This is a genomic window from Pseudomonas oryzihabitans (genome assembly GCF_014522265.1).
GTDB lineage: Bacteria > Pseudomonadota > Gammaproteobacteria > Pseudomonadales > Pseudomonadaceae > Chryseomonas > Chryseomonas aestiva.
The window spans coordinates 340,288-397,274 of the sequence record NZ_CP017024.1; the positions used below are offsets into that span (position 1 = coordinate 340,288).

The 56,987-nt window shown below is 66.9% G+C and carries 47 protein-coding genes and 3 pseudogenes (2 of these 50 only partly in view); 18 read left to right on the plus strand and 32 right to left on the minus strand.

Features of this window, described 5'->3' with window-relative positions; translation table 11 throughout:
• The 4 genes from topA to fadB all read right to left on the minus strand — a co-directional run.
• Positions 1-912: the 5' end (the start) of a type I DNA topoisomerase gene (gene topA / locus BGI51_RS01630; protein ID WP_187980113.1), read on the minus strand. Its footprint begins 1,695 nt before the window's first position; the window shows 912 of its 2,607 coding nt (coding positions 1-912); its start codon is at positions 910-912; its stop codon lies beyond the left edge, outside the window.
• A 150-nt stretch (positions 913-1,062) separates the two neighbouring features.
• On the minus strand, positions 1,063-1,314 hold the full coding sequence (locus tag BGI51_RS01635; RefSeq protein ID WP_178083935.1) for a DUF1653 domain-containing protein: 252 nt from the start codon (positions 1,312-1,314) through the stop codon (positions 1,063-1,065).
• Positions 1,315-1,385: 71 nt separating this feature from the next.
• The gene (gene fadA, locus BGI51_RS01640; RefSeq protein WP_133862801.1) at positions 1,386-2,564 is read right to left on the minus strand and encodes an acetyl-CoA C-acyltransferase FadA; all 1,179 of its coding nucleotides are present in this window, start codon (positions 2,562-2,564) and stop codon (positions 1,386-1,388) included.
• A 15-nt stretch (positions 2,565-2,579) separates the two neighbouring features.
• Positions 2,580-4,727, minus strand: a complete 2,148-nt coding sequence (gene fadB, locus BGI51_RS01645) for a fatty acid oxidation complex subunit alpha FadB (protein ID WP_187980114.1) — start codon at positions 4,725-4,727, stop codon at positions 2,580-2,582.
• Positions 4,728-5,142: 415 nt separating this feature from the next.
• Between fadB and BGI51_RS01650 the strand changes: the two genes are divergently transcribed.
• A complete protein-coding gene (locus BGI51_RS01650; protein WP_007162381.1) occupies positions 5,143-5,583 on the plus strand; it encodes a universal stress protein in 441 nt (146 codons plus the stop codon).
• A gap of 177 nt (positions 5,584-5,760) precedes the next feature.
• Here BGI51_RS01650 and BGI51_RS01655 read toward each other — a convergent pair whose 3' ends face one another.
• Complete coding sequence (locus BGI51_RS01655) at positions 5,761-7,677, minus strand: ATP-binding cassette domain-containing protein (RefSeq protein ID WP_133862803.1); 1,917 nt, start codon at positions 7,675-7,677, stop codon at positions 5,761-5,763.
• 220 nt (positions 7,678-7,897) lie between these two features.
• Between BGI51_RS01655 and BGI51_RS01660 the strand changes: the two genes are divergently transcribed.
• From BGI51_RS01660 to phnE, 5 genes and pseudogenes are all read left to right on the plus strand, one after another.
• Positions 7,898-9,826, plus strand: a complete 1,929-nt coding sequence (locus BGI51_RS01660) for a transglycosylase SLT domain-containing protein (protein WP_187980115.1) — start codon at positions 7,898-7,900, stop codon at positions 9,824-9,826.
• Positions 9,827-10,024: 198 nt separating this feature from the next.
• Positions 10,025-10,873: a putative selenate ABC transporter substrate-binding protein gene (locus tag BGI51_RS01665; protein ID WP_133862805.1), complete on the plus strand. Its 849-nt coding sequence runs from the start codon at positions 10,025-10,027 to the stop codon at positions 10,871-10,873.
• Complete coding sequence (locus tag BGI51_RS01670) at positions 10,870-11,679, plus strand: phosphonate ABC transporter ATP-binding protein (RefSeq protein ID WP_187980116.1); 810 nt, start codon at positions 10,870-10,872, stop codon at positions 11,677-11,679. The genes BGI51_RS01665 and BGI51_RS01670 overlap by 4 nt, the downstream gene beginning before the upstream one ends.
• Positions 11,673-12,485 (plus strand): annotated as a pseudogene (locus BGI51_RS23335) (PhnE/PtxC family ABC transporter permease); the annotation flags it as partial. The gene BGI51_RS01670 and the pseudogene BGI51_RS23335, both read left to right, overlap by 7 nt.
• A gap of 51 nt (positions 12,486-12,536) precedes the next feature.
• Positions 12,537-13,268, plus strand: a complete 732-nt coding sequence (phnE, locus tag BGI51_RS23340; protein ID WP_252977325.1) for a phosphonate ABC transporter, permease protein PhnE — start codon at positions 12,537-12,539, stop codon at positions 13,266-13,268.
• Between the two features lie 185 nt (positions 13,269-13,453).
• Here phnE and selA read toward each other — a convergent pair whose 3' ends face one another.
• Positions 13,454-14,863, minus strand: coding sequence for an L-seryl-tRNA(Sec) selenium transferase (gene selA / locus BGI51_RS01680; protein WP_187980118.1), 1,410 nt, complete (start codon positions 14,861-14,863; stop codon positions 13,454-13,456).
• Positions 14,864-15,139: 276 nt separating this feature from the next.
• On the opposite strand from selA, the gene BGI51_RS01685 reads away from it, so the two are divergent.
• Complete coding sequence (locus tag BGI51_RS01685; RefSeq protein WP_187980119.1) at positions 15,140-16,231, plus strand: lipase; 1,092 nt, start codon at positions 15,140-15,142, stop codon at positions 16,229-16,231.
• Between the two features lie 275 nt (positions 16,232-16,506).
• Positions 16,507-17,031: an ankyrin repeat domain-containing protein gene (locus BGI51_RS01690; protein ID WP_187980120.1), complete on the plus strand. Its 525-nt coding sequence runs from the start codon at positions 16,507-16,509 to the stop codon at positions 17,029-17,031.
• A 143-nt stretch (positions 17,032-17,174) separates the two neighbouring features.
• Here BGI51_RS01690 and BGI51_RS01695 read toward each other — a convergent pair whose 3' ends face one another.
• The 7 genes from BGI51_RS01695 to fdnG all read right to left on the minus strand — a co-directional run bounded on the left by BGI51_RS01695 (position 17,175) and on the right by fdnG (position 30,967).
• Complete coding sequence (locus BGI51_RS01695; protein ID WP_187980121.1) at positions 17,175-18,098, minus strand: SdiA-regulated domain-containing protein; 924 nt, start codon at positions 18,096-18,098, stop codon at positions 17,175-17,177.
• Positions 18,099-18,165: 67 nt separating this feature from the next.
• The gene (locus tag BGI51_RS01700; RefSeq protein WP_187980122.1) at positions 18,166-22,161 is read right to left on the minus strand and encodes a Pls/PosA family non-ribosomal peptide synthetase; all 3,996 of its coding nucleotides are present in this window, start codon (positions 22,159-22,161) and stop codon (positions 18,166-18,168) included.
• 230 nt (positions 22,162-22,391) lie between these two features.
• Positions 22,392-24,653, minus strand: coding sequence for a catalase/peroxidase HPI (gene katG / locus BGI51_RS01705; protein ID WP_187980123.1), 2,262 nt, complete (start codon positions 24,651-24,653; stop codon positions 22,392-22,394).
• Between the two features lie 494 nt (positions 24,654-25,147).
• A complete protein-coding gene (fdhE, locus tag BGI51_RS01710) occupies positions 25,148-26,065 on the minus strand; it encodes a formate dehydrogenase accessory protein FdhE (RefSeq protein WP_187980124.1) in 918 nt (305 codons plus the stop codon).
• Between the two features lie 192 nt (positions 26,066-26,257).
• Entirely contained in the window at positions 26,258-26,881 is a 624-nt protein-coding gene (locus BGI51_RS01715; RefSeq protein WP_133862815.1) for a formate dehydrogenase subunit gamma, read from the minus strand.
• A 46-nt stretch (positions 26,882-26,927) separates the two neighbouring features.
• On the minus strand, positions 26,928-27,887 hold the full coding sequence (gene fdxH, locus BGI51_RS01720) for a formate dehydrogenase subunit beta (RefSeq protein WP_133862816.1): 960 nt from the start codon (positions 27,885-27,887) through the stop codon (positions 26,928-26,930).
• Complete coding sequence (fdnG, locus tag BGI51_RS01725) at positions 27,887-30,967, minus strand: formate dehydrogenase-N subunit alpha (RefSeq protein WP_187980125.1); 3,081 nt, start codon at positions 30,965-30,967, stop codon at positions 27,887-27,889. The genes fdxH and fdnG overlap by 1 nt, the downstream gene beginning before the upstream one ends.
• A 493-nt stretch (positions 30,968-31,460) precedes the next feature.
• Here fdnG and BGI51_RS01730 point away from each other — a divergent pair, with 493 nt between their 5' ends.
• Both BGI51_RS01730 and BGI51_RS01735 read left to right on the plus strand, forming a co-directional pair.
• Entirely contained in the window at positions 31,461-32,921 is a 1,461-nt protein-coding gene (locus BGI51_RS01730) for a SulP family inorganic anion transporter (RefSeq protein ID WP_187980126.1), read from the plus strand.
• Positions 32,922-32,981: 60 nt separating this feature from the next.
• Positions 32,982-33,827, plus strand: coding sequence for a universal stress protein (locus tag BGI51_RS01735; RefSeq protein ID WP_158894109.1), 846 nt, complete (start codon positions 32,982-32,984; stop codon positions 33,825-33,827).
• A 17-nt stretch (positions 33,828-33,844) separates the two neighbouring features.
• Here BGI51_RS01735 and arfB read toward each other — a convergent pair whose 3' ends face one another.
• From arfB to BGI51_RS01760, 5 genes are all read right to left on the minus strand, one after another.
• Positions 33,845-34,255: an alternative ribosome rescue aminoacyl-tRNA hydrolase ArfB gene (gene arfB / locus BGI51_RS01740; protein ID WP_133862845.1), complete on the minus strand. Its 411-nt coding sequence runs from the start codon at positions 34,253-34,255 to the stop codon at positions 33,845-33,847.
• Positions 34,256-34,257: 2 nt separating this feature from the next.
• Positions 34,258-34,893, minus strand: coding sequence for a DsbA family protein (locus tag BGI51_RS01745; protein ID WP_183628568.1), 636 nt, complete (start codon positions 34,891-34,893; stop codon positions 34,258-34,260).
• Position 34,894: 1 nt separating this feature from the next.
• Positions 34,895-35,848: an oxygen-dependent tRNA uridine(34) hydroxylase TrhO gene (gene trhO / locus BGI51_RS01750; protein ID WP_187980127.1), complete on the minus strand. Its 954-nt coding sequence runs from the start codon at positions 35,846-35,848 to the stop codon at positions 34,895-34,897.
• Between the two features lie 123 nt (positions 35,849-35,971).
• Positions 35,972-36,283, minus strand: a complete 312-nt coding sequence (locus BGI51_RS01755; protein ID WP_187980128.1) for a BolA family protein — start codon at positions 36,281-36,283, stop codon at positions 35,972-35,974.
• A gap of 100 nt (positions 36,284-36,383) precedes the next feature.
• Positions 36,384-36,920 (minus strand): DUF2059 domain-containing protein, encoded by a 537-nt coding sequence (locus tag BGI51_RS01760; RefSeq protein WP_133862822.1) that lies wholly within the window; start codon positions 36,918-36,920, stop codon positions 36,384-36,386.
• 172 nt (positions 36,921-37,092) lie between these two features.
• Between BGI51_RS01760 and BGI51_RS01765 the strand changes: the two genes are divergently transcribed.
• The 3 genes from BGI51_RS01765 (at position 37,093) to BGI51_RS01775 (ending at position 39,883) form a co-directional block, all read left to right on the plus strand.
• Entirely contained in the window at positions 37,093-38,487 is a 1,395-nt protein-coding gene (locus BGI51_RS01765; RefSeq protein WP_187980129.1) for a class II fumarate hydratase, read from the plus strand.
• Positions 38,474-39,094 (plus strand): NAD(P)H-dependent oxidoreductase, encoded by a 621-nt coding sequence (locus BGI51_RS01770; RefSeq protein ID WP_133862824.1) that lies wholly within the window; start codon positions 38,474-38,476, stop codon positions 39,092-39,094. The genes BGI51_RS01765 and BGI51_RS01770 overlap by 14 nt, the downstream gene beginning before the upstream one ends.
• 228 nt (positions 39,095-39,322) lie before the next feature.
• A complete protein-coding gene (locus BGI51_RS01775) occupies positions 39,323-39,883 on the plus strand; it encodes an RBBP9/YdeN family alpha/beta hydrolase (protein WP_187980130.1) in 561 nt (186 codons plus the stop codon).
• Positions 39,884-40,054: 171 nt separating this feature from the next.
• On the opposite strand, the gene BGI51_RS01780 is transcribed toward BGI51_RS01775, so the two are convergent.
• The 7 genes and pseudogenes from BGI51_RS01780 to BGI51_RS01810 form a co-directional block, all read right to left on the minus strand.
• Positions 40,055-40,270: a TOBE domain-containing protein gene (locus BGI51_RS01780; protein ID WP_010795839.1), complete on the minus strand. Its 216-nt coding sequence runs from the start codon at positions 40,268-40,270 to the stop codon at positions 40,055-40,057.
• Positions 40,271-40,293: 23 nt separating this feature from the next.
• Positions 40,294-41,103 (minus strand): aliphatic sulfonates ABC transporter ATP-binding protein, encoded by an 810-nt coding sequence (gene ssuB / locus BGI51_RS01785; protein ID WP_133862826.1) that lies wholly within the window; start codon positions 41,101-41,103, stop codon positions 40,294-40,296.
• Positions 41,100-41,888 carry an aliphatic sulfonate ABC transporter permease SsuC gene (ssuC, locus tag BGI51_RS01790; protein WP_187980131.1) on the minus strand — a complete coding sequence of 263 codons (789 nt, stop codon included), beginning with the start codon at positions 41,886-41,888 and terminating at the stop codon, positions 41,100-41,102. Before ssuC ends, ssuB begins: the two co-directional genes overlap by 4 nt.
• A gap of 11 nt (positions 41,889-41,899) precedes the next feature.
• Positions 41,900-43,048, minus strand: a complete 1,149-nt coding sequence (gene ssuD / locus BGI51_RS01795; protein WP_187980132.1) for an FMNH2-dependent alkanesulfonate monooxygenase — start codon at positions 43,046-43,048, stop codon at positions 41,900-41,902.
• Between the two features lie 23 nt (positions 43,049-43,071).
• Entirely contained in the window at positions 43,072-44,037 is a 966-nt protein-coding gene (locus tag BGI51_RS01800) for a sulfonate ABC transporter substrate-binding protein (protein WP_187980133.1), read from the minus strand.
• Between the two features lie 15 nt (positions 44,038-44,052).
• Positions 44,053-44,639 (minus strand): annotated as a pseudogene (gene ssuE / locus BGI51_RS01805) (NADPH-dependent FMN reductase).
• Positions 44,640-44,803: 164 nt separating this feature from the next.
• The gene (locus tag BGI51_RS01810) at positions 44,804-45,442 is read right to left on the minus strand and encodes a peroxiredoxin (RefSeq protein ID WP_059315912.1); all 639 of its coding nucleotides are present in this window, start codon (positions 45,440-45,442) and stop codon (positions 44,804-44,806) included.
• A gap of 297 nt (positions 45,443-45,739) precedes the next feature.
• Here BGI51_RS01810 and BGI51_RS01815 point away from each other — a divergent pair, with 297 nt between their 5' ends.
• Together BGI51_RS01815 and mnmC are read left to right on the plus strand one after the other, a co-directional pair.
• Positions 45,740-45,955 (plus strand): DUF6316 family protein, encoded by a 216-nt coding sequence (locus BGI51_RS01815; RefSeq protein ID WP_133862831.1) that lies wholly within the window; start codon positions 45,740-45,742, stop codon positions 45,953-45,955.
• 55 nt (positions 45,956-46,010) lie between these two features.
• Positions 46,011-47,948, plus strand: coding sequence for a bifunctional tRNA (5-methylaminomethyl-2-thiouridine)(34)-methyltransferase MnmD/FAD-dependent 5-carboxymethylaminomethyl-2-thiouridine(34) oxidoreductase MnmC (gene mnmC, locus BGI51_RS01820; protein ID WP_187980134.1), 1,938 nt, complete (start codon positions 46,011-46,013; stop codon positions 47,946-47,948).
• Here the strand turns inward: mnmC and BGI51_RS01825 are convergent.
• Positions 47,945-48,778 (minus strand): aldo/keto reductase, encoded by an 834-nt coding sequence (locus BGI51_RS01825; RefSeq protein ID WP_133862833.1) that lies wholly within the window; start codon positions 48,776-48,778, stop codon positions 47,945-47,947. The two genes, mnmC and BGI51_RS01825, sit on opposite strands and share 4 nt — an antisense overlap.
• Positions 48,779-48,945: 167 nt before the next feature.
• On the opposite strand from BGI51_RS01825, the pseudogene BGI51_RS01830 reads away from it, so the two are divergent.
• Positions 48,946-49,928: pseudogene (locus BGI51_RS01830) on the plus strand (DctP family TRAP transporter solute-binding subunit).
• Here BGI51_RS01830 and BGI51_RS01835 read toward each other — a convergent pair.
• Positions 49,925-50,143 carry a hypothetical protein gene (locus BGI51_RS01835; protein WP_187980135.1) on the minus strand — a complete coding sequence of 73 codons (219 nt, stop codon included), beginning with the start codon at positions 50,141-50,143 and terminating at the stop codon, positions 49,925-49,927. The pseudogene BGI51_RS01830 and the gene BGI51_RS01835 sit on opposite strands and share 4 nt — an antisense overlap.
• Positions 50,144-50,234: 91 nt before the next feature.
• Between BGI51_RS01835 and BGI51_RS01840 the strand changes: the two genes are divergently transcribed.
• On the plus strand, positions 50,235-51,341 hold the full coding sequence (locus BGI51_RS01840; RefSeq protein ID WP_187980136.1) for an alpha/beta hydrolase: 1,107 nt from the start codon (positions 50,235-50,237) through the stop codon (positions 51,339-51,341).
• Positions 51,342-51,392: 51 nt separating this feature from the next.
• Here the strand turns inward: BGI51_RS01840 and BGI51_RS01845 are convergent, their stop codons facing one another.
• From BGI51_RS01845 to BGI51_RS01865, 5 genes are all read right to left on the minus strand, one after another.
• Entirely contained in the window at positions 51,393-51,830 is a 438-nt protein-coding gene (locus BGI51_RS01845; RefSeq protein WP_187980137.1) for a DNA methylase, read from the minus strand.
• A gap of 78 nt (positions 51,831-51,908) precedes the next feature.
• On the minus strand, positions 51,909-52,334 hold the full coding sequence (locus tag BGI51_RS01850; protein ID WP_187980138.1) for a group I truncated hemoglobin: 426 nt from the start codon (positions 52,332-52,334) through the stop codon (positions 51,909-51,911).
• Positions 52,334-53,185: a DUF3034 family protein gene (locus BGI51_RS01855; RefSeq protein WP_187980139.1), complete on the minus strand. Its 852-nt coding sequence runs from the start codon at positions 53,183-53,185 to the stop codon at positions 52,334-52,336. The genes BGI51_RS01850 and BGI51_RS01855 overlap by 1 nt, the downstream gene beginning before the upstream one ends.
• Positions 53,182-55,500 (minus strand): putative bifunctional diguanylate cyclase/phosphodiesterase, encoded by a 2,319-nt coding sequence (locus BGI51_RS01860; RefSeq protein ID WP_187980140.1) that lies wholly within the window; start codon positions 55,498-55,500, stop codon positions 53,182-53,184. The genes BGI51_RS01855 and BGI51_RS01860 overlap by 4 nt, the downstream gene beginning before the upstream one ends.
• Positions 55,484-56,149, minus strand: coding sequence for a methylamine utilization protein (locus BGI51_RS01865; protein ID WP_252977187.1), 666 nt, complete (start codon positions 56,147-56,149; stop codon positions 55,484-55,486). The genes BGI51_RS01860 and BGI51_RS01865 overlap by 17 nt, the downstream gene beginning before the upstream one ends.
• Before the next feature lie 228 nt (positions 56,150-56,377).
• On the opposite strand from BGI51_RS01865, the gene lon reads away from it, so the two are divergent.
• Positions 56,378-56,987, plus strand: the 5' portion of a protein-coding gene (lon, locus tag BGI51_RS01870; RefSeq protein ID WP_187980141.1) for an endopeptidase La. 1,781 nt of this gene lie beyond the right edge of the window; only the first 610 of its 2,391 coding nucleotides appear in the window; its start codon is at positions 56,378-56,380; the stop codon falls past the right edge of the window.

Below are 56,987 nucleotides of genomic sequence, written 5' to 3' on the forward strand. Positions count from 1 at the left end.
GAAGCCCAGGCGATTGCTCGCGGCCTGCTGCAGGGTGGAGGTGATGAAGGGTGCCGAGGGCCGGCTGCTGGTCGGCTTGTCTTCGCGCTTGGCGATGCGATAGGCAGCCTTCTCCAGCTTGGTCAGGGCGGCCCTGGCCTGGGCTTCGTTCAGCGGCTTGAAGGCTTCACCCTTCTCGCGCACCACTTCGAAGCGCACCTGAGCCTTTTTCGGCGTGGCCAGGTCGGCGTGGATTTCCCAGTATTCCTCGGGGACGAAGGCGCGGATCTCGCGCTCACGCTCCACCACCAGCTTGACCGCGACGGACTGCACCCGACCGGCGGACAGGCCGCGGGCAATCTTCGACCACAGCAGCGGCGAGACCATATAGCCGACCACGCGGTCAAGGAAGCGGCGCGCCTGCTGGGCGTTGACGCGATTGATGTCCAGTTCGCCGGGCCGGGAGAAGGCCTCCTGGATGGCCTTCTTGGTAATTTCGTTGAAGACCACGCGCTTGTAGCGCGAGTCGTCGCCGCCGATGGCTTCCCGCAGGTGCCAGGCGATGGCCTCCCCTTCGCGGTCCAAGTCGGTCGCGAGATAGACGGTGTCGGCGTCCTTGGCCAGGCGGCGCAGTTCCTCGATCACCTTTTCCTTGCCGGGCAGGATCTCGTAGTGCGCCTTCCAGCCGTGTTCGGGGTCGACGCCCATGCGGGTGAAGAGCTGGCGCCGGGCCTTTTCCTTGGGTGACAGCGCGGGCGCCTCGGCGGCGGTCTTGCGCGTCTTGGCGGCGGGCTCCTTGGCGGTGCCGGCGCCGCTGGTGGGAAGGTCGCGGATATGGCCGATGCTCGACTTCACCACGTACTGGTTACCCAGGTACTTGTTGATGGTCTTGGCCTTGGCCGGGGATTCCACGATGACCAGCGATTTACCCATGGGAGAGTCAGATTCCTGCTTGAAGGCGGTAAGCGAGCGAAAGGCGAGCGCCGGAACGGCGGATGGAGGACCAGACCGATTTCAGTCTGGTGCGCCGGGGGGCGGTCGGCCAACGCGGCACCGCTATATATAGTGGCGATGTCGGCAAGGTCAAGGCTGCGGCGTGGCATCCAGACCCAAGGGATCGGCTTCGACGCTGATCAGCGCGAAGCGCGGCACCTGCTCGCCATCCACCTGGACGCTCTGGCGAAACATGCTCAGGGGACGCGCCCAGAGACCATATTCACCATACAACGCCTGATAGATGACCAGCTCTTCTTCGGTCTCGGAATGCCGGGCCAGACCCAGCACCCGATACTGCTGACCCTTGTAGTGCCGGTAGAGTCCCGTCTGCAATGCCATGTTCCACCTCGAAAAAAGAAAACCGGGGCAGCCCTGGGGCGCCCCGGTCGGATGACGCACGCTGCGGCGGATCAGCGCAGGCGTTCGAACACCGTGGTGATGCCCTGGCCGAGACCCACACACATGGTGGCCAGGCCGAAGGTGCCGTCATTCTGTTTCATGACATTTAACAGCGTGCCTGAAATTCTGGCGCCAGAGCAACCGAAGGGATGACCCAGGGCGATGGCGCCCCCGTGCAGATTGACCTTTTCCTCCATCTTGTCGAGCACCTTGAGGTCCTTCAGTACTGGCAGGGCCTGGGCGGCGAAGGCTTCGTTGAGCTCGATGAAATCGATGTCGGCGATGGTCAGGCCGGCGCGTTTGAGAGCCTTCTGGGAAGCCGGGACCGGACCGTAGCCCATGATCGCCGGATCCACGCCGGCGACGGCCATGGAACGGATCCTGGCCAGCGGCTGCAGGCCCAGGTCCTGGGCGCGTTGGGCCGACATGACCAGCATGCAGGAAGCACCGTCGGTGATCTGCGAGGAAGTGCCGGCGGTCACGGTACCACCCTTGGGGTTGAACGCCGGCTTCAGGGCCGCCAGGCCTTCGAGGGTGGTTTCCGGACGGATGGTCTCGTCCTGGCTGAAGACCTTGAGGAAGCCGTTCTCATCATGACCTTCCAGGGGAATGATCTCGTCCTTGAACTTGCCTTCCTGGGTGGCCTTCCAGGCCAGCTGGTGCGAGCGGTAGCCGAACTGGTCCTGGGCCTCGCGGGTGATGCCGTGCATCTTGCCCAGCATTTCGGCGGTCAGGCCCATCATGCCGGAGGCCTTGGCGGCGTGCAGCGACAGCTGGGGGTTCGGGTCGACGCCGTGCATCATGCCGACATGGCCCATGTGCTCCACGCCGCCGACGACGAAGACGTCGCCGTTGCCGGTCTGGATCGCCTGGGCGGCGGTGTGCAGGGCGCTCATGGAAGAGCCGCACAGGCGGCTTACCGTCTGGGCGCCGCTGGTGTGGGGAATGCGGGTCAGCAACGACGCCATGCGGGCGATGTTCCAGCCCTGCTCCAGGGTCTGGTTGACGCAGCCCCAGATCACGTCTTCCACCTCGGCCGGATTGACCTGGGGATTGCGGTCGAGGACCGCGTCGATCAGCCGCGCGGACAGGGTCTCGGCGCGGGTGTTGCGGTGCATGCCGCCCTTGGAACGGCCCATGGGCGTGCGGGCGAAGTCGACGATGACGACGTCTCTCGGATTCAGACTCATTTCTTTACTCCAGGCTCAACCGAAGAAGCGTTGGCCAGCGGCGGCCATTTCGCGGAGTTTGGGGGTCGGGTGGTACAGCGGCCCGAGGTCGGCGTACTGGTCGGCCATGGCGACGAATTCGGCCACGCCCAGGCTGTCGATGTAGCGCAGCGCACCGCCCCGGAAGGGCGGGAAGCCGATGCCGTAGATCAGCCCCATGTCGGCTTCGGCGGCGCTGTCGACGATACCGTCTTCCAGGCAGCGCACGGCTTCCAGGCACAGCGGCACCATCATCCGCTCGACGATCTGCTCGTCGGTGAATTCACGCTGTTCGTAGGTGACCGGTGCCAGTACCTCGGCCACGGCCGGATCGGCGACCTTCTTCGGCTTGCCCTTCTTGTCGGTCTCGTAGACATAGAAGCCCTTGCCGTTCTTCTGGCCGAAGCGCTGGGCTTCGTAGAGGGCGTCCACCGCGGTCTTGCGGCTTTCCTTCATGCGCTCGGGGAAGCCCTCGGCCATGACGTCGCGGGCGTGGTGGGCGGTGTCCATGCCGACCACGTCCATCAGGTAGGCCGGACCCATGGGCCAGCCGAATTTTTCCATCAGCCGATCGACGCGCTGGAAGTCGGCGCCCTGGGCCAGCAGCGCGGCGAAGCCGCCGAAGTACGGGAAGAGGATGCGGTTGACCAGGAAGCCGGGGCAGTCGTTGACCACGATGGGGTTCTTGCCCATCTGGCGGGCATAGGCCACGGTGGTGGCGATGGCCCTTTCGCTGGTTTTCTCGCCGCGGATCACCTCGACCAGGGGCATCATGTGCACCGGGTTGAAGAAGTGCATGCCGCAGAAGTTTTCCGGACGCTTGAGCGCCTGGGCCAGCAGGCTGATGGAGATGGTGGAGGTATTGGAGGTGAGGATGGCGTCTTCGCGCACCTGGCCCTCCACTTCCGCCAGCACGGCCTGCTTGACCTTGGGATTCTCGACCACGGCCTCGACCACCAGGTCGACACTCTTGAAATCGCCATAGGACAGGGTCGGCCGGATGCGATTGAGCGCCTCGGCCATCTTCGCTGGCTCCAGGCGCCCCTTCTCGACGCGCTTGTTGAGCAGCTTGCTGGCTTCGCTCAGCCCCAGCTCCAGGGCTTCGTCGCGAATATCCTTCATCAGGATCGGGGTACCCTTGAGCGCGGACTGGTAGGCGATGCCGCCCCCCATGATGCCGGCGCCCAGCACGCTGGTCAGCCTGACCGGCGCAGCCTGTTTCTCCAGCACCTTGGCCTTGCGCTTGAGCGCCTGGTCATTGAGGAACAGGCCGACCAGGCTGGCGGAGACCGAGGTCTGGGCCATCTTGGCAAAACCGGCGCCTTCCACTTCCAGAGCCTTGTCGCGGCCGTAGTTGGCGGACTTCTGGATGGCCTTGATGGCTTCCAGCGGCGCCGGATAGTGCGGACCGGCCTGGCTGGCGACAAAGCCCTTGGCCGATTCGAAGGCCATCATGGCCTCGATGGCATTGAGCTGCAGCTTTTCCAGCTTGGGCTTGCGCTTGGCACGGTAGTCCAGCTCGCCGGCGGCGGCGCGACGAACCAGGTCCAGGGCGGCATCGAACAGGTGCTCGGGGGCGACCACGGCATCGGCCACGCCGACCTTGAGAGCGGTGGCGGCGTCGTTTTCCTTGCCGGAAGCGATCCACTCGATGGCGTTGTCGCTGCCGATCAGGCGTGGCAGGCGGACGGTGCCGCCCCAGCCCGGATAGATGCCCAGTTTGACTTCCGGCAGGCCGATGCGTGCCGCGGTGCTCAGCACCCGATAGTCGGCGGCCAGGGTCATCTCGCACCCACCACCCAGGGCGATGCCGCCCACGGCGGCCACGGTGGGCACCGGCAGGTCTTCGAAGTCGTTGAAGATGCGGTTGATCTCGGCGATGCCGGCCTGCAGCTCTTCGGTCGGCCGACCGAACATCTCGACGAATTCGGTGATGTCGGCGCCGACGATGAAGACGTCCTTGCCGCTGGTGACGATGACGCCGCGCAGGCCGGCGTGGGCTTTCAGGGCATCCACGGCCTGGCGGAATTCACGCAGGGTGATGGCGCTGAACTTGTTGACCGATTCGCCTTGGAGGTCGAAGCGAAGTTCGGCGATGCCGTCCTCCACGTCGCGCACCGAAAGGGCTTTGCCTTCGAAAATCATCAGCGGGTCTCCCTTGAGTCCTGGTCGCAAGGCGGGCGGCAGCTTCGGATGGAAGCCGAAAATCGCCAGCCCCGATATTGTTCTGTGGAGGGCACCGGCCGGGCCGGGGCGAAAATTCATACAACCGTTTGAACGGTTCGCACAACCTTCTGGCAAAAGCGGGCGCTTGTCAATTGGGACGCACGGGGAAAGCGTGGTCGGGGGTTCGAGTGGTGAGAGCTTGAGCTTGGCGCGCTTCTGTGCAAGATAGCCGTGGAGCTATCCCCGACTCCTGGAGTCGAAACTACAAGTGGGCAAGCGTCTGCCTGAACAGTTGCCGAGCGACAGCCGGTTCTGTCCGGCCAGCACCTGAAGCCCGCGAATCGAGCGCCAGCCACGGTACGGTCTGGCGCCCCATCATGAAGGAGAGATGTGTATGGCCTACCAACACATATTGGTTGCCGTCGACCTGACCGAAGATTGCCAACCGGTGATCCGTCGCGCCGTGGCCCTGGGTCAGTGCTGTGGCAGCAAGGTGTCGCTGGTGCACGTGGTCGAACCCATGGCCATGGCCTTTGGCGGTGACGTGCCCATGGATCTGTCGTCGCTGCAGCAGCAGCAGATCGAGCAGGCGCGCGAGCGGCTGGATGGCTTCACCACCCAGTACGCCGAGTTGGCTGGCAATTGCGTGCTGGCCTATGGGCAGCCGCGCCAGGAGATCCACCGCATGGCCAAGGAGCAGGGCTGCGACCTGATCGTGGTCGGCAGCCATGGTCGTCACGGCCTGGCGCTGCTGCTGGGCTCGACGTCCAACGACCTGCTGCACGGCGCGCCCTGCGATACCCTGGCGGTAGCCCTGAAGAAAGACAAGGCCTAAGCGCCTGTTCAAAGTCTGCTGCGCGTTGGCCAAACGGCGTTGAAAAGACCCTGGGTCGCCAGCCCGGTCGGAATGCTCATTTACGTTTTGTAAACTCCGCTTCCTCAGGTCCTTTCGCCTTGTTTGGCTCTAGCTCGCGAGACTTTGAACGGGCTCCAAGTCCGTGGCCGGGCTGGATTACTCCAGTTCGGCCCAGCGCTCGATCAGCCGATCCAGCTCGGCCTGCAGCGCGTCCATGCGGGCAAGCTTGGCCTGGGTGACTTCGCCCGGCAGCTGGTAGAAGCCAGGATCGGCGATCGCGGTCTGCAGGGCTTCCAGTTCGATTTCCGCGGTCTCGATGGCGCCCGGCAGGGCGTCCAGCTCACGCTGCTCCTTGTAGCTGAGCTTGCGCCTGGCCGGTGCGGCTGCAGCGGCCACCGGGGCCACCGCAGGTGCGGGCTCGGTCTTGGCGGCTGCGGGCGCTGGCTTGCCGTCCTCGCGGGTCTGCACGCCCAACAGGCGCGGCGAGCCGCCCTGGCGCAGCCAGTCCTGGTAGCCACCGACGTATTCCCGTACCCGCCCTTCCCCTTCGAACACCAGGGTGCTGGTCACCACGTTATCGAGGAAGGCCCGGTCGTGGCTGACCATCAGCACGGTGCCCTCGAAACTCAGCAGCACTTCTTCGAGCAGTTCCAGGGTCTCGACGTCGAGGTCGTTGGTCGGTTCGTCCAGCACCAGCAGGTTGGCTGGCTTGCTGAACAACTTCGCCAGCAGCAGGCGCGCGCGCTCGCCACCGGACAGTGCCTTGACCGGGGTACGGGCCCGTTGGGGGCTGAACAGGAAGTCGCCCAGGTAGCTCAGCACATGGCGATCCTGGCCGTTGATGGTGATGAATTCACGACCTTCGGCGAGGTTGTCGATCACCGTCTTTTCCGGCTCCAGTTGCAGGCGCAGCTGGTCGAAGTAGGCGATCTCCAGCTTGGTGCCGTACTGGATCTTGCCGGTGGTCGGCTGCAGGTCACCCAGCAGCAGCTTGAGCAGGGTGGTCTTGCCGGAGCCGTTGGGACCGAGCAGACCGATGCGATCGCCGCGCTGGATCAGCAGGGTCAGGTCACGGATCAGGGGTTCGCCACCGGGATGGGCATAGCTCATGTGCTCGGCGAGGATGACCTGCTTGCCGGACTTGTCGGCCGTCTCCAGCAGGAGGTTGGCCTTGCCCTGGCGCTCACGGCGCTCGCTGCGCTCGTTGCGCATGGCCTTGAGCGCGCGGACACGGCCTTCGTTGCGGGTACGGCGGGCCTTGATGCCCTGACGGATCCACACCTCTTCCTGGGCCAGGCGCTTGTCGAACAGGGCATTGGCGGTCTCTTCCGCCGCCAGTTGCTGCTCCTTGTGCACCAGAAAGCTGGCGTAGTCGCCCTGCCAGTCGATCAGGTTGCCGCGATCCAGTTCGAGGATGCGGGTGGCCAGGGCCTGGAGGAAGGCGCGGTCGTGGGTGATGAACAGCACGGCGCCGGGATAGCCGCGCAAGGCGTCTTCCAGCCAGGCGATGGCGCCGATGTCCAGGTGGTTGGTGGGTTCGTCGAGCAGCAGCAGATCCGGCTCGGCCACCAGTGCCTGGGCCAGCAGCACGCGCCGCCGCCAGCCGCCGGAGAGTTCGGCGAGGGTCTTTTCCGCCGGCAGCTGCAGCCGGCTCAGGGTGCTGTCCACCAGTTGCTGCAGGCGCCAGCCATCGCGGGCCTCCAGCTCCTGCTGGACGTGCATGAGCCGCTCCATGTCCAGTTCACCGCTGGTGTCCTGGGTGAGGTGGTGATACTCGGCGAGCAATTCGCCGACACCGGCCAGGCCGGCGGCCACCACGTCGAACACCGAGCGGTCGTCGGCGCGGGGCAATTCCTGCGGCAATTCGCCGATCTTGATCGCCGGGGCGCGCCAGACCTCGCCGTCGTCGGCCTGCTGCTCGCCCTTGACGATGCGCAGGAGGCTGGATTTGCCGGTGCCGTTGCGGCCGATGATGCATACCCGCTCGCCCCGTTCGATCTGCCAGGACACCCCGTCCAGCAAGGGGGTGACGCCAAAGGCCAGGGATACGTTGGTGAACTTGAGCAGCGCCATGGGTTTCTCCGCGAAAAAGGCCAGCCAGTCTAGCAGAGACGCCTGCCCCGGCGCCGGTCGGTGCGAGCCGGCGAAACGCCCGGACCGCCCGACGGCAGGCCATGGCCGACGCTTTCGCCACCTGCCGCCGGCACGTAAGCTAGACTGCCCCGTGACGGTCGGCCGCCTGCCCTGAGCCTGGCGCGCCGCCCCCTCCGCATCCAGCTTTTACGGAATTCCCATGCGCGGTCGCCTGTTCGTCATCCTGCCCCTGCTCCTCGCTCCCCTGATCGGCTCCACCACCTCGCAAGCCGCTCCCCTGGAGCAGCAGCGGCAACTCTACGACCAGGCCAAGGCGGCGCTGGACCGCGGTGATGCCAGCGTCTACCTGGCCAATCGCGGCGAATTGCGCACCTATCCGCTGGAGCCCTATCTGGCCTACGACGAGCTGATCAAGCGCGTCCCCGGTGCCAGCGATGCCGAGATCGAGGGCTTTCTCGCCGAGCACGGCGATCTGCCGCAGTCCAACTGGCTGCGCCTGCGCTGGCTGCGCAGCCTGGCCGATCGCGGCGACTGGAATCGCTTCGAGAAATACTATTCGCCGGACTTCAACTTCACCGAACTGGACTGCCTGCACGGCCAGTACCTGATCGCCCAGGGCAATGCCAGCGAGGGCTTCAAGCTGGCGGAGAAGTACTGGCTGGTGGGCAAGGCCCAACCGACCACCTGCGATGGCCTGTTCCAGGCCTGGGCGGCGCGCGGCCAGCTCACCGAGGAGCGGGTCTGGGAACGCGCCAAGCTGGCCGCCGACAAGGGCGAGTACGGTCTGGTGCGCACCCTGTCCGCCCAGTTGCCGACGCTGTCCGGCCAGGCCCAGCGGCTGATCGACGTGGCCCAGAAGCCGCAGCAGATCGCCAATGTCCAGGCCTTCGCCCCGGCCAGCGAGAGCCTCGCCGACGTGGTCGGCCTGGGCCTGCGCAAGCTGGCGCGCCAGGACCCGGAGCAGGCCATGAGCCTGCTTGAGGTCTACAGCCAGCGCATGCCCTTCACTCGCGATGAAAAGGTCGCCATCGCCCGCCAAATCGGCCTGACCCTGGCGAAGAATTTCGATCCGCGCGCCCTGCCACTGATGGAGCGCTATGACCCCGAACTGCGGGACGACGACGTCAGCGAATGGCGTGCCCGGCTGCTCCTGCGCCTGGGTCGCTGGAGCGATGCCCACGCCCTGATCGAACGCTTTCCGCCGAGTCTGGCCAAGGCCAATCGCTGGGAATACTGGCGGGCACGCACCCTGGAGCTGATGCAGCCGCAGAGTCCGGCGGTGCTGCGTGAATACGCCGAGGTCAGTCGCGAGCGCGACTACTACGGCTTCCTTGCCGCCGACCGCAGCAAGGCGCCCTATCAGCTCAACAACAAGCCGCTGATGCTCAGCGACGCCCTCAAACGCAAGGTGCGCAATACCCCTGGCGTGCAGCGCGCCCTGGAATTCATCGCCCGCGGCGAACCGATCAACGCCCGCCGCGAGTGGTTCTATGTCAGCCGCCACTTCAACCGCGACGAACTCGTGGCCCAGGCGCGCATGGCCTATGACATGCAATGGTATTTCCCGGCAATCCGCACCATCAGCCTGGCCAAGTACTGGGACGACCTGGACATCCGTTTCCCCATCGCCTATCGCGAGAGCTTCGTGCGCGAGGCCCAGACCCGCGGTCTGCACAGCAGCTGGGTGTTCGCCATCACCCGCCAGGAAAGCGGCTTCATGGCCGATGCGCGCTCCGGGGTGGGCGCCATGGGCCTGATGCAGCTGATGCCGGCCACCGCCAGTCATACCGCCAGCAAGTTCGCCATTCCCCTGGCCTCGCCACAGCAGGCGCTGACCCCGGAAAAGAACATCCAGCTGGGCACCGCCTATCTGTCGATGGTCCATGCCCAGTTCAACGGCAACCGGGTATTGGCCTCGGCGGCCTACAACGCCGGCCCGGGGCGGGTGAAGCGCTGGCTGACGGGTGCTCGCCACCTGGCCTTCGACGTCTGGGTGGAAACCATTCCCTTCGATGAGACGCGGCAATACGTGCAGAACGTGCTGGCCTACGCAGTGATCTACGGCCAGAAGCTCAATGCGCCGCAACCCCTGGTCGACTGGAACGAGCGCTTCTTCGACGAGACCTGAGCGCTCGCCGGCCCGCCCTGATACCACCGCAGCGGACTCGGACGCCTGTTCGTGTCCGCTGCACAGTGACCGCCTAGAGCCCCTGCGTCACCCGACGGCAGCATCCTGCCAGGCCTTAGGCCCCGTGACAGCTGCGCAAAACAGCGCCACCCCCTATACTGCAGCCCCTTTTTTTCCGCTATTGAACCGGAGAAACCCATGCTCAAGCGTTCGCTGGCCCTGGCAGCAGGCCTGGCCCTGTCCCTGACGTCCCTGCTCTCCCACGCCGCCGCCGAATTGCGCGTCTCGGCCATTCCCGACGAGGCGCCCACCGAGCTGATCCGCAAGTTCAAGCCGCTGGGTGAATACCTGGAGCAGCGCCTGGGCATGCCGGTGAAATTCGTCCCGGTGTCCGACTATGCCGGCGTGGTGGAAGCCATGGCCTCGGATCGCCTGGACCTGGCCTGGTTCGGCGGCTTCACCTTCGTCCAGGCGCAGCGCAAGGCGCCGATGACCCCCCTGGTGCAGCGCGAAGAAGATCAGAAGTTCACCAGCAAATTCATCACCGCCGACCCGGCTGTGAAGACCCTGCAGGACCTCAAGGGCAAGACCTTCGCCTTCGGTTCGGTCTCTTCCACCTCGGGCAGCCTGATGCCACGCTACTTCATGCAGCAGGAAGGCATCGTCCCCGAGCAGTTCTTCTCGCGGGTGGCCTATTCCGGCGCCCATGACGCCACCGTCGCCTGGGTCGCCGCGGGCAAGGCCGATGCCGGTGTGCTCAACGCCTCGGTGTGGAAGAAGCTGGTCGACGCCGGCAAGGTCGATACCAGCAAGGTCCGAGTGATATCCACCACCCCGCCCTACTACGACTACAACTGGACGGTGCGCGGCAGTCTGGATCCGCAACTGGCGGCCAAGATCAAGCAGGCCTTCCTCGACCTGGATCCGGCCAAGCCGGCCGACAAGGCGATCCTCGACCTGCAGGCGGCCAGCCGCTTCGTGCCGACCTCGCCGGACAACTACAAGAGCATCGAGGCTTCCGCCCTGGCAGCCGGCCTGCTCAAGTGAGTCTCGCCCTCAGGGGCGTGACGCTGGTACACGCCGACGGCTCGTCCGCCCTGGCCGATCTCGACCTCAGCCTGCAACAGGGTGAGCAGGTCGCGCTGATCGGCCCGTCCGGGGCGGGCAAGACCAGCCTGTTGCGCCTGCTGGCCACCGGGCTGCGACCGGTCGCAGGTGAGCTGGAGCTGCTCGGCCAGGAGCCCTGGAGCCTGGGCAACCGGGAGCGGCGCCAGTTGCGTGCCCGCATCGGCCTCATCCATCAGGCGCCGCCCTTGCCGGCGCGCCAGCGCGTGATCACCGCGGTACTGGCCGGACGCCTCGGCCAGTGGTCGCTGGCGCGCAGCCTGGTCAGCCTGGTGCATCCCCTGGATCGTGACGGCGCCGCCGCCGCCCTGGCGCCGCTGGATCTCGCCGATCGCCTCTATTCCTCCTGCGATCAGCTGTCCGGTGGCCAGCTGCAGCGCGTCGGCATCGCCCGGGCGCTCTATCAGCAGCCGCAGCTGCTGCTCGCCGACGAACCCGTGTCGGCCATGGACCCGGTGCTGGCCGGCCATACCCTGGAGGTGCTGAGCGACGCTGCGGCGCGCCAGGGCACCACCCTGGTAACCAGCCTGCACAATGTGGAGCTGGCGTTGCAGCGCTTTCCACGCATTCTCGGCCTGCGGGCCGGCCGCTTGCTGTGGGACAAAGCCGCGAGCGCCGTCACCCCGGCCGATCTCGCCGCGCTCTATGCCAACGAGGGGCTGAGCGCCACACTGGCGCCCGCCGCACCGGCCCCGGCCGAGACGCCGCTCGACCTGCCGCGATGCTGACCTCGCCCCGCCAGGACCCGGCCGCCCGGCCCCGTCTGCTGCTCACCCTGCTGGCCCTGCTGCTGGCCTGGCCGACGCTGCGCCTGGCGGAATTCGATCTCTTCGGACTCTTCACCGGCGACAACGCCCGCACCATGGGCAACTTTCTCGCCGGCTTCTGGCCACCCGCCCATGACGCCGACTTTCTCGCCGTGCTCGGGCGCGCCACCCTGGAAACCCTGGCCATCGCCACCCTGGGCATGGCCCTGGCGGCGCTGATCGCCCTGCCCGCCGCTCTGCTCGCCACTCGCGTGCTGTCGATCTCCGCCCTGCCCCGCGGCGGACGTCCAGGCCGCTTGCCGCGCCTGCTCCGCGGACTGGTCCGCGGGGTGCTGATCGTCCTGCGCAGCGTGCCGGAGATCGTCTGGGCGCTGCTGTTCGTCCGCGCCGTGGGCCTGGGTCCCACCGCCGGGGTGCTGGCCATCGCCATCACCTACGGCGGCATGCTGGGCAAGGTCTATGCGGAGATCTTCGAATCGGTCGATCCCCGCCCGGCGCGGGCTCTGCTGCTGCAGGGCGCCGGTCGCCTGCAGGCCTTCGTCTATGGCGTGCTGCCCAATGCCGCGGGCGAGATGATTTCCTACAGCGTCTACCGCTGGGAATGCGCCATCCGCGCCTCGGTGGTGATGGGCTTCGTCGGTGCCGGCGGTCTCGGTCAGCAGGTGGACCTGTCGCTGCGCATGTTCGCCGGTGGCGAGGTGGCCAGCCTGCTGCTGACCTTCCTGGTGCTGGTGCTGCTGGCCGATGTGCTCAGTCGCCTGCTGCGCCAGGTGGAGCGCAGTCAGGGCGGCGGCCGCGGCGCTCTGACGGTGCTGGCCATGGGCGCCGCCCTGGTGGCGTCCGCCAGCTACCTGGGTACAGCCTTCGGCGAATTGCTGAGCGTTCGCGCCCTGGCGCAGATGGGCAGCTTCCTGGCCGATTTTCTCAAGCCGGACTTCTCGGTTACCCAGCTATTGGCCGTGGCCCACGGCGCGGTGGAGACCCTGGCCATGTCGGCCCTGGGCACCCTGCTCGCCGGGCTGCTCGGCATCCTGCTGGCGCTGCCGGCGGCCGGTCGCCTGGGCCTGGGCGCCCTGGCGCTGGCGCGGCTGCTGCTCAATGCCCTGCGCGCCGTGCCGGAACTGGTCTGGGCGGCGCTGATGGTGCTGGCCGCCGGCCTGGGACCCAACGCCGGGACCCTGGCCCTGGCCCTGCACACCGCCGGGGTACTCGGCCGGCTGTTCGCCGACGCCCTGGAAAACACCCCCAAGGCGCCCGCCGAGGCCATTCGCCTGGCCGGCGGTGGCGCGCTGGCGGCCTTTCTCTACGGCACCCTGCCGGCGGTCTGGCCACAGTTGCTGGCCTACCTGCTCTATCGCTGGGAAAACAACATCCGCATGGCCAGCATCCTCGGCTTCGTCGGCGCCGGCGGCCTGGGGCAGCAGCTGTACTTCAGCCTGAGCCTGTTCCAGCAGGCCCAGGCCGCCACCGTGATCCTCGGCATGCTGGTGCTGGTGCTGGGCGTGGATCTGCTGAGTAACTGGGCCCGGCAGCGCTGGGTCGTTCGTTAGAGCCTATTCAAAGGCTGCTGCGCGTCGGCCAAACGGCATTGAAAAGACCCTGGGTCGCCAGCCCGGCCGGAATGCTCATTTACTACTCGTAAACTCGTTCGCGAGCCCGGTCCGCTTCCTCAGGTCTTTTCGCGGGGCCGCCGAGGCCTTGTTTGGCTCTAGCTCGCGAGCCTTTGAACAGGCTCTTAGCGAATCTCCGGCAGCAGCAGCGCTGGCAACTGCGCCAGAAAGGCGGCTTCGTCGTCGAGCTGGCGCAAATCCAGCCAGAGCGCATCGGCGTCGATGCGCCCCACCACCGGAATGGGTAGCTGGCGCAGGCCCTCTTCCAACTGCCGCAGGGCGCGCCCACGCAGGCGCTTGCTGACCTGGGGACGACAGCACAGCGCCGCCCCGGGCAGCCGTGCCACCGGCTGGGCGCCACTGCCGATCATGCCCAGCGCCGGCTCCACGCTGACCGCATAGGTCGCGCCCAGCACGGCGGCGAAGGCCGGCAGCAGCCGCTCGGCCTGGGTGGTGATGGCCTCGGCCGGGCGGGATAGCAGGCGCAGGCTGGGCAACCGTTCGGCCAGTCGATCCGGATCGCGATAGAGCGCCAGGGTCGCTTCCAGGGCGGCCAGGGTCAGCTTGTCGACCCGCAACGCCCGCTTGAGCGGATTCTTCTTGATCCGCTCGATGAGGTCACGGCGACCGACGATGAGGCCGCACTGCGGGCCGCCGAGCAGCTTGTCGCCACTGAAGGTCACCAGGTCCGCGCCATCGCGCAGCGCCTGTTGCACCGTGGGCTCGGCGGGCAGCCCCCAACGGGTCAGGTCAACCAGGGTGCCGCTGCCGAGGTCTTCCAGCAGGGGGACGTTATGGGCGCGGGCAATGGCGGCCAGCTCCGTCGTGGCCACGCTGGCGGTAAAGCCCTGGACGCTGTAGTTGCTGGTGTGCACCCGCATCAGCAGCGCGGTACGCGGGCCGATGGCGGCTTCGTAGTCGCGGGCATGGGTGCGGTTGGTGGTGCCCACCTCCACCAGCTTGACCCCGGCGCGGGCCATGATGTCGGGGATGCGAAAGGCACCGCCGATCTCGATCAGCTCGCCGCGGGACAGCACCCCTTCCTTGCGTGCGCCTATGGCATGCAGGGCCAGCAGAACGGCCGCGGCGTTGTTGTTGACCACGGTCACCGCCTCGGCGCCGGTGAGTTCGCGCACCAGGTCGGCGACCAGGTCGTCGCGATCGCCGCGCTTGCCGGTGGTTAGATCGAATTCCAGATTCATCGGCTGACGCGCGGCCTCGGTCACCGCGGCGATCGCCTCTTCCGCCAGCAGCGCCCGTCCCAGGTTGGTGTGCAGCACCGTGCCGGTGAGATTGAACACCCGCCGCACCCGCGGCTGGCTATGCAACGCCAGGCGCTCGCCCAGGCGACCGGCCAGCACGCCCTCCTCCACCTCCACGGCGGTCAGGGTGCCGGCTCTCAGGGCGTCGCGCAGATCGTCCAGCAGCGAACGATAGCCGCCAAGGACCAGCTCGCGACCGTGGCGCTCCTCCAGCGGACGCGAAGCGGGATGGCGCAGCAGGCGGTCGATGGACGGCAGGCGAATGGCGGTCATGGGAGCCTCTTGATCGATTCGACCCCCAGTGTAGCCCGAACTCGCGGCGGGTCGACCAGGGCGCGCCGCGCTGCCGCAGGCCTGGCCCGTCCCGGCGTGGGGTGGCCGAACCCGGACCCGGGGCGTCCGGAAATGACCCCCGGGTTCCCGGTTTGCCGCGTGCCAGAGCCCGTCCTAGGATGGTTTTCGCGGGCTTTTCCCAGGCGCCTAGCGTGGTCCTGGCGTGGAAGGCCCTGGCCACCGCGTCCACCTCACGACAATAACAAAGGTGCCGTCATGTCCAAGAAAACCTCCCCCTGGGCCAGCGATGGCCTGCTCGACAACAGCGACATCGTCAGCCTCGGCAACTTCACCTACCTGCACACGCTAAAGAGCGCCGCGGTCACGCCGCTGGCGCAGACCAGTTCGGCCAGCACCCCAACCGTCAGCGAATTCCTCAACGGCGCCATCAGCGAGTACGTGCTGGGTGGCACGCCCGACGGCATGCGGCCCTTCCTGGTCGATGGCCAGCAGCTGACGCTGCACAACTCGCTCAATGGCGCGACGGCCCACACCTGGATCACCGCCGAGAACCAGGTGCTCATCAGCTATGCCGGCACTACCAGAGGCGAGAATCTGCTGATCGATCCCCTGTCCACCGCCGGTGGTCTGCTGAGCGATCTGCAGATCCTCGGCCAGCAGGTCTCCAGCGCCCAGCGCCAGTCGCTGGACTTCGCCCACCAGGTGATCGAGGCGGCGGCCAAGCAGGGCTATGGCACCCAGGACATCTTCGTCACCGGCCACTCCCTGGGCGGCATCTCGGCGGCCTACGTCGCCCAGCAGACCGGTCTCGGCGGCATCAGCTTCGAGGCCTCGGGCATTCCCCGCGATGCGCACGCGGCGGGTCACGGAGGCAACTTCGTCAATGTGGTCACCCTCGGCGATCCGGTGGCCAACTACAGCTCCGACATCCGCGGCGAGCAGCCCTTCGCGCCCAGCTTCGTCAGCCAGGCCGAGGGCGGCGGCAGCCTGCCGCACTATGGTTCGCTGTTCCTGATCGGCGCCCAGGCCGACCAGCACGACCTGACCCAGGCGGCAGCCAAGGTCGGCCACCTGTTCAGCGGCGACAACGGTGGCCAAGTCAATCCGCTAGGGGCCGCCCTGCATCCAGTCAGCGTGGCCGCCGGCATCGCCGAAGCGGCGCGCCTGATCGCCGAATTCCATCTGCCGGCCGCCGAATACACCAACCTCGGGGTGACCCCTACCGGTGGTTTTCTCGACACCCTGCCCGCGCAGATTGGTACGGCCCATGGCCCGGTGCTGATGGTCGGCAACTACAGCGTGGCGGAATTGCAGGCCTTCGCCGAGACCCACGCAACCTTCGGCTGAGAGCCGCTTATAAAACTACTGCGCGTCCGCCATACAGGCACGTGCGGTGCTCGGAATCCTCATGTACTACTCGTACACTCGTACGCGAGCCCGGTCCGGCTCCTGCGCGCCGCACACACCTGTCTGACAACCGCTCGCGACGTTTTATAACCGACTCGCGCTTTTGCGGCGGCCTTGTTTCGCCGCCGCGACAGAACTCCCCCCTGCCATTCGGGTCTGCCCTCCTATCGTCCGGGATCCCGAGGGTCCCGCCCGCCTTAGTCCAGGAGAGCACAATGACCGCAGACGGTCCCCAGCGCATGACCGATGAAGAAGCCCAGGAATTCGCCACCGAGGTGTTCAACCTCGCGCGCACCGGCAATGCCGCGGTGCTGGCCCTGGTGCTGGAGAAGGGGCTGACCCCCAATCTGCGCAATCACAAGGGCGACAGCCTGCTGATGCTGGCCAGCTACCACGGCCACCTGGAGGCCAGCCGTGTCCTGCTGGAGCACCGGGCCGATTCGAATCTGGCCAACGACATGGGCCAGTCGCCCCTGGCCGGCGCGGCCTTCAAGAACAACCTGCCGATGGCCGAACTGCTGCTGGAGCACGGCGCCGCCGTGGAGGGCGCCATGCCCGACGGCAAGACCGCGCTGATGATGGCGGCCATGTTCAACCACGTGCAGATGGTGGAACTGCTGGTCGCCCGCGGTGCCGATCCCAAGGCCCGGGACGCCGCCGGCAACACGGCGCTGAGCGTGGCCCGCGCCATGGGCGCCAAGGATACCCCTGCCGTGCTGGAGCGGCTGGGCGGCGTCTGATCAGAGCCTATTCAAAGGCTCGCGAGCTAGAGACAAACAAGGCGAAAAAGCCTGAGGAAGCGGAGTTTACGAGTGGTAAATGAGCATTCCGAAGGCATTTTCAACGCGGTTTGGCCGACGCGCAGCAGACTTTGAACAGGCTCTTAGCGCTTCTGGTAGCGATAGAACAGGTTAGGCTCGCTGACCACATAGAGGTTACCGGCGGTATCCAGGGTGACGCCTTCGGGCTGGCGGATCCGCCGTGACAGGCCACCAAAGGGCGCCACCAGGGAACGGGTATCCAGGGTATGGCCCTGGTCGTCGAGTTCGATCAGCACCCGCGATTCGTCGCTGAGCAGCAGCAGGTGGCCGGTGCGGCGATCGACATGGACCGCGGACAGGTCACCGGTGCTGGGCGCCTGGTCCAGCCAGGCCTGGCGATCAATGATGCGCAGGGCGAAGTCGCCGTCGAAGCTCCTGAGCAGGCCACGGATTTCATAGAGCTTGCGCGGCGAGTGCTCCTTGACCACGAACAGGCGATCGCGGGCGGCATCGTAGTCCAGCCCCTCGAAGCCCTGGTTGGCGCGGGGGAAGAGATCCAGGGTCAGGCTGCGATAGTCCTTGCGGCGGAGCACGTCGTCGCCCTCGGGGATGCCTACCAGGGTCAGGGCGTTGGCGCCCTCTTCCGCCAGCAGCAGGCGGTCGCCTCCCAGATAGGTCACGCCTTCGACGTCGTCGAAGCCCTCCAGGCGATGGCGTTGCAGCAGCTCGCCGTCCCGGCTCAGGGCCAGCAACTCCGGCGGATTGTTGACCACCGCCCAGAGGCGATCCCGCTCCGGGTCATAGCTGAGGTCGGACAGATTCTCGCTGACGCCGGCCACCGGCTTGGCTTCCACCGCCACCCGGTAGCGACCGAGCTCCAGGGAGGTTCGGGGTTCGCTCTGCCACTGCTGGCCGAGCCAGAACAGCAATTGACTATCCAGATGGCTGCTGCGCAGACCCTGGGTCACTCCCAGTGCCAGCAGCAGCGCCAGGGCCAGCAGCCAGCCGGTCCGCCCAATCCTGATCCGTCGTACCCACGCCGTCATCGCCTTGCCCCGTCATTGTTGTACGGGGCGGAGTATCCGGGGCTGTCTTTATGGTTGTGTGACAGTCCTAGCGCCGGGGCTGAACGGGGTTACCCTCCCAGCGCGAGCGACCCGGCAAGGTTTCGCCCTTCATCACCAGCGACAGCGGACCCAGTTCCACGTCGTCGCCGACGCGGGCGCCATAGAGCACCACGCTGCGCGGCCCCAGGTTGACCCCGGCTCCCAGCTCGACTTCGCCCACCTTCATCACCCGGTCTTCGAACAGGTGGGTCTGGGGCCCGGCCAATGCATTGAGTTCGCCATGGTCACCGAGGCGCACGCAGTCGAATTCGGTGAGGTCGGTGGTATCCAGGTAGGTGCCGCGCCCCAGGCGGGCGCCGAGCAGGCGCAGCGCCAGCGGCAGCCAGGGCGTACCGCGCAGGGTGCCGAGCAGATTGGGCACCGCCAGGGTTTCGTAGAGGCTGGTGATGGCTTCGCTGCGCCAGACGAAGAAGGTCCACATGGGCGCCGAGCGCGGGCGATAACGACCGACCACCAGCCACTTGAGTCCCAGCACCACCAGGAAGCTGGCCAGGGCGAAGGCGCTGCCGGCCAGCAGGGTCTCGCCGAGCAGTTGCAGCCAGGCGCCGGCCTGCCACAGCGGCACCAGGGCTTCGGCGATGGCGCAGCCGGCGGCGACGGTGAAGCCGGTGGGCAGCACGATGCGCAGGGCCTCGATCAGGCCACGCGCCACCCGGCGCCAAGGTGCCGGGCGGAAGGTCAGGCTTTCCGGGTAGCCGGTCAGGGTCTCCCGCGCCGGCAGCCGGACCGCCGGCGAGCCGAGCCAGGTTTCGCCCTGGCGCAGGGGCACGCCTTCGTCGAGCCGCCCCAGGACACCGATCAGGGCGTCTTCGGGGAGGTGGCAGCCGTCGGCGACATAGGCGCCGTTGCCGACGAAACTGCGGCGGGCGATGGAGGTGCGTCTGAGGGTCATCCAGCCCTGGGCCACCTGTTCGTCACCGAGCATCACGGCATCGGCGATAAAGGTCTCGGCGCCCAGTTCCAGCAGCGAGGAGACCGGGCCCTGGGCGGTGGAGATCTCGGCATCACGGCCGACCCGGGCACCCAGCAGGCGATACCAGAGCGCCGAATAAACGGTGGCATAGAGGCCCTGCAGACTCTGCAGCGCCGACTCCTGGATCAGGTTGGCCAGCCACTTGCGCCAGTAGAAGAGGCTGTCGATCGACCACTGGCCTTCTTCCAGCCGCGGCAGGATCAACCGCCGTGCCAGGGCGCAGCCAAGCAGGGTCAGGGCGACGCTGACCATGCCCAGCGGCAGGGCCAGTACGCCGTATTGCAGGGCATCGAGCAGCAGCGAAGAGGTGTGCCACCAGGGCAGCCCACCGAAGCTTTCCAGTTCGTCGATCAGCAGCGCCAGGGGAAACAGCGGCATGAAGAACAGCACCGAGACCACCAGGCCACTGAGGGCATAGAGCCCTTTCAGCACGGCACGCTGGGCGCGGGATACCGGAGCCGGCGGCAGGACGCGGGCACCGGCGGCGCCCTGGTCATGGGCCGGCGCGCCGCCCCAGTTGCGTCCGGCCGGGATGCGCTGGCCGCTGCGCAGGGCGGATTGGGCCTGCAGGCGCGCACCGTCACCGAGGGCGGTGTCGCCTTCGAGGATGGCATAGGAGCCGACCTGGGCTTCGCGACCCAGGGTCACGGCGCCGAGCAGCAGTTCGCCGCGCAGCACCCGGGCGTTTTCGAAGTTGACGCCGTTGCCCAGGCTGGCGCCCTGCCCCAGGGTCAGCAACTCGGGGACGCGCAGGGTCAGGGTGCCGACGAAGGCCTCGGCGCCGACCTGGGCGCCCAGCAGCCGTAGCCAGCCACGGGCCAGGGGCGAACCGCTGAGCAGGTAGGCCGGCGCCAGGGCGAGGAAGCGCTCACCCAGCCACCAGCGATAATAGGTCAGGCCCCACAGCGGATAGCGACCGGGCTGCAGGCGACCGGTCAGACGCTTGCCCAGCAGAGCCACGGCGAATTCCAGGCCGATGGCCAGAACGAACAGACTCAGGGCGGTCAGCATGGCCAAGGGCAGCGCGGTACCGGAATGGATCAGCAGCGGAAAGGCCAGGAAGGGTGCCAGCCAGCGGCCCAGGCGCAGGGTCAGGAGCGGCGGCAGGGCCACCGCCTGGGCCAGGCCACAGCGCCAGCGTCGCCAGCGGCTGGGCGGCGCCCAGGCCTCGGTGGCCGTCGCCGTGCCCGCCTCGGCGGCATCCGCCTCCAGGGCGTCGGCAATGGCGCCCAGGGTGCGGCCGGCATAGACCGCCTTGACCGTGGCGCTGGCATAGCGCGGGTCCTGGCGCAGGCGCGAGACCAGGCGGGCGGCGAACAGCGAGTGCCCGCCCAAGTCGTCGAAGAAATCCATCTCGGCGTGCAGGGGCTGACCGGGAAACAGCTCGGCGGTGGCCGCCAGCAGCGCACCCAGGGCGCCACTGGCCGGAGTGACCGGCGCCACTACGGCAATGGCCAGGGGCCGAGCTCGCAGTTGCTTGCGGTCGATCTTGCCGGAGTTCAGCCGCGGCATCTCGCCGAGCCACTCGAAGCGACTGGGCACCATGTACAGCGGCAGGCAGCCGGCCAGCTCGGTCCGCAGCAGGTCGCTGCGCGGCAGCGGACCGCCATCGCCGACCAGGAAGGCCACCAGCTGCTCCACGCCGCCTTCTTCGCGCAGCACCACGGCCACGGTCCCGACGCCGGGTTGCCGCGCCAGGGTGGCTTCGATCTCGCCCAGCTCGACGCGATAGCCGCGGATCTTCACCTGGTCGTCGACCCGGCCCAGGCAATGCACCTGGCCGTGTTTGTCGACCCGTGCCAGGTCACCGGTGCGATAGAGCTTGAGGTCGTGGCTGCCGGTGCTCCAGGGATTGGGCAGGAATTTCTCGGCGGTCAGTTCGGGACGCCCCAGGTAGCCATCGGCCACGCCGGGACCGGTGATGCAGAGTTCACCCACCTGATCGCGTGGCAGCAGCGCCAGCGGCAGGCTGGCATCGGCGTGCACCACCAGCAGGCTGTAGTTGGGCAGCGGCCGGCCAATGGTCACCGGCTCGCCCGGTTGCAGTTGCGCCAGACTCGCCGAGACAGTGGCCTCACTCGGGCCATAGGTGTTGAACAGCCGCCGCTGCGGCCGACTCCAGCGCGCCACCAGGGGCTCGGGGCACATCTCGCCGCCGAGGTTGATCAGGCGCAGGCTGGGGACGTCTTCCGGCAACAGCGCCAGCAGGGTCGGCACCACGTGCAGCACGCTGATGCGATTGGCGGTCAGGGCGCGGGCCAGGGCCTCGGGGTCGGCGGTGATCTCCCGCGGCGCCAGCCAGAGGGTGGCGCCCACCAGGTAGCTGATCCAGATCTCTTCGAAGGACATGTCGAAGGCCACCGAGAAACCCTGGTAGACCCGATCGCCGGCCTCGATGCCGAGCAGCGAATTCTCGCTGCGCAGGAAGTGACAGATGCTGTCCTGGCGGATGCCGATGCCCTTGGGCTTGCCGGTGGAGCCGGAGGTGTAGATCAGGTAGGCCAGGTGGTCCGGAGAGACCTGGCCACGCCGGCGCAGGGTCTCGCCCTGGGCCAGGCCGACGCTCAGCTCGTCGGGGGTCCAGCAGCCGAGCCCGGGCCGCGCCAGCAGATCGGCGAAGGGCGCCCCGGTGATCACGCCCACCGCCTGGGCATCTTCCAGGCAGAGGGCCACGCGATCGGCCGGGGTTTCGGCGTCGCAGGGCAGCCAGGCGGCGCCGGTCTTGGCGATGGCCAGCTGCATCACCAGCAGCTCGATACCGCGTGGCAGCCAGAGGCCGACCACGCGGCCAGGCCCGGCACCGGCGGCCAGCAGCCGCGACGCGGCGCGGTCGGCCCAGGCGTTGAGTTCGCCATAGCTCAGGCTGCGCTCGCCTTCGAGCAGGGCGGGCCGCTCCGGCGCCCGCGCCGCGGTGGCCTCGAACAGATCGGCGAGGACTTCATCGCGGCACAGATCGGGGCGGATGGGGCCTTCGACCAGACTGAGGGAGAGTTCGGCAAGCGCTTCCATGGGGACAGCCTCTGGGTGTTTGGCGCAGTGTGTATCTCCCGGGTTACGCGCTCCTTAAGGGGCGCTTAGGGTTTGCTTAAGGCCGGACCAGCCCTGCGTCGCGGGCGCCAGAACGGCTCTGAAACGCGCCTTCCACTCGATCCGCCATTGATCGGCGATGGACGGCGGTGCACTGGCGAGGCCAAAAAAAACGCCTCCCGAAGGAGGCGTTTTCAGCTACCGCTCGGCGATCAGCGCAGATCGAAACGATCCAGCTCCATCACCTTGGTCCAGACCTTGACGAAGTCCTTGACGAACTTCTCCTGGGCATCGGCACTGCCATAGACCTCGCTCAGGGCGCGCAGCTGGGCGTGGGAACCGAACACCAGATCGACCCGGGTACCGGTCCACTTCACCGCACCGGTCTGGCGATCGCGACCTTCGAAGGTGGCCTTGTCCGGACCGGTGGCCTTCCATTCGGTGGCCATGTCCAGCAGGTTGACGAAGAAGTCGTTGGTCAGGGTCTGCGGCCGCTGGGTGAAGACGCCATGCTTGGCGCCGCCCACGTTGATGTCCAGCACGCGCAGGCCGCCCAGCAGCACCGTCAGCTCGGGCGCGGTCAGGTTCAGCAGGTGCGCCTTGTCCACCAGCAGGAATTCCGGCTTGACCTTGAATTCCCCGCCGACGTAGTTGCGGAAGCCGTCGGCCCAGGGCTCCAGGTGCCCGAAGGAGTGGACGTCGGTCTGCTCCTGGGAGGCATCCACGCGCCCCGGGGTGAAGGGCACGCTGACCGAATGGCCCGCCGCCTGGGCGGCCTTTTCCACCCCGACGCTGCCGGCCAGCACGATCAGGTCGGCGATGGAGACCTGCTTGCCCTGGCTATTGAAGTCACGCTGGATGCCTTCCAGCACGCCCAGCACCTTGGCCAGTTGCGCCGGCTGGTTGACCTCCCAGTCCTTTTGCGGCGCCAGGCGCAGACGGCCGCCATTGGCCCCGCCGCGCTTGTCGGAACCGCGGAAGGTGGAAGCAGCCGCCCAGGCGGTGCCGACCAGTTCGGACACGCTCAGGCCGGACGCGGCCAGCTTGTCCTTGAGTGCCTTGACCTCGGCCTCGCCCAGGGGCGCGCCTGCAGCCTTGGGCAGCGGGTCCTGCCACAGCAGTTCTTCGGTGGGGGTTTCCGGGCCCAGGTAGCGAGCCAGGGGACCCATGTCCCTGTGGGTCAGCTTGAACCAGGCACGGGCGAAGGCGTCGGCCAGCTGGTCCGGATTTTCCAGGAAGCGGCGGGAGATCTTCTCGTAGGCCGGATCGAAGCGCAGTGCCAGGTCGGAGGTCAGCATGGTCGGCTGATGACGCTTGCTGGGATCGTGGGCATCGGGCACGGCATTGGCGCCGGCGCCGTCTTTCGGCCGCCACTGGTGGGCGCCGGCCGGACTCTTGAACAGCTCCCACTCGAACTTGAACATGTTCTCGAAGTATTCGTTGCTCCAGCGGGTGGGCGTGGAGGTCCAGGTCACTTCGAGGCCGCTGGTGATGGTGTCGGCGCCCTTGCCGGTGCCGTAGCTGTTGTGCCAGCCGAAGCCCTGCTGTTCCAGGTCGGCCGCTTCCGGCTCAGCGCCGACGTTGGTCGCCGGGCCTGCGCCGTGGGTCTTGCCGAAGGCGTGGCCGCCGGCGATCAGGGCGACGGTTTCCTCGTCGTTCATGGCCATGCGGCCAAAGGTTTCGCGGATGTCATGGGCCGAGGCCACCGGATCGGGATTGCCGTCCGGACCTTCGGGGTTCACGTAGATCAGGCCCATCTGCACCGCGCCCAGGGGATTTTCCAGGGTGCGCTGCGGATTGTCGTTGCGACTGTGCTCCACCGGATGCTGCTCGGGCTGGGCGGTCAGCACACCGTCACCGGGCTGCTCCATCTGCTTGTGCGCGCCATAGCGCACGTCGCCACCCAGCCAGACGGTTTCCGAACCCCAGAACACCGCATCGTCCGGTTCCCAAACGTCCTGGCGACCGCCGGAGAAGCCGAAGGTCTTGAAGCCCATGGATTCCAGGGCGACGTTGCCGGTGAGGACGATGAGGTCGGCCCAGGATATCTTGCGGCCGTACTTCTGCTTGACCGGCCAGATCAGCCGGCGCGCCTTGTCCAGGCTGACGTTGTCCGGCCAGCTGTTGAGCGGCGCGAAGCGCTGCTGACCCTGACCGGCGCCGCCACGGCCGTCACCGACGCGATAGGTACCGGCGCTGTGCCAGGCCATGCGCACGAACAGCGGGCCGTAGTGGCCAAAGTCGGCCGGCCACCAGTCCTGGGAATCGGTCATCACGGCGCGCAGGTCGGCCTTTACCGCTTCCAGGTCGAGGCTCTTGAATTCGGTGGCGTAGTCGAACTCTTCGCCCATGGGATCGGAGAGTGAGGAATGCTGGTGCAGGAAGTTGAGATTGAGCTGGTTCGGCCACCAATCCTTGTTGGTGGTACCACCGCCGGCGGCGTGATTGAACGGGCACTTGGATTCGGTCGACATCTTCTTGGCTACCTCAGGGTCTTGTTCATCCGGTTGTCAGCCGCGACAGCAGCACGGCCTGCAGAAGGCGTGGTTCCGGTCGCGTCGGCCTAGGGGCTCGACAGGCGTTGAGGCCGGCGTCGAGCCGGCTCCGGGTAGAGCCCCACCATGGGCGAAGCGGACGTTGCGGTCATTGTTATCCCCTCATCAGATGGGCACACCGACGAAGCGGCGCAGTCTCCATACTAGACGGCTTCGCCACCCGGTGTGATAGAAGGTTTTGTGCGCCTCGATAGACTGGCTCTGCAAGATGACCCCGGGGTGACAGGCTGCTGCAAGCCGATTCCTGGCGCGATAAGCAACGTTGGCGACCGCTTTGCAGAGGTTCGCGCGGCCTGGCTTAGTGAAGCGGAATCGAGGGCGCGCGTCGGCACTGGCCAGGGCGAGGCAGTCCGCCATATGCGGAAACAGAAGGAGCGGCGACTACCCTGCCCCGGGCGGTCGCCGTGCCCGGTCTAGCCCGGGGCGAACAGCAGATTGGGCGCGTGGCGCTCGTAGCCTTCTTCCGCCAGGCGCACGTCCAGCGCCAGGCTGGCGAGATCGGCGGACAGGGGTTCGCTGCGGGCGTCGTGGTCGCGATAGAGGTGCTTGAGATAGGTCTTGCAGTGGGCGCAGGTCTCGGCGCGTAGCGGAGCCTTCTGGGCGTTGGCGTCGTCGGTGCTCAGGGAGTAGTAGCCCAGGCCCTTGCCCGTCTCGCAGTGGCTGCACTTGACCCGCACGAAGTGCCACTCGCAGGCGCACAGCGAGCAGGTGAGGTATCTCAGGCCATTGGCCTTGCCCAGGTGATGGATGATGCCGGCCATGGGCGGCGCACCGCAGCAGGGGCAGGACGTCTGACTACCCTGTTCGCGCAGGGCGCTGAAGTCACTGCGCTGCAGCCAGTGGGTCCAGGCCACCTGCAGGGCAGCGCCAAGAAAGGGCACCACGCCAGCGGGCACCAGCTCGTAGCTGCCGGCCAGCAGGGCGATGGCCCAGGCCTTGCGCTGGCCGGCATCGGCCTGGCGCAGTTCGTCCAGGGCGGCCTGTACCGGCGCCTGCGCAAGCTTGAGGGTCTCCAGCAGGGCATCCAGCGCGGGCAACCAGTCCCCCTCGCGAACCAGGGTGTCGTAACCCAGGGGTGGCAGACCATGCTGCAGACTCTGGGCGCTGCGCGCCTCGTCCAGCGGCAGGGGGGCGAGACGGTCGAAGACCCCTTGCTGGGCTTCGCACAGGTCGGCCATCAGCAGCAGGTAGTCACTCAGCGCATTGCCGGCGGCCAGCAGGCGCAGGCGGTCGGCGCGATAGCCGAACAGCTCGCCACCGGGCAGCAGGATGAAATCGGGATTGACGGCCGCGGCTTCGATTTCGCCGGGCTCGAGGATCTGGCCCGCCATGGCAGGGCTCCTTAGCAAAACGGTGGAAGATGGAGGATTCAGGATAGCGGGCGGGTTGGGATGATGGGCACCCTGCCCCTCACCCCAACCCTCTCCCGGAGGGAGAGGGGGTCAGATCGGTGCGCGGGGGAAATCATGCGCACCTATCCGTAGGTTGGGTTGAGCGTAGCGAAGCCCAACGATAGAGACCGCTCACTTCTTCTCGCGGGTGACCTTCTCGTACCACAGCGAGTGGTGCTTCTTGGCCCAGGCCCGGCTCACCCAGCCGGTCATCATCGCGGTCACCGAGCCCTTGATCCAGATCCCGGCATAGATGTGCACGATGATCGACAGCACCAGCACGAAGGCGGCCACGGCATGGGCCAGGGCGCCCAGGCGGATCACCGGGATGGGGAACAGGTGGGCGAAGTACTGCCGCCAGATGACCACGCCGCTGACCAGCAGGACCAGCATGCAGGCCAGCAGTACCCAGAACAGGATCTTCTGCCCAGGGTTGTACTTGTCGATCGGCGGCAGCTTTTCCTCGCGGTTGTTCAGCACATCGTTGATCTGCTTGAGCCACTGGGCGTCTTCACGACCGATCTTGTTGTGCCGCCAGAAGCGGATCACCAGGAAGGCGAAGAACAGGAACATCGCCACACCCATGAAGGGATGCAGGATGCGCGTCCAGGTGCCGCCACCGAACAGGTTCGACAGCGGGAACAGCGCGGGGTGGAACAGCGCCAGTCCCGATAGCCCGGCCATGAAGAACAGGATCGCCACGATCCAGTGGTTGGTCCGCTCGTTGGCGTTGTAACGCTGGATTTCAGGTTTCATCTCGATCTCCCAGGACGCCCCCGGCCAAACCGGGGGCGTACCCCTGCTAGGGCTGCTTGTCGTGCGGATCGAAGATCTGCACGGACGGACTCAGCTGCTTGACCTCGCCCCTGGGCGCATCGCCCTCGGGACGAGGCGGCGCCTCGACCACCTCGTCGTCGTCATCGGTCCGGTTCGGGCCGACGCGCACGTAGTGGAAGAAACCGGCCAGCACCGCCGCGCCCATGGCAAACAGCGCCAGGGGTTTGGTGAAGCCCTTCCACAGGCCCACGGTGGGGCTGATGGTCGGGTCCTTGGGCAGGTGGTTGTACAGCTGCGGCTGGTCGGCATGGTGCAGCACGTACATGACGTGGGTGCCCCCTACCCCAACCGGGTCGTACAGCCCGGCGTTCTCGTAGCCGCGGCTCTTGAGATCGACGATGCGCTCGGCGGCGTGCTCCTTCATGGCGTCCTTGGTACCGAAGACGATGGCGCCGGTCGGGCAGGTCTTCACGCAGGCCGGCTCCAGGCCGACCCCGACCCGGTCCGAACACAGCGAGCACTTGTAGGCCTTGTTGTCCTTCTTCGAGATCCGCGGGATATCGAAGGGGCAACCGGCGATGCAGTAGCCGCAACCGATGCAGTGGTCCTGGTTGAAGTCGACGATGCCGTTGGCGTACTTGACGATGGCCCCCGGACTCGGACAGGCCTTCAGGCAACCCGGCTCGGCGCAGTGCATGCAGCCGTCCTTGCGGATCAGCCACTCCAGCTTGCCGGCCTCGTCCTCGTGCTCGGTGAAGCGCATCAGCGTCCAGGAGTCCGCGGTGAGGTCCGCCGGGTTGTCGTAGGTGCCGTGGGTGTGGCCCACCTCGTCGCGCAACTCGTTCCATTCCGAACAGGCGACCTGGCAGGCCTTGCAACCGATGCACTTGGACACATCGATCAGCTTGGCCACTTCCGCCTGGGTGCGCACCGACGTATAGGCCGTGGTGGTCGCGGAGCGGGCGTAGATATCTTGGCTTGCCATCACGCTTTCTCCACGTTGACGAGGAACGACTTGAACTCGGGCGTCTGGGTGTTCCCGTCACCCACGAAGGGGGTCAGGGTGTTGGCCAGGTAACCCATCCGCGCCACGCCGGAGAAACCCCAGTGGATGGGGATGCCGACGTGGTGCACCGTCTCGCCGTTGACCTGCAGCGGACGGATCCGCTTGGTCACCACCGCCTTGCAGACGATGTGGCCGCGCTTGGAGGTGACGCGCACGAGATCACCCGCGGCGATGCCCTTCTGCTTGGCCAGCACCTCGCCGATCTCGACGAACTGCTCCGGCTGGATGATGGCGTTGAGACGGCAGTGCTTGCTCCAGTAGTGGAAGTGCTCGGTCAGGCGGTAGGTGGTGGCCGCATAGGGGAAGTCCTTGCGATCGCCGAAGTCCGCCCAGTCGTCCTTGAGCACCCGCGCCGCCGGGCTGTTGAGCGCCTTGCGGTTGTTGGGGTGCAGCGGGTTGACACCGATGGGCGTCTCGAACGGCTCGTAGTGTTCCGGGAAGGGCCCCTCGGCCATCTTGTCCAGGGCGAAGAAACGCGCCACCCCTTCCGGGTTCATGATGAAGGGACTCATGCCGTCGGCCGGCTTGGCGTCGATCTTGTAGTCGGGCACATCGGTGCCGCCCCACTTCTGCGCCTTGTCGTTCCACCACACCAGCTTCTTGCTCGGGTCCCAGGGCTTACCGTTGAGGTCCGAGGAGGCGCGGTTGTAGAGGATGCGTCTGTTGTTCGGCCACGACCACGCCCAGCCCAGGGTCTGCCCCATATGGAACGGATCGCTGTTGTCGCGCCGCGCCATCTGGTTGCCCTGCTCGGTCCAGGCGCCGCAGAAGATCCAACAACCCGAGGCGGTGCTGCCGTCGTCCATCAACTGGCCGAAGCCGGCGAGTTGCTGACCGGCCTTGGCCGAGACCGCGCCCTTGGCATCCAGCACATCGGTGACGGCGTAGCCGTTGAACTCCTTGGCGAGTTCTTCCGGCGCCGGCTCCTCGGGCTTGGCGTAGGGCCAGGACAGCCCCAGGATCGGATCGGGGAAGGCCCCGCCATCCTTCGCATAGGCCTCGCGCAGCTTGAGGAACAGCTCGGACATGATGGCGATGTCGCTGCGCCCTTCGCCGGGTGCCTCGGCGCCCTTGAAGTGCCACTGCAGCCAGCGGCTGGAGTTGACCAGGGAGCCGTCTTCCTCGGCGAAGCAGGTGGTGGGCAGGCGGAACACCTCGGTCTGGATCTCGGCGGTGTTCACATCGTTGTGCTCGCCGTGGTTGCGCCAGAACTCGGAGGTCTCGGTGGCCAGCGGGTCCATGATCACCAGCCACTTGAGCTTGGACAGCCCGCGCATCACCTTGGCCTTGTTGGGGAAGGCGGCGATGGGGTTGAAGCCCTGGCAGACATAGCCGTTGACCTGGCCCTTGCCCATCATGTCGAAGTAGCGCAGGACGTCGTAGCCGGCACCGGTGACATCGACCTTGGGCAACCAGTGGTAGCACCAGTCGTTGTCCTTGGTGGCCTTGTCGCCGTACCAGGCCTTCATCAGGCTGACGTGGAACTTGCCGTAGTTCTGCCAGTAGCTCATCTGCCCCGGACGCAGCGGTTTGCTGGCGCGGCGGGCGATGAAGGCGTTGTAGTCCTGCTCGCCGTCGCCGCCGATGGTCAGGTAGCCGGGCAGCTGGATCGACAGCAGGCCCAGGTCGGTGAGGCCCTGGATGTTGGAGTGACCGCGCAGGGCGTTCATGCCGCCACCCGGCAGGCCGATGTTGCCCAGCAGCAGCTGAACCATGGCGCCGCAGCGGATGATCTGTGCCCCGATGGAGTGCTGGGTCCAGCCCAGGGCATAGAGGATGGTCATGACGCGACCGGGCGCCGAGGTCTCGGCGATTTCGGCCCAGACCTTCTGGATCGCGTCGGTCGGCGTGCCACAGGTCTGGCTGGCCACTTCCAGGGTGTAGCGACTGTAGTGCTGCTTCATCAGCTGGAAGACGCAGCGCGGATCCTGCAGGGTCGGATCGATCTTGACGAAGCCGTCGTCGCCGATCTGGTAGCCCCAGTTCACCTTGTCGGTGTAGGTGCGCTTCTCGGCGTCATAGCCGTTGTACAGGCCGTCCTCGAAGGTGAAGCCTTCCTTCACCAGGAAGCCGGCGTCGGTGTAGTTGCGGACGTACTCCTGCTGAATCTTGTCGTGGGTGATCAGGTAATTGATCAGCCCGCCGAGGAAGGCGATGTCGCTGCCGGTGCGGATCGGCGCGTAGTAATCCGCCACCGAGGCGGAACGGGTGAAACGCGGATCGACCACGATCAGCCGGGCGTTGTTGTGCGCCTTGGCCTCGGTGACCCATTTGAAGCCGCACGGATGGGCTTCAGCGGCATTGCCGCCCATGATGAGGACGAGATTGGCGTTCTTGATGTCGCTCCAATGATTCGTCATCGCTCCACGGCCAAACGTCGGGGCAAGACCTGCCACCGTCGGGCCGTGTCAAACGCGCGCCTGGTTGTCGAAGGCCAGCAGGCCCAGACTCCGTGCGATCTTGTGCGTCAGATAACCGGTTTCATTGGAGGACGCCGAGGCGGCCAGGAAGCCTGTGGTCAACCAGCGATTGACCGTCTGGCCCTTGTCGTTGGTGGCGATGAAGTTGGCATCGCGGTCTTCCTTCATCAGGGTAGCGATGCGCCCGAGCGCCTCGTCCCAGCTGATGCGGGTCCACTCGTTGCTGCCGGGCTTGCGGACTTCCGGGTACTTGAGGCGATTGGGGCTGTGGATGAAATCCAGCAGGCCGGCGCCCTTCGGGCAGAGGGTGCCGCGATTGACCGGATGGTCGGCGTCGCCCTCGATGTGAATGATGTTCTGGGCCACGTTCTTGGCCCGGTCGCCCATGCTGTACATGATCAGGCCGCAGCCGACCGAGCAATAGGGACAGGTGTTGCGGGTTTCCACGGTGTGCGCCAGTTTGAAATGGCGCACCTGGTCGGCAAAGGCGGCTGTGGGAGCCATGCCTAACGCCGCCAGGCTGGATCCCGCAAGGCCGACTCCAGCGACCTTGAAGAATTGCCGACGGTTCATATCCACGATTCTTATCCTCGTTCAGGCTGGGTCCGGTGCGTAGCCGAACCCTGCACAGAGAGTAACCCAACAGCCTGGCTTATCGAGCGCTCAGCTGTTGTCGCCGATCAATGGAAGTCGGCCTTCCGTCCCCTGATCCGCCGCGGCCTGACGAATGGCCTGGGATCCCGCACGGCCGGGTACCCTCCGTTGGCAGCGGATCATCGTCGGCCAGCCGCCGCTCACCGAGCGGGTGCGCAAGTCCAGGGCCTGGCGAAAGGTAGCCAGTAGAGCGGTCCGGCGATCCTGGCGACTCGGCAGCTCCGGAAAGTCATGCTAAGCTGGCTAACTTTCCTCGCGATGCCTGCGGACCCCTTCACCATGTCCAAGCACCTGCCGACGCCGCCATAGCGCCACCCCTCCCCTGGTGACGGCCCCTGCGGTCTGTACCCGAGTCCTGCTGCCCTGTCGTCTCTCCGCGATCGCGCCCCGCCGTGCTGTCGCCCGTTCTGGATACGTCATGAAAAGTGTCTCTCCCCGCGCCGACATCCTGGCCGGTCTCACCACGTCCTTCGCGCTGGTGCCCGAGTGCATCGCCTTCGCCCTGGTTGCCCATCTCAATCCGCTGATGGGGCTCTATGGGGCCTTCTTCATCTGTACTCTCACCGCCCTCTTCGGTGGCCGCCCCGGCATGGTCTCCGGCGCCGCCGGCTCCATGGCGGTGGTCATCATCGCCCTGGTGGTGCAGCACGGCGTGCAGTACCTGCTGGCCACGGTGGTGCTCGGCGGCCTGCTGATGATCGCCTTCGGCCTCTTGCGCCTGGGCAAGCTGATCCGCATGGTGCCGCACCCGGTCATGCTGGGGTTCGTCAACGGCTTGGCCATCGTCATCGCCCTGGCCCAGCTAGAGCACTTCAAGCAGGGCGAGACCTGGCTCAGCGGCACGCCGCTGTACCTGATGATCGGTCTGACCGCCGTGACCATGGCCATCATCTGGCTGCTGCCGCGGCTGACCCGCGCCGTGCCGCCGGCCCTGGCCGCCATCCTCGGCGTGGGGCTGGCGGTGCATTTCCTCGACCTGCCCACCCGTACCCTGGGTGACATGGCCCATATCGCCGGCGGCCTGCCGCGCCTGGCGCTGCCCGACATCCCCTGGAGCCTGGAAACGCTGCAGATCATCCTGCCCTATGCGGTGCTGATGGCCCTGGTCGGCCTGCTGGAGACCCTGCTGACCCTGAATCTCACCGACGAGATCACCGAGAGCCGCGGCCTGCCCAATCGCGAGTGCGTGGCCCTGGGCGCGGCCAACATGGCTTCGGGGCTGTTCGGCGGCATGGGCGGTTGCGCCATGATCGGCCAGACCATGATCAACCTGAGCTCGGGCGGCCGCGGCCGGCTGTCGGGGGTGGTCGCCGGCGTGCTGATGCTGCTGTTCGTGCTGTTTCTCTCGCCGCTGATCGAACGCATTCCGCTGGCAGCGCTGGTGGGCACCATGTTCGTGGTCGCCCAGCAGACCTTCGCCTGGGCCTCGCTGCGGGTGCTGCACCGGGTACCGCGCAGCGACATGCTGATGATCATTGCCGTCACCGTGATCACCGTCTTCGCCGACCTCGCCACCGCGGTACTCTGCGGCATCGTCCTGGCCGCGCTCAACTTCGCCTGGCAGCACGCCCGCCGGCTCTATGCCGACAGCCATCTGGAGGCCGACGGCAGCAAGAGGTACCAGGTGCACGGCACCCTGTTCTTCGCCTCCACCGCCACCTTTTTGAACCAGTTCGATCCGGCCGGCGACCCCGCCAGGGTCGTGGTGGACTGCCGCCACCTGAGTTTCGTCGACTACTCCGCCGTGGCCGCGCTGCGCACCCTGCACGAACGCTATGCCAAGGCCGGCAAGCGGGTGCGGGTGCTGCACCTGTCCCAACGCTGCAAGCAGCTGCTGCGCCGCGGCGGCATGACGGACGACCTCGCCCTCGGCGATTGAACCCGCAACGGCGCGCCCGGGTCTCTCCCAGCAATGTCCTGCTCCTGGAGACCTGCGGCCATGTCCAAGATCCTCGCCTGCCTCGACGGCTCGGCCGTCAGCGCCGCCGTCTGCGACTTCGCCGCCTGGGCCGGCACCACCCTGGATGCCCCGCTCACCCTGCTGCACGTGCTGGATCAGCGCCGCTATCCGCGGCCGGGCCAGGCCACGCCGCCCCTGCTGGTCAACCGCGAACACCTGCTGACCGAGCTGGCGGCGCTGGATGCCCAGCGCGGCACCCTGGCGGAAGACCAGGGTCGGCTGCTGCTCGATGCGGCCCAGCTGCGGGTGGAGGAGCAACAGGCGCGCTGCGCCGGGGCCGTGCTCCAGCATGGTGACCTGATAGGTTCGCTGGAAAGTCTGCAGGAGGATTTCGACCTCATCGTGCTGGGCCGTCAGGGCGAGGACAGTCCACCCAAGCGGCTGATCGGCCGCCACCTGGAAAGCGCCATCCGCCTCCTGCATCGCCCGCTGCTGGTGGCCGGCCACCTGTTCGTCAAGCCCAGCGGCGTGCTGCTGGCCTACGACGACAGCAACAGCGCGCGCAAGGCGGTGACCTGGGTGGCCACCTGCCGGCTGTTCGACGGCCTGGCCTGCCACCTGGTGACCGTCGGCCGCGACCGCGAAGAACGCCGCGCCGCCCTCGCCCGCGCCGCCGAGGAACTCAGGGCCCGGGGCCGCACGGTCACCACCGCCATCACCGACGGCGACGTGGAACTGGGCCTGGAGCGCTATCGCAAGCAGCACGGTTTGGAACTGGTGGTGATGGGCGCCTTCGGCCACTCGCGCCTGCGCCACTTCTTCATGGGCAGCAACACCCGCAACATGCTGGAAGCCGCCGGCAGCGCGCTGATCGTGGTGCGTTAGCTCAGGCTGCGCGGAGCCTAGAAATCCACCCGCCCACGACTGGCCTTGAGGCCGCTGCGGCGCGACTTGCCTTCCAGGCGGCGCTGCTTGGAGCCGTAGGTGGGCTTGGTCGGACGCCGCGGCTTTTCCTGGACATTGGCCGTGGCGATCAGCGTGGCCAGGCGTTCCAGGGCGTCGGCGCGATTCTGCTCCTGGGTACGGTATTGCTGGGCCTTGATCACCACCACGCCGTCGCGGCTGATGCGCCCGTCGCGCAGCGCCAGCAGGCGCTCCTTGAGCGCTTCCGGCAGCGAAGACGCCTGGATGTCGAATCTCAGGTGGACGGCGCTGGAAACCTTGTTGACGTTCTGCCCACCCGCACCCTGGGCGCGAACCGCGGTGAGCTGGATTTCCTGCTCGGGCAGCGTCAGACGCTCGTCGATGACCAGACTCACGCCAGGTGCGCGCCGCGGCTGAGCCAGGCGTCCAGCAGCGGTTCCAGTTCGTCCAGCGGCTGGTAGCCGTTGGTGACCAGCGCCAGCTGACCATCACGCTCGGCCAGCAGCGTGGGGAAGCCGGCGATACCCAGATTCAGCGCCCAGTCGAAGTCGGCCTGGGTCGCCTGGTGCGCCGGCTCGCCGTCGAACAGCGGCGCGAATTCGATGCGCGGCAGGCCACAGGCTTCGGCCAGTTCCACCAGCAGCGCCGGCTGGGTGACGTCGCGGGCTTCGACATAGAAGGCCCGCTGGATACGCTTGGCCAGTGGCCAGACCGCCTCTTCGTCGAGCTGGCGAGCGGCGACCAGGGCGCGGCAGGCCGGCTCGGTGTCGTACACCAGGCCTTCCGGCGGCCCCTGGTCCAGGGCGAAGGGCTGGCCGGTGGTCTCCTGCACCGCCTGCCAGTAGGCCAGGGTGCGCACCCGGCTGGCGGTGTCCTGGGCCACCCGCTCGCGACGCAGGCCGCCCACCACCAGGTGCAGCGGAATGCCCTGGGCGGCCGCCCGCTCGGCCAGGCGCTCGACCACCGGCGCGAAGCCCCAGCACCAGGAGCACATGGGGTCCATCACATAGAGCAGGCGACCGGGCATCCTAGACCTCCTCGGGGTTGGGCATGGCGTTCAGCCGCGGATCGCGGCCGATGGGATGGGGTTCGTTGCGCAGGCGCGCCAGCTCGATCTGCTTCTGCCGCTCGCGGGCGCCGGCGCGGGTCTTTTCCGACAGCGAATCCCAGCAGTGCGGGCAGCTGATGCCGGGGCTGTAATGCGCTGACTGCATGTCTTCCGGCGAGACCGGCGTGCGGCAGGCATGGCACTGGTCGTAGACCCCTTCGGCGAGGTCATGGGTCACGGTCACGCGGTTGTCGAAGACAAAGCACTCGCCTTCCCAGCGCGACTCCGCTGCCGGCACCTCTTCGAGGTACTTGAGGATGCCGCCCTTGAGATGGAAAACCTCGGGAAAGCCTTCCTGCAGCATGAAGCTCGACGCCTTCTCGCAGCGAATGCCGCCGGTGCAGAACATGGCGACCTTCCTGTGCCGGGCCGGATCGAAGTGCTCGCGGATATAGGCCGGGAAATCGCGAAAGCTCTTGGTCTGGGGATCGATGGCACCCTTGAAGCTGCCGATGCCCACCTCGTAGTCGTTGCGGGTGTCGATCACCAGCACCTCGGGATCGTCCACCAGGGCGTTCCAGTCCCGGGGTTCGACATAGGTACCCACGCGGCGGTTGGGATCGACGCCGGGTACGCCCAGGGTGACGATCTCCTTCTTCAGCTTGACCTTGGTGCGATAGAAGGGCTGCTCGGTGCAGTAGGATTCCTTGTGATCGATGTCCACCAGGCGCGCATCGGCGCGCAGCCAGGCGAGCACGGCGTCAATACCTTCGCGGCTGCCGGAGACGGTGCCGTTGATGCCTTCCTCGGCCAGCAGCAGGGTGCCCCTGACGTCATGCGCCAGCAGGGTTTGCAGGAGGGGTTCACGCAATTGGACGTAGTCGTCCAGGGTGACGAACTTGTACAAGGCCGCCACGACAATCTTGTCGGTCATCTTCGGGTTCCCAGGGGTCGCCCTCGCAAAGGGCGGACCGGTTAGACGAAAACGCCGGCAAGGATGCCGGCGCCGATCAAATTTTAACCAATACGGACTGCCGCTGAACAGGGCTCGCCGGGTTCAACCCGCGAGGTCGTGCTTGCTGCCGCCGCGGCAGGTGGGCGAATCCGGTGCCTGGCCCTGCGCCGCCCACTCTTCGGGGGTATAGGTGTGCAGCGCCAGGGCATGGAACTGGCCCATGAGTTCGCCCAGGGTGCCGTAGACCTTCTGGTGGCGCTTCACCGCGTTGAGGCCGGCGAAGTGTTCGCTGACCACCACCGCCTTGTAGTGGGTCTCCTGGCCGCGGCTGTGCATGTGGCTTTCGTCCAGCACCTCGAGGTGCTCGGGTTGCAACAGGCCCAGGCTGGACTGGATACGTTCGCGCATGCTCATGGGGATACCTCGACTGTGAGAAGCGTCATTCTAGCGAGCCTGGGCGCCGCCCGGAAACGACAAAGCCCGGAACGGGTCCGGGCCTTGTGGCAAGGCTGAATCAGCGCTTGGCGGGCGGGGGTGCGTTCTCGGCACCGGCCGGCGGCTTCACGCCCAGCTCCTTGTCCATCTCGGCGAGGATGCCGTTGACCTTGGGTACCGCCTGCTCCAGCTTGGCCTGGGTCAGCTGGGCGGACTGCGCCGACAGGCGCGGCAGGGTGGCGATCATCTTCTTGCCCAGATCGGACTGGTAGAACTTGATCAGGCCCTCCAGCTCGTCTTCGGTGAAGTTGTCGGTGTACAGCTTGACCATCTCGGGCTTGATCTTTTCCCAGCCGATGGTGCTGTCCAGCGCCTGGTTGGCGCGGGCGGTGTAGCTTTCCAGCACGGCTTTCTTGGCCGGCGACTTGGCCTGCTCGAAGTGCTGGGCGAAGAGCTGCTGGACCTGGGCGTAGACCGGCGTGGTCAGCTTGTCGGCGTTGGCCAGCTTGAGAAAGCGCTCCGCGTCGGCCGCGTGGCTCTTGGCGTCGGCCAGGGCGAAGCTGCTGGCGCTGGCGAGCACAACGACGGCGCCAAGCGTACGGAGGGTCTTCTTCATGGGCATCCTTCAGGAGGCTGAAAATGGACCGCGAGTGTGCCACAGAGCGGCTGAACCTGGCCTGAACTTATCGACGACGGTCGCGCATTTGAGAACACTTCCCATTTGGGAACCCTGGCGCTAACCTGCTGCCCAAGTTAGCTGGACCCACACCTTATAAGCGGAGACCGCCATGAGCCGTACCGAAACCGATAGCATCGGCCCCATCGAAGTAGCCGACGACGTCTACTGGGGCGCCCAGACCCAGAGGTCGCTGGAAAACTTCGCCATTGGCAACCAGCAGATGCCGCTGGCGGTGGTGCATGCCCTGGCGACGGTGAAGAAGGCGGCCGCGCGGGTCAACCTGCGTCTTGGCGAATTGCCGGAAGACGTCGCCACCCTGATCGAGAAGGCCAGCAGCGAGATCCTCGACGGCTTCCACGATGACCAGTTTCCGCTGGTGGTCTGGCAGACCGGCAGCGGCACCCAGAGCAACATGAACGTCAACGAGGTCATCGCCGGACGCAGCAACGAACTGGCCGGCAATGGCATGGGTGGCAAGCAGCCGGTCCATCCCAATGACCACGTCAATCGCGGCCAGAGCTCCAACGACTGCTTCCCCACCGCCATGCACATCGCCACCGCCCTGGCGGTGCAGAACGACCTGCTGCCGGCTATCGCCGAGCTGTCCGGCGGCCTAGCGCTGCAATCGGCGCGCTACCAGAACCTGGTCAAGACCGGCCGCACCCACATGATGGACGCCACCCCGGTGACCTTCGGCCAGGAGCTGTCGGCCTTCGTCGCCCAGCTGGACCTGGCCGAGCGCGCCATCCGCAACGCCCTGCCGGCGGTCCTGGAACTGGCCCAGGGCGGCACCGCAGTGGGCACCGGCCTGAACGCGCCCAAGGGCTTCGACGAAGCCATCGCCAAGGAAATCGCCGAACTCACCGGCCTGCCCTTCGTCACCGCGCCGAACAAGTTCGCCGCCCTCGCCGGCCATGAGCCGCTGGTGGCCCTGCACGGTGGTCTCAAGACCCTGGCCGTGGCGCTGATGAAGATAGCCAACGACCTGCGTCTGCTGGGTTCCGGTCCGCGCGCGGGCTTCGCCGAGGTAAAGCTGCCGGCCAACGAGCCGGGCAGTTCCATCATGCCGGGCAAGGTCAACCCGACCCAGTGCGAGGCGCTGTCGATGCTGGCCTGCCAGGTGATCGGCAATGACGTCACCGTCGGTTTCGCCGCCAGCCAAGGCCATCTGCAGCTCAATGTCTACAAGCCGGTGATTGCCCACAACGTGCTGGAATCCATCCGCCTGCTGGCCGATGGCAGTCGCAACTTCAACACCCATTGCGTCACCGGCATGGAGCCGGACGAGCACAAGATGGCCGAACACCTGGAACAGGGGCTGATGCTGGTGACGGCGCTCAATCCGCACATCGGCTACGACAAGGCCGCCGAGATCGCCAAGAAGGCCTACGGCGAGAACAAGACCCTGCGCGCCGCCGCGCTGGAGCTCGGCTATCTGACCAATGCGCAGTTCGACGAGTGGGTCCGTCCGGAAACCATGTTGGAAGCCGGTGGCCGTGGCTGAGGCTCGCGGCGCCACGCCGCTGGAAGGGGATGGCCGGCGCCTGCTGGTCATCCAGGGCAATCCCAAGCGCACCAGTTTCTGCCAGTCGCTGGCCGACGCCTATGTCCTAGGCGCCCAGGCCAGCGGCCAGGTGGTGCGTCAGCTCAAGCTGGCCGACGCCCAGTTCGATCCGGTACTGCGCGAAGGCTATGACCTCTCCCAGACCCTGGAGCCGGATCTGCTGGAAGCCCAACGGCAGATCCACTGGGCCGAGCACCTGGTGTTCATCTACCCGGTGTGGTGGAACGGCCTGCCGGCGGTACTGGCGGGTTTTCTGGAGCGGGTGCTGCAACCGGGCTTCGCCTTCGCCCAGCGCGACCAGACTTGGGGCGGCGAGCCCCTGCTGACCGGCCGCAGCGCCGAGTTGCTGGTCACCTCCGACACCCCGCCCTCCCCCTGGCAGCGCCTGCGCAACCAGGCGCCCCATCGCCAGGGCATCCAGGAAGGCCTGGAAGCCTGCGGCATCCAGGTGCTGCAGGTCCACGAGTACTCGCCGGTGCGAGCGGCGGACGAGGAACAGCGGCTGCGCTGGTTGCAGGAAGTGGAGCGGTTGGGACGGAACGAATAGTCCACCCAAGGGCCTTGGTAGGTTGGGTTGAGCGCCAGCGAAGCCCAACAGCACTTCGACATTGGCCCTGTTGGGCTTCGACGATGGCGCCGTCTGAGCCCAACCTACGGGTCTACCGCGGCCAACCCCGACTCAAGCTCCGAGCATAACCAAAGCGCCTTTTATTCTTTCTCCTGCGGATCATCCATCGGCACTATCGGCTCTCCCTTTCGTCCGCGGAGCTCCGCCATGACCCGCTATCTCATCCTTCCTGGCTGGCAAGGTTCCGGCCCTGATCATTGGCAGACTCACTGGCAGCGCCTGCTGCCTGACGCCCATCGCGTCGAGCAGGACGACTGGCAGCGTCCCGATCCGCAGCTCTGGGTCGCCGCGCTCGACAGAGCCATCGCCCAAGGCAATGCGCCGGTGGTGCTGATCGCCCATAGCCTGGGCTGCGTGACCGTCGCGCGTTGGGCGGCCAGTGCCCCGGTGGCCCGTCGGCAGCGGGTGCTGGCGGCCTTGCTGGTGGCGCCGGCCGACGTCGAGCGCCCGGGTTGCCCGGCGGAGCTGGTGGGTTTCGCGCCCTTGCCACAGGAGCCACTGCCCTTTCGTTCGCGGATAGTGACTTCGGACAACGATCACGCCATCAGTCTCGCCCGGGCCGAAGCCCTGGCACGCGACTGGGATAGCGACCTGGACATCCTCCCGGGTGCCGGCCATATCAACACCCGCTCCGGGCATCGGCAGTGGGAAGAAGGCCTGATCCACCTGGCGAAGCTGGGGTCGAGCCAGGGCCTGCACGTCGCCTGATCCCCGCTCTTCCGAATCTTTCATAACGCCCCGGTCCCAGGCGCTTCCCTGGCTCAGCCGGGGCGCTGGCGTGTCTGCCACGGGGAGCGGCTTGCCTTCTCGAGCCCAACATCTCAAGGCCAAAACAAAAAACCCGCCACCAGGGCGGGTTTCCTCACCACCAGGGCCGCATCACAGCTTGGCGATGGACACCTCGGTGGATTTGACGAAGGCGATCACCTCGCTGCCCACCACCAGTTCCAGCTCCTTGACCGAGCGGGTGGTGATGACGGAGGTGACGATGCCGGCGGCGGTCTGGACGTCGATCTCGGAGAGCACCGAGCCTTCGATGATTTCCTTGATGGTGCCCTTGAACTGGTTGCGAACGTTGATGGCCTTGATGGTCATGGCAGAACTCCTCGGATGAGCGATCAGTAGGCCCAGCGCAGTTGCGTGGGCAGGGGTTGCACGATTTCGGGTAGATCGGGATTGAGCGGTTGCTGCAGCACCCGGGCCAGTACCTCGGCTTCCAGGCGCGCCAGTTGGGCATCGCCGGCGGCCCGGGGGCGCGCCAGGTTGACGTCGAGATCCAGACCGACATGGCCGTCTTCGATGAGCACCACGCGGTCGGCCAGGGCTACCGCCTCGCCCACGTCATGGGTCACCAGCAGCACGGTGAAGCCGTGGCGCTGCCAGAGGCCTTCGATGAGTTGCTGCATCTCGATTCGGGTCAGGGCATCCAGGGCGCCCAGCGGTTCGTCCAGCAGCAGCAGGCGCGGCTGGTGGATCAGGGCGCGGGCCAGGGCCACGCGCTGCTTCTGGCCGCCGGACAGCGCCGAGGGCCACTCCTGGGCGCGATCCGCCAGGCCGACCGCCGCCAGGGCTTCCAGGGCGCGCGGTTTCCAGTCGCCCCTGAGGCCCAGACCGACGTTGTCGATGATGCGTTTCCAGGGCAGCAGGCGCGCATCCTGGAACATCAGCCGGGTGTCTTCGCGGTGCTCCGCCAGGGGTTCGTCCTGACCCAGCAGGGTGCCGCCACTGGCGCGGTCGAGACCGGCCACCAGGCGCAGCAGGGTGCTCTTGCCGCAGCCACTGCGGCCCACCACGGCAACGAACTGGCCAGCCGGGATCTGCAGATCGATCCCGTGGAGTACGGTGCGCTCGCCAAAGGTCTTCACCACCTGTTGCAGCTTCAGGGCGATGCCCCGCGAGAGCGGCGGAACGGCTTGCAGACTGGTCATGCGTGGGCTCCCTTCTGATAGGCCGGGTGCCAGCGCAGCCAGGCACGCTCCAGGCCGCGGGCGGCGAGATCCGCCAGCTTGCCGAGGATGGCGTAGAGCAGGATGGCCAGCACCACGATGTCGGTTTGCAGGAATTCCCGGGCGTTCATCGCCAGGTAGCCGATGCCGGAGCTGGCGGAAATGGTCTCGGCGACGATCAGCGTCAGCCACATCAGGCCGAGGGCGAAGCGCACCCCCACCAGGATGGCCGGCAAGGCGCCCGGCAGCACCACGTGCCAGAACAGCCGCGCCCCGGAGAGGCCGTAGCTGCGGGCCATCTCCACCAGCGCCGGATCGACGTTGCGGATGCCGTGGTAGGTGTTGAGGTAGATGGGAAAGAACACCCCCAGGGCCACCAGGAACAACTTGGCCGACTCGTCGATGCCGAACCAGAGGATCACCAGCGGGATCAGCGCCAGGTGCGGCACGTTGCGCACCATCTGCAGGGTGCTGTCGAGCAGGCGCTCGCCCCATTTCGACAGCCCGGTGATGAAGCCCAGCGCCAGGCCGATGCTGCCGCCGATGGCGAAGCCGATGCCGGCGCGCCAGCCGCTGATGGCCAGGTGTTGCCAGAGCTCGCCGCTCTTGATCAGACTCCAGCCCGCTTCCAGCACCGCCGCCGGCGACGGCAGGATGCGACTGGACAGCAGGCCGCTGCTGACCGCCAGCTGCCAGGCGACGACCAGGGCCACCGGCACCACCCAGGGCGCCAGGCGCTGCAGTTGACGTTCGATCGTGCTGTTCATGCCTGCCTCCCTCAGCTCTGCGCCGCTTTCTGCGGCAGGATGTCGTTGGCCACCATCTCGCCGAAGGGACTCACGTAATTGGCGCCTTCGACCTGGGTCGGCCGCTTGACCGGCAGGTGCGGGAACAGCAGTTCGGCCACCCGATAGGATTCTTCGAGGTGCGGATAGCCGGAGAAGATGAAGGTGTCGATGCCGAGGGCGGCATACTCCTTGACCCGCGCGGCCACGGTGGGACCGTCGCCGACCAGCGCGGTCCCGGCACCGCCACGCACCAGGCCGACACCGGCCCAGAGGTTGGGCGCGATCTCCAGCTTGTCGCGACGGCCCCCGTGCAGGGCCGCCATGCGCTGCTGGCCGACGGAATCGAAGCGGGCGAAGGCGGCCTGGGCCTTTTCGATGGTGGCGTCGTCCAGATTGGCGATCAGCCGGTCGGCGGCCCGCCAGGCCTCTTCATTGGTCTCGCGGACGATCACGTGCAGGCGGATGCCGAAGCGCACCGTGCGGCCCTGGGCGGCGGCCTTGGCCCTGACCGCCTCGATCTTCTCGCGCACCGCGTCCAGGGGCTCGCCCCAGGTCAGGTAGAGCTCCACCTGCTCGGCGGCGAGGTCCTGGGCGGCATCGGAGGAGCCGCCGAAGTACAGCGGCGGGCGCGGTTGCTGCAGCGGCGGATAGAGCAGCTTGGCGCCCTTCACCTGGATGTGCTTGCCGTCGTAGTCCACCGTCCCGCCTTCCAGCACGCGACGCCAGATGCGGGTGAATTCCACCGAGGCTTCGTATCTTTCGCTGTGGGACAGGTGCAGGCCGTCACCGGCCAGTTCGTCCGGATCGCCGCCGGTGACCAGGTTGAACAGCGCCCGGCCGCCGGAGAGGCGATCCAGGGTGGCCGCCTGCCGCGCTGCCACGGTGGGCGAGATGATCCCGGGGCGCAGGGCTACCAGGAACTTGAGTTTCTGGGTGACCGGGATCAGCGAGGCGGCCACCAGCCAGGAATCCTCGCAACTGCGGCCGGTGGGGATCAGCACCCCGCCAAAGCCCAGGCGGTCGGCGGCCTGGGCGACCTGGGTCAGGTAGCCGTGGTCGACGGCGCGGGCGCCTTCGGCGGTACCCAGGTAGTGGCCATCGCCGTGGGTCGGCAGGAACCAGAAGATATCGAGACTCATGGGGCTTTCTCCAGCAGGCGAAATCAGGGTTTGGCGGCAGCGGTCTGCAGACTGGCGGGCGGGGTCCACACCACGTCACGGATGACCAGCGGCTTGGGAATCAACTTGAGGGCGGTGAAGGCGTCGGCGATCTTCTGCTGCTGCGCGGCGACCTCGGGACTTATGAAGCGGGCGCCATAGCCCTGGCGCCTGACCACCCGCTCGGCGGTTTCCAGCGGCAGGTTCAGCAGGGGCGCCACCTGGGCGGCGACCTGGTCCGGGTGGGCCTTGGCCCACTCGCCCACCGAGCGCACCTCGTCGACGATGGCGCCGACCTGCTCGGGATGAGCCTTGGCGAAGCTGCGGGTGGCCAGATAGAACTGGTGGTTGTCGGCCAGGCCGGTGGCATCGGTCAGGGTGCGCGCCTGCAACTGGGTCTCGGCGGCGGCCTGGTAGGGATCCCAGATCACCCAGGCGTCCACCGCGCCGCGCTCGAAGGCGGCCCGGGCATCGGCGGGCGGCAGGTAGACCGGCTGGATGTCCTGGTAGGGGATGCCGGCCTTGGCCAGTGCCTGCACCAGCAGGTAGTGGACGTTGGAGCCCTTGTTCAGGGCGATCTTCTTGCCCTTGAGATCGGCCAGCGACCGGATCGGCGAATCCTTGGGCACCAGGATGGCTTCGCTGGTGGGCGCCGGCGGCTCGTGGGCCACATAGACCAGGTCGGCGCCGGCGGCCTGGGCGAACACCGGCGGTGTCTCCCCGGTCACGCCGAAATCGATGCTGCCGACGTTGAGGCCTTCCAGTAGCTGCGGGCCGCCGGGGAATTCGGTCCACTGCACCTTGACGCCGTCCTTGGCCAGGCGCTGCTCCAGGGTGCCGCGGGCCTTGAGGGTGATCAGGGTGCCGTACTTCTGGTAGCCGATGCGCACCGTCTCTTCCGCCTGGGCCAGGCCGGCGGCCAGGGTCAGCAGGGAAACGGCGAGCAGCGAGCGCGTGAAGGAGAACTGCATGACTAAGGCTCCTGGTCAGATGCCCCAGCGCGCCTGGCCGATGCGATCGGCCAGCAGCTCGGGGTCAGGGGTTGGGGACGCCGCACCAGGGCCGCGTGAAATTGTTCGAGGGATTCGTGCAGGCGCTGCTCCAGCGCCGGGGTCAGGGCGACCCCGGTCTCGGTGTAGCTGACCTGGCTGTCGTCGGCGAAGACGCCGTTGAGGACTTCCTGGGCCTTGAGCGCCGAGAGCACCGGCTTCAGCGCGTAGTCGATGGCCAGCAGATGACCGCTGGAGCCGGCGGTGGCCAGGGGCAGCACCACCTTGAGTGCCAAGGCGCGCTCGGGCAGCAGGTCCAGCAGCGTCTTGAGGGCGCCGGCCAGGGAGGCCTTGTAGACCGGGGTGGCGATCACCAGGCCATCGGCGGCCTGCAGCTGGGCGATCAGTTCCACCACGGGCGGGCTGTCGAAACGGGCGCCGATGAGGTCGGCGGCGGGAAAGTCCTGGATGCGCCAGCGGGACAGTTCCACGCCGCGCCCCTGCAGCCAGTTCGCTGCCAGATCCAGCACGCCGCTGGAGCGCGAGCGCGCTGCCGGACTGCCTGCCAAAGTCACCACCTGCATCGCCGTCTCCTGGAGAAAAAAGAGCGGTGTCGCGCCGCTCGAAAAAGGAATGAGCGGACCTTAGCAGCGGGTGTTTATTCCCTAAAAATACCCTTTCGGCACTTGGTTATAACCAGAAAAACAAAACCCCGGCTTGAGCCGGGGTCGGGTTGTCGCAGGAAATTTCAGCGATTGGGCTGGGGCGTCAGGCGCAGATAGGGTTTCACCGCGGTGTAGCCCTTGGGAAAACGCCGCTTGAGTTCTTCCTCGTCCTTGAGCGACGGCACGATGACCACGTCGTCGCCATCCTTCCAGTTGCCCGGGGTCGCCACCTTGTGGTTGTCGGTGAGCTGCAGGGAATCGATCACCCGCAGGATCTCGTCGAAGTTGCGCCCGGTGCTGGCCGGATAGGTGATCGACAGCCGCACCTTCTTCTGCGGATCGATGATGAACAGTGAACGCACGGTGAGGGTGTCGTTGGCGTTGGGGTGAATCATGTCGTAGAGGGTCGAGACGCTGCGATCGGCGTCGGCCAGGATCGGAAAGCCCACGGCGGTGGCCTGGGTTTCCTCGATGTCCTTGATCCAGCCCTGGTGCGATTCCAGACCGTCCACCGAGAGGGCGATCACCTTGACGTCGCGCTTGGCGAATTCGTCCTTGAGCTTGGCGGTGAGGCCCAGTTCGGTGGTGCAGACCGGGGTGAAGTCGGCCGGATGGGAGAACAGTACGCCCCAGCTGTCGCCCAGCCACTCGTGGAAGCGGATGCGACCCAGGCTGGAATCCTGTTCGAAATCGGGGGCGATGTCGCCCAGACGGATGGTCATTGGCAGTTCTCCTGATGCAGGTAGGGATAGCGGCACTATGCCGCCCACCAGAGCGGGCGGGAAAGATCGGATCACGCTGTGGTTATAACGCGAAAGCCGACCCCTCTTGGGCCATCCCCCGGTCGCGACGCCACGTGCCGCGTGATCATCCTCACAATTCCGTCGCGCTTTTTCCACCCGGGCGCAGCGCCCGCTAGGGTGCTACACCTAAGGAAGATCGACGGACCGCAATTCGGCCGAGCGGGGCAACCCGCAGCGCTCGCCATGGTCTGTTGGCAAGACGAGGAGGAGATTCTCATGTTCGGCAAACGCAATGACGACCCCGGTGCCACCACCCATTTCCGTAGCGAGCGCGTCAGCGTGGTCAACGGCCAGTTCTTCTTCACCACCCGCGAAGGCACCCTGGAAGGCCCCTTCTTCAGCCGCGAGGAAGCCCTCAACCAGATCGATCGCTATGTCGAACGGCTGCAAACCTCTCAGGGCCTGATGCGCCAATCCGTCAGCAACGTCTGACCGCCTGTGCTCGATCCTTTAGACTGCGCGCCCTGAATGCCAGGCCGCGCCGCTCATGACCGACTTCCAGCACGCCCAGCTCGACTGGGACGCCTCCGGGCAACCGCTCTCCCGCGCCTATGGCGATGTCTACTTTTCCCGTGCCAGCGGCCTGGAAGAGACGCGCTACGTCTTCCTGCAGCAGAATCGCCTGGCCGAACGCTTCACCGCGCTGGCCGCGGGAGATGTCTTCACCATAGGCGAGACGGGCTTCGGCACCGGCCTCAACTTCCTCTGTGCCTGGCAACTCTTCGCCGCCTTGGCTCCAAAGGAAGCACGCCTGCATTTCGTCAGCGTCGAGCGCTTTCCACTGACCGCCGCCGATCTCGCCCAGGCACTGACCCTCTGGCCGGAACTCGCCCCCTACAGCGCGGCGCTGCAGCGGCAGTACCAGGCCATCCATCCGGGCTTCCAGCGCCTGATCCTGGACGACGGGCGCGTCACCCTGACCCTGCTGGTCGGCGATGTGCTGGAGCGCCTGCCCGAACTGGATGCCCGGTGCGACGCCTGGTTCCTGGACGGCTTCGCCCCGGCCAAGAATCCCGAGATGTGGACGCCCGCGCTGTTCGCCGAACTGGCGCGGCTGTCCCACGCCGGCACCACCCTGGCGACCTTCACCTGTGCCGGCTTCGTCCGCCGTGGCCTGAACGAGGCCGGTTTCGCCATGGCCAAGGTGCCCGGCTTCGGCCACAAGCGGGAAATGCTGGCCGGCGCGCTGGAACGCCCGGTCATCCCCGCCGCCGTGCCCTGGTATGCCCGCCCACCGCGCCCCCGGGGCCCACGCACGGCGCTGGTCATAGGCGCCGGCCTGGCCGGTTGCGCCACCGCGGCCAGTCTCGCGCGTCGCGGCTGGCAGGTCCGGGTCGTCGAGCGCCACGGGGCGCCCGCCCAGGAAGCCTCCGGCAACTCCCAGGGGGTGCTCTATCTCAAGCTGTCGGCCCATGACACCCCGCTCAGCCGGCTGATCCTCGACGGCTTCGGCCTGACCCTGCGCGAGCTCCAGGCACTGCCGCCGGGTGCCGCCTGGTCACCCTGTGGGGTGCTGCAACTGGCGCTGACGGACAAGGACGCCCAGCGGCAGGCGCAATTGGCGGCGCACTTCCCCGCCGATCTGCTGCAACCGCTGGATAGGGAAGCCGCCAGCAACAGGGCCGGCATCGGTCTGACGGCGGGTGGCCTGTTCTTTCCGGAAGGGGGCTGGGTGCATCCGCCCGCCCTGTGCGCGCACTGGCTGACTCATCCGAACATCGAGCTGGTCACCCATACCGAGGTGACCGCTCTGCAACAAACCGAGCATGGCTGGCAGGCCCGCACCCAGGGTGCGCCGCTGGCAGCGACGGTGGTCGTGGTGGCCAGCGCCGCCCAGGCCAGGACGCTACTGCCTGAGCTGCCACTCAAGGCGATCCGCGGGCAACTGTCCGCGCTGCCGGAAACCCCGGACAGCCAGGCGCTGGCGACCGTGGTCTGCGGCGAAGGCTATCTTGCTCCGGCGCGGGAAGGTCGGCACTGCCTGGGCGCCAGCTTCGTCTTCGACCGGGACGACACCGAGCCCAGCCAGGCGGAACACCAGAGCAATCTGCAGCTGCTCGCCGAGCTGTCGCCCGCGTTGGCCGCCGGCTACGAGGCCGAAACGCTGGAAGGCCGGGTGGCCTTTCGCTGCACCTCGCCGGACTATCTGCCCCTGGTCGGCCCGGTTGTGGATGAAGTCGCCTTCGCCCAGCAGTACCAGGCGCTAGCCTACGATGCCCGCCAGGTACCCGAGCAGGCGGCGCCCTGGCGTACGGGACTCTATGTGAATCTGGCGCACGGCTCGCGTGGCCTGGTCACCACCCCGCTGGCCGCCGAACTGCTGGTGGCCTGGCTGGAAGACGAACCCCTGCCGGTGGCCCGACGGGTGGCCGAAGCCTGCCACCCCACTCGCTTTCCCCTGCGCCGGCTGATCCGCGGCGGCTAGATGATCGCCAGCGGCGTCTTGCTTTGCGGCGGCGGAAAGGCACCGTCGAGCAGCGCGAAGTCTTCTTCGCTCAGGCGCAGATCCAAGGCCCGCGCATTCTCTTCGAGATGTCCGGCATCGCCCGCCTTGGGAATGGCGATCACGCCCGGCTGACGCAGCACCCAGGCCAGGGCGATCTGCGCCGGGGTGGCCTGATGCCGCTCGGCCAGGGTTGCCAAGGTGGGGTGCCGCAAGAGATCGCCGCCCTGCCCCAGCGGACAATAGGCCATCACCGGCATCTGCTGACGCTGGCTCCAGGGCAGCAGGTCATGCTCGATGCCGCGCTGTTCCAGATTGTAGAGCACCTGGTTGGCGCTGCAGCGATCATCGTTCAATTCGAGCATGTCGCTGGTGTCGAGATTGGACACGCCCCAGTGGCGGATCTTGCCTTCGTCGCGCAGCTTCTCCAGCGCCATGACCGTCTCGATCAGCGGCACCTGGCCGCGCCAGTGCAGCAGATAGAGGTCGATGACATCGGTGCCCAGGCGCTTCAGGCTGCGTTCGCAGGCCAAAGGTACCCCGGCTTCGGTGGCATTCTTCGGATAGAACTTGCTCACCAGGAACACCTCGTCCCGCCGCCCGGCGATGGCTTCGCCAACCAGTTCCTCGGCGCGGCCTTCGCCATACATCTCGGCGGTGTCGATCAGGGTGAGCCCCAGGTCCAGGCCCTGACGCAGGGCGCTGACCTCCTGGCGATGCAGGTCGGCGTTCTCGCCCATGCGCCAGGTTCCCTGGCCCAGCGCCGGAACGGTAGTGCCATCGGGCAAACGAACGGTTTGAGCGGTATTCATGGACGCATCCTTCTCTTGGGGTGTGGACGTTGGAACGCCAGCGCGACGCCGATTCTCCCGGTCATCCGCCAAACGGCAGCCAACGCCTCCCCACAGGCCCTGCGACCTGACGTCGCACTGGTAAAGTACGCCTATAAGGATTCCAAGAATAACCACTAGGACCTGCCATGAAACCGTCGATCCTGGGCCTTTGCGCCCTGCTCTCTGCTGCCCTGCCCATGACCTCCAGCTACGCTGATGTCATTACTCTGAGGTTTTCCCATGTGGTGGCACCGGAGACCCCCAAGGGCAAGGGTGCTCAGCTGTTCCAGCAACTGGTGGCGCAGCGCCTCGCCGGGCAGGTCCAGCTGGAGGTGATGCCCAGCGGCACGGCCTTCACCGACGCCAACGAACTCCAGGCGCTGCAGGACGGCAAGGTCGACATCCTGGCGCCGGCGATCAGCAAGCTCACCGAACTCAGTCCCAAGCTCAAGCTGTTCGACCTGCCCTTCCTGTTCGAGAGTCGCGCGGCCCTCGATCACTTCCAGGCCCGCCCCAGTGGTCGCCAGCTGCTGCACAGTCTGGAGCCGGCCGGCATCATCGGCCTGGCCTACTGGCCCAACGGCCTCAAGCAGCTGGCGGCGCGCAAACCCTTGCGCGAACCCGGCGATGCCAGGGGGCTGGTATTCCGCATCCAGAATTCCGACGTCCTCCAGAGCCAATTCGAGGCCCTCGGCGCCACGGCGGTCAGGCTGCCCTTCAACCAGACCCTGCAGGCGCTCACCACGGGCACCGTCAATGCCACCGAGAACACCTGGTCCAACTACTGGAGTCAGCGCCTCGATCAGCAGCAGCGCTATTTCACCGAAAGCAATCACGGCGCCCTGGACTACATGCTGATCGTCAAGGCGGATCGCTGGCGCACCCTGCCCTTCGCCGTACGCAGCACCCTGGAGGAAATCATCGACCAGGTGACCTTCGAGGTGAAGAAGCAATCCGAGGCGGAAAATCAGCGCGATCGCGCGCGCATCGCCGCCGCGGGCGGCAGCGAGATCATCACCCTCACCCCGAGCAGCGGACCCGCTGGCGCGAGGCCATGCGCCCGGTGTGGCAACGCTACGAAGGCGAGCTCGGCGCCTCCCTGCTCAAGGCTGCCGAGACCTCGAACTAGAAGCGCTGTTGCGGCGGTACGGCCCAGCGGCGCAAGGGCAGATTGCCCGGCTCGCGACACTGCAGATCGCGAAAGGGCCCCGCGACCCTGACCCAGCCCGCGCCCGGCGGCGTCTGGGTACAGAACTCCTGGCCATCCGTGTTGCTGCGCCAGCGCCAGTAGGCCGCCGGCTCGGCGAAGGCGTGGGTACCCACCAGTCCCAGCAGGAAGATCACCAGGGTCCTGCCGGCGGTTCGCTGGAACCTCTCGCGCGATAAGCATGTCGGTTTAAGGGTAGTCCCCTCGAATTCGCACAGGATCTTCGCCATGCCGCTGTCCGTCTTGCGTAGCAAACCCACCCTCCTCGCCCTGGCCCTGGTTGGCGCCGGCCTCGCCCTGACCGGCTGCGCCCGCGATCCGGAAAAACGTTCGCTGGGTGCCGAAGCGGTCAGCAATGCCAAGAGCATGGCGCGTACCGATGCCGACATGCAGAAGGTGCTCGACAGGTACGCCAGCTTCGATCCCAAGGCCGTGGAAAAACTCACCGCCCAGCAGGCCCGCAAGCAGCCTACCATCGCCGATGCGGTCAAGGGCGTCCTGCAGGACGAAGGTCGTCCCACCCAGCCCGAAGCCCTGGTGCCGGGCGTGACCAGCGTCGACCGCGCCGTCGACGGCGCCGCCGGTGTGCTGCCGGCCCGTATCTACACCCCCGAAGGCCAGGGTCCCTTCCCGGTCATCCTGTATTTCCATGGCGGCGGCTGGGTGTTCGCCGATCGCAACGTCTACGACGCTGGCGCCCGCGGTCTGGCCAAGCAGGCCAATGCCATCGTGGTGTCGGTGGACTATCGCCAGGCGCCCGAATACAAGTTTCCCGCCGCCCATGACGACGCCCTGGCGGCCTATCGCTGGGTGACTACCCATGCCGCCTCGCTGAATGGCGATCCGCAGCGCCTGGCCCTGGCCGGCGAAAGCGCCGGGGGCAACCTGGCGGTGGCGACCGCCGTGGCGGCGCGCAAGGCTGGTCTCACCGCGCCCAAGCACGTGCTGTCGGTCTATCCGGTGGCCCAGACCAACACCCATACCCAGTCCTATGAACAGTATGACGACGCCAAGCCGCTCAACCGGCCGATGATGCTGTGGTTTGTCGAGCAGGTGACCCGTACGCCCGCCGACCTCAAGGATCCACGCCTGGATCTGACCCGGGCCGACCTCGCCGGCCTGCCGCCGGTAACCATCGTCAATGCCGAGATCGATCCCCTGCGGGATGACGGTGGCTTCCTGGAAACCGCCCTGCGCCAGGCCGGCGTGCAGGTGGAGCGCAAGGTCTATCCGGGCGTTACCCACGAGTTCTTTGGCACCGCTGCCGTGGTGCAGAAGGCCAAGGACGCCCAGGCCTACGCCGGCAGCCGGCTCAAGGCCGACCTGGGCAAGTAACGGCGGCTCGCTCGTCCTGACCATCGCCGGCCCCGTGCCGGCGGTGTGCATTCAGTCAGGAAATAATAGCGGCCCTGCTTCGCGCATGAAGATCTCACAGGTCTTGGGCCCGACCCCTTTCAGCCGCTGTAGACGCGCCTCGAAATCCGCACGGTCCGAACTGGCGTCGCGCAATCTCACGAAGCTGCCGCCATACTCCTCCTGTAGATGGAGACAGACGTCCAGCAGACGCGTGGCCGTGCTCTCGTCATAACGCCGGTAATGCCCTTCGCCGAGATAGCCGACCAATTGCCGCCAGCTCAGATTGAGCAGCTTGCGCGGCGTGTCGCGACCATAGGTGCGATAGAGCACCGTCCAGGCCTGGGCGGCGATACCCTGGGAGATGCGTTTGCCGAACAGGTAGCTCGCCAGGAACCAGCCAAACAGCGCCGATTCGTCGTCCACCTCCAGCGTCAGGCCGAGATCGGCCGCCGAAGTCGTCTTGCTCAAGCCGTATCCCTCGCGTAGGCGTCTTGCCTAGGAAGGCTCTCCACCGCCTGGGGTTCGACATCGGCGACGGCCGGCAGACTACTGGCGTATCACCTGGCCGCGCTGTGGGGCCAGGCGTGCCAGCAGGGCATTCTGCGCCCGCTCCGGAACGTCCTCACGCTGCATGGCCAGTTGCAGGTCTTCCACCAGGGCATTGAAGTCGGCGGGTTGCAGATTCAGACCGCGATGACTTTCGGCCATGCTCGCCCCTTCATAGCGGCAGGGACCGCCCGCATCGACGCAGAATTTCTGGATGAGCAGACTGCGCAGTCGCGCGATATCGACGTTGGCGAAGTAGTGCCGGATCCGCCCGTCACGCGCCACATTGAGCAGCATCCCCTCGACGATCCGGGTGATGCCGGGCTGGCCACCCAGCTCCTGATAGAGCCGATCACCCGTCGGCGGCTGAGGCGTGCACCCCAGCATCAGCAGCAGCGCCGCCAGTACCAGCGTTTTCCCCTGCATCAGTAGCTCCCCTGCAGCGACAGATAGAGACCCTGCTGATCGTCCAGGGTGGCGATCTCGCCCAGCCAGGCATAGGCCAGCACCAGCGACAGGTGCTTGTTGGGGAAGTAACCGACGAAGGTATCCACCCAGTCGCTCTCCCGGGTGAAGGACAGATTCTGCGGCTTCTCGCGATACTCCATGCCTACCGCCCAGCGCGGATTGAAGAACACCGCGGCCGAGCCTTCCTTGAGCCACTGACGGCTGTCGTTGCGGTCACCACCGAAGCCCAGCAGCCCCATCTCGTTGGCGCGGCTGTACCTGAGACCGACGTTGAGCAAGAGGTTGTAGCCGAAGGCACCGCCCAGCAACAGCCGACTGGCGCCCAGGTAGCCCTCGACATCGCTGTCGCGCCGCGCGCCCACGGCAGCGGGAATGCCGAAATCCCGTTGATGCTTGTATTGCACCCCCACGGCTAGCTGCGGCAGCCGGTCGTAAATCAGATCGCCCGCCAGGCGCACCTTGGCGCCGACGATGTCCTGGCTGAGGCTGTCTTCCTCAAGCTTCATCAAGCGGCGCAGGGTCGGCATGTCCAGGCGCTGGCGGGCATAGGACACTTCCACCCGATTGTCGTAGGCCACCGCCACGCCGGCCGCATCGAGCCGGTAGTCACCGGTCCACACCCGGGTGGCAAAGGCCGTGGCGCCGGGCTGGCCGCTTTCGCCATAGCCACCGATCACCGCCCAGGGCGTGATACCGCCGCCCGCCGCGCCTTCCAGACTGCTGGCGCCGCCGGTGGCCAGCAGCTTGCCGCCGTCGGCCTGGGCAGCGGTTGCCAGCAGCAGGCCAGCCAGCAGCCAGCCGTGCTTCATGACAACGCCTCCAGCACCGGCTGGCTCTGCCGCTCCATCCAGGCCTCGAATTCCGCGGCCGGCACCGGGCGGCTGATGTAGTAACCCTGGATCACATCGCAGCCCCAACTGCGCAACAGCGCCAGGGCCCGGGCTTCCTCGACCCCCTCGGCGACCACTTCCAGGCCCAGGTTGTGGCCCATCTCGATGGTCGAGCGGACGATGACGGCGTCATCGTTGCCCGGCGCCAGTTCCTTCACGAAGGACTGGTCGATCTTCAATTCGTCCACCGGCAGCCGCTTCAGGTGCGCCAGGGAGGCATGCCCGGTACCGTAGTCGTCCACCGACAGCCGGATGCCCAGCACGGACAGCTGCGTCAGCAGCGCGATGGCCGCCTCGGGATCGTCCATGATGGCGCTCTCGGTAATCTCGAAGGTCAGCTGCCGCGCCGAGACGCCGGCGTCATCGAGCCAGCCCATGACGCGCTCGGGCAAGCGGGCATCGGCCAGGTCGACCGCCGAAACGTTCACCGATACCTTTACCTCGCGATCCTGGGTCTGCCAGAGCGCCAGCTGCCGGATAGTCGCCTGGATTACCCAGCGGGTGAGTCCGGCCATGCTGCCACTGTGCTCGGCCAGGGGAATGAATTCACCCGGCGAGACCATGCCCAGCTCGGCATGGCGCCAGCGCAGCAGCACCTCGGCCTGGTGCGGCCCATTGCCCTGCAGGGCCACCTTGGGTTGGAACACCAGCATCAATTCACCCCGTTCGCCCGCCAGCGGCAGGTCGTGGACCAGTTGCAGACGCCGCTGCTGGGCCGCATCCCGACCTTCATCATAGACCCGGAGGCGATCCGGCACCTGGCCGGCATCGAGCATGGCACTGCGCGCGCGCTCGATCAGCAGGGTCGGATCATCGCCATGGCGGGGATACTCGACGACGCCGATCCGGCAACTCAGCCGAAACAGCTGGCCTTCCCATTCGATGGGTTCGGCCAGTGACAGGCGCAGTTGCTCGGCCAGACCCACCGCGCCTTCCAGGCCGACGCGACAGAACTGCACGAGAAATTCGTCGCCTACCGGGCGCGACACGCAGCCGCGCCCGGCCAGCAGCACCTGGGCCCGCTCGGCCACCATCCGGAGGATGCGATCACCCCCGGCGACCCCGGCGCTTTCGTTGATCGCCTGGAAGCCATCCAGCCCCAGGTACAGCAGCGACACCTGGGACTGGGTGGCGATAAAGACCCGCAGTCGCTCCTCGGCCAGGATGCGATTGGGCAGACCGGTCAGGGCGTCATGCAGGGCATTGTGGTTGAGCCGCTGCTCGCGCTCGGCGATCCCCTGGCGCATCTCTTCGAGCACCTGTGCCAGCCGGCCGAATTCGTCACGGCGCTGGACCTCCACCTTGACCCCATAATCTCCCTGACCGATGCGCCATGACATCACCGACAGCTGCCGCAGCGGCTGGGCCAGGTTGCGCGCAAGCCAGAGCGCACCTAGCAAGGCCGCCAGCAGGGCACCGCCGGCGATCAGCGCCAGTTGCCTGAGCAGGGGTTCGAACTCGGCCATGGCCACGTCGAGCGAACGCAGCAGATAGACCTGTACCGGATGATCGGCGGTCCCGAGGGTCAGCCGCTTGACCTGATAGAGCCGGCCGCCCAGGGTCAGCTGCCAGATGTCGCTGCCCTGGGGTGAAGTCACCAGCTCATGCAGCAGCAGCCGTCCCTCCTGCTCCGGCAGGGTACTGGCCATCAGCGCGGCTTCGCCGAGAAACACCACGTCCAGATTGATCAGCGAGCGAAACTCCTCGGCCATGGTCTGATCCATGGCGAAACTCATCACCACCTGGGCGATGGGCACAGGGGCACGGACCGGCACCGTGACCCGCAACTGCGGCAGGCCGGTACCGGCCAGCACGCAACTGCCGTCATTGCCCGACGCCATGGCAACGGGCAGACGCTCGCCTTCGCTATGCGCCGCCACGGTGCTGGCGATCAGCCGGCCGTCCAGATCCAGCAGGTAGGTATCGCCCGCGCCCACCCGGGCGCCGTGGTTGGCCAGCACCGACCTCAGCGTCGGCACATCGCCACTGGCCACGGCGTCGCGAAAGCCGAAATCGGCGGCGAGCACTCGCACGGCATCGTTCAGCCGGCGGCAGCGGCCGTCCAGCACCTGGCGGAATACCCGCGCCCCAGTGTCGAGCTGGTCATAGGACTGGCGCACGGCACTGGCCTCGGTGGCAGCCTTGACCGTCAGATAGACCAGGGTGATGACCACCAGCATCAGCAGGAAGAGGCTACCGGCGATGCGGGTCTGGAAACTATGGATGAGCTTCATCGTGCGTGGCCTTGTGGAAGGCATCCTCGAAAGCCGAGCTCGCCGGTTCCGCAGGCTGCGGCTTCGGCTGGACCGCCAGCTGGAGTTTCAGGGTCACCGGCTTGCCCGCCACGTCCAGCGCAGGCTGGGCAACCTCCTGCTTGTCGCTGAGGTCGGGATGCCAGAGCGCCAGCTGATAATGACCGTCCGGCGCCTCCAGTCGGGCGCGACCCTGACTGTCGGTCACCGCGGAGCGCCCGGCGGTGGTCACGTAGACGTAACCCACCATCCAGTCATGGATGTTGCAGCCCACCACCACCACGCCGGGCTGGTCGAACACCACCGGTGTGCTGGGAAGCCCGTGGTAGAGCGGCAGTTCGAAGCGCTTGGGACTGGAAAAGGAATACACCTGATGGCGAATGTCATCGGTATTGGGAAAGCTCACCGCCGTCCCGGTGGCCACCGCCAGGACATGGGGGACGAATCGCCGATTCTGCTGATCAATGGCCGCGGGCTGCCGCTCGGGCACCAGGCCCTGGCCCGACAGCATCACCACGGCATCGGCCAGGGGCGCCCCCTGACCATCGACCACCTGCACCGCGACCTCGGCCGCTTGCGCAGCTCCCAGGCCCAAAGCCAACCATCCCGCTACCAACCAATGCTTATTCACCCGCTGCTCTCCACCACGCGCCCTGGGAAACTCTCGCCGGCTTCGCGGCGTGACTTCAGCTTTAGCGGCAGTGCCGGAGGAATCTTTATCGTCGCGGTGGCCAGGCTCGGTCCCGGTCGTCGCACTTCGAGCGGTACCCGGCGGTCAAGAAGGACAGGTCTTTGCCTGCGTTGAAAAAGCGCCACCCTCGCCCCATGTTGGCCTCACATCCAAGCCCAAGGTACGCCAATGAGCGATCAGGACAATCAAGCGGATATTCTCAGCGAAGAAGCCGGTCAGACCGGCCTGGTCCTGCCTGGCCAGAATCTTCCCGACAAGCTCTACGTCATTCCCATCCACAACCGGCCCTTCTTCCCGGCCCAGGTCCTGCCCGTCATCGTCAATGAAGAGCCCTGGGCGGAAACCCTGGAACTGGTGGCCAAGACCGACCACCACTGCCTGGCGCTGTTCTACATGGAGCAGCAGCCCGGCGATGCCGAGGGTTTCGATCCCGACCAGCTGCCGCAGCATGGCACCCTGGTGCGCATTCACCATGCCACCCGTCAGGACGGCAAGCTGCAGTTCGTCGCCCAGGGCCTGTCGCGGGTGCGCATCCGCGGCTGGCTGCGCCGGCAGCGCCCGCCCTACCTGGTGGAGGTCGAGCACCTGCGCCCCAACCCCGATCCCAGCGACGAGGTGAAGGCCTACGGCATGGCGCTGATCAACGCCATCAAGGAGCTGCTGCCGCTCAATCCGCTCTACAGCGAAGAGCTGAAGAACTATCTCAATCGCTTCAGCCCCAATGACCCCTCGCCGCTGACCGACTTCGCCGCCGCCCTCACCACCGCGCCGGGCGACG

Coding starts and splice junctions, on each gene's coding strand:
- katG (WP_187980123.1), bottom strand. CDS start 24,653: ATGTCGACCGAATCCAAGTGCCCGTTCAATCACGCCGCCGGCGGTGGT.
- BGI51_RS01755 (WP_187980128.1), bottom strand. CDS start 36,283: ATGAGCATGCGCGAACGTATCCAGTCCAGCCTGGGCCTGTTGCAACCC.
- BGI51_RS01745 (WP_183628568.1), bottom strand. CDS start 34,893: ATGCCCGGTCGCCTGCTCTATGTGATGGACCCCATGTGCTCCTGGTGC.
- BGI51_RS01860 (WP_187980140.1), bottom strand. CDS start 55,500: ATGAAGCTCATCCATAGTTTCCAGACCCGCATCGCCGGTAGCCTCTTC.
- BGI51_RS01730 (WP_187980126.1), top strand. CDS start 31,461: ATGAAAAGTGTCTCTCCCCGCGCCGACATCCTGGCCGGTCTCACCACG.
- trhO (WP_187980127.1), bottom strand. CDS start 35,848: ATGACCGACAAGATTGTCGTGGCGGCCTTGTACAAGTTCGTCACCCTG.
- BGI51_RS01760 (WP_133862822.1), bottom strand. CDS start 36,920: ATGAAGAAGACCCTCCGTACGCTTGGCGCCGTCGTTGTGCTCGCCAGC.
- fdxH (WP_133862816.1), bottom strand. CDS start 27,887: ATGGCAAGCCAAGATATCTACGCCCGCTCCGCGACCACCACGGCCTAT.
- BGI51_RS01660 (WP_187980115.1), top strand. CDS start 7,898: ATGCGCGGTCGCCTGTTCGTCATCCTGCCCCTGCTCCTCGCTCCCCTG.
- BGI51_RS01700 (WP_187980122.1), bottom strand. CDS start 22,161: ATGGAAGCGCTTGCCGAACTCTCCCTCAGTCTGGTCGAAGGCCCCATC.
- BGI51_RS01855 (WP_187980139.1), bottom strand. CDS start 53,185: ATGAAGCACGGCTGGCTGCTGGCTGGCCTGCTGCTGGCAACCGCTGCC.
- BGI51_RS01715 (WP_133862815.1), bottom strand. CDS start 26,881: ATGAAACCTGAAATCCAGCGTTACAACGCCAACGAGCGGACCAACCAC.
- BGI51_RS01850 (WP_187980138.1), bottom strand. CDS start 52,334: ATGCAGGGGAAAACGCTGGTACTGGCGGCGCTGCTGCTGATGCTGGGG.
- selA (WP_187980118.1), bottom strand. CDS start 14,863: ATGACCGCCATTCGCCTGCCGTCCATCGACCGCCTGCTGCGCCATCCC.
- fdhE (WP_187980124.1), bottom strand. CDS start 26,065: ATGGCGGGCCAGATCCTCGAGCCCGGCGAAATCGAAGCCGCGGCCGTC.
- mnmC (WP_187980134.1), top strand. CDS start 46,011: ATGACCGACTTCCAGCACGCCCAGCTCGACTGGGACGCCTCCGGGCAA.
- BGI51_RS01665 (WP_133862805.1), top strand. CDS start 10,025: ATGCTCAAGCGTTCGCTGGCCCTGGCAGCAGGCCTGGCCCTGTCCCTG.
- BGI51_RS01635 (WP_178083935.1), bottom strand. CDS start 1,314: ATGGCATTGCAGACGGGACTCTACCGGCACTACAAGGGTCAGCAGTAT.
- BGI51_RS01810 (WP_059315912.1), bottom strand. CDS start 45,442: ATGACCATCCGTCTGGGCGACATCGCCCCCGATTTCGAACAGGATTCC.
- ssuB (WP_133862826.1), bottom strand. CDS start 41,103: ATGACCAGTCTGCAAGCCGTTCCGCCGCTCTCGCGGGGCATCGCCCTG.
- ssuC (WP_187980131.1), bottom strand. CDS start 41,888: ATGAACAGCACGATCGAACGTCAACTGCAGCGCCTGGCGCCCTGGGTG.
- fadB (WP_187980114.1), bottom strand. CDS start 4,727: ATGATTTTCGAAGGCAAAGCCCTTTCGGTGCGCGACGTGGAGGACGGC.
- ssuD (WP_187980132.1), bottom strand. CDS start 43,048: ATGAGTCTCGATATCTTCTGGTTCCTGCCGACCCACGGCGATGGCCAC.
- BGI51_RS01840 (WP_187980136.1), top strand. CDS start 50,235: ATGCCGCTGTCCGTCTTGCGTAGCAAACCCACCCTCCTCGCCCTGGCC.
- phnE (WP_252977325.1), top strand. CDS start 12,537: ATGGGCGCCGCCCTGGTGGCGTCCGCCAGCTACCTGGGTACAGCCTTC.
- BGI51_RS01685 (WP_187980119.1), top strand. CDS start 15,140: ATGTCCAAGAAAACCTCCCCCTGGGCCAGCGATGGCCTGCTCGACAAC.
- BGI51_RS01765 (WP_187980129.1), top strand. CDS start 37,093: ATGAGCCGTACCGAAACCGATAGCATCGGCCCCATCGAAGTAGCCGAC.
- BGI51_RS01800 (WP_187980133.1), bottom strand. CDS start 44,037: ATGCAGTTCTCCTTCACGCGCTCGCTGCTCGCCGTTTCCCTGCTGACC.
- BGI51_RS01815 (WP_133862831.1), top strand. CDS start 45,740: ATGTTCGGCAAACGCAATGACGACCCCGGTGCCACCACCCATTTCCGT.
- BGI51_RS01825 (WP_133862833.1), bottom strand. CDS start 48,778: ATGAATACCGCTCAAACCGTTCGTTTGCCCGATGGCACTACCGTTCCG.
- BGI51_RS01780 (WP_010795839.1), bottom strand. CDS start 40,270: ATGACCATCAAGGCCATCAACGTTCGCAACCAGTTCAAGGGCACCATC.
- BGI51_RS01690 (WP_187980120.1), top strand. CDS start 16,507: ATGACCGCAGACGGTCCCCAGCGCATGACCGATGAAGAAGCCCAGGAA.
- BGI51_RS01775 (WP_187980130.1), top strand. CDS start 39,323: ATGACCCGCTATCTCATCCTTCCTGGCTGGCAAGGTTCCGGCCCTGAT.
- BGI51_RS01695 (WP_187980121.1), bottom strand. CDS start 18,098: ATGACGGCGTGGGTACGACGGATCAGGATTGGGCGGACCGGCTGGCTG.
- BGI51_RS01655 (WP_133862803.1), bottom strand. CDS start 7,677: ATGGCGCTGCTCAAGTTCACCAACGTATCCCTGGCCTTTGGCGTCACC.
- fadA (WP_133862801.1), bottom strand. CDS start 2,564: ATGAGTCTGAATCCGAGAGACGTCGTCATCGTCGACTTCGCCCGCACG.
- BGI51_RS01735 (WP_158894109.1), top strand. CDS start 32,982: ATGTCCAAGATCCTCGCCTGCCTCGACGGCTCGGCCGTCAGCGCCGCC.
- BGI51_RS01650 (WP_007162381.1), top strand. CDS start 5,143: ATGGCCTACCAACACATATTGGTTGCCGTCGACCTGACCGAAGATTGC.